Origin of the sequence: Serratia sp. SM04 (assembly GCF_040280225.1) — a bacterium.
GTDB lineage: Bacteria > Pseudomonadota > Gammaproteobacteria > Enterobacterales > Enterobacteriaceae > Serratia > Serratia sarumanii.
Map to the genome: position 1 here is coordinate 1 of NZ_JBEOQT010000008.1, position 55,423 is coordinate 55,423.

A 55,423-nucleotide genomic window follows, 5' to 3' on the forward strand; every position below is an offset into this window, starting at 1 on the left:
CTGGCGGCAATAGCGCGGTGGTCCCACCTGACCCCATGCCGAACTCAGAAGTGAAACGCCGTAGCGCCGATGGTAGTGTGGGGTCTCCCCATGCGAGAGTAGGACACTGCCAGGCATCAAATTAAGCCGAAAGCCCTGAACTGACGTTCAGGGCTTTTTGCTATGCGTAAAACGAAAAAAAGCGCAGCTACGCTGCGCCTTTCAACCACTCGACAATAAAGTCGGCGATGCTTTCCGGTTGATTGAGATCCAACTGCTTAGCCGCGATGGATAGCGGCCGGTCGCTGGCTACCGCCACGACAAACTGATCCTGCATGTCTTCCAGCGGTCTGCCGATCTCGGCCCTATATAGCAGGATCTTGCTGACCGGCTCATGTTTGAACCCTTCCACCAGAATCAAATCGACCTTATCGGCGTCAAAACGCCCTGCCAGGTAGCGTAGATCCAAAGGTTGTTGCTCCGGCGTTTCGGTCATCAATGCCCAACGGCGATCGCTGGCGACCAGCGTTTGGTCGGCACCCGCTTTGCGCAGCTCATAGCTGTCTTTACCCGGCGTATCCACATCCATGTCGTGATGCGTATGCTTTATCAGCCCAACCCGCACCTGGCGCTGTTTCAGCATTGGGATCAATTGCTTGAGCAGGGTGGTTTTCCCCGTCCCGCTGTAGGCGCCGATGGCCAGCAAAGGGGGCAATGAACGATTCATGTTTTTAGCTCTCGTGCTTGCTGCCAGTGCAGGCAGTCTTCCGGCGTATTCAGGTTATGAAATGCCGTTTGCTGCCCGCTGAACACCACGCGTTGTGCGTTAATCTGATGCAAGAACAGCATCAGCTTGCGTTCACCGCGCGCCAGATAGTCGGCCAGCTGCGGCGCTATTTGGGTATGCAATAATGCCAGCGTAGGGTGATCTCGTTCACCATCGCTGGCAAAGGCTGCTGGCGCCGCGCCTTTTTGCCGCCATAACTGCGCGACTAAGTCGGCGGGAAAGTCGGGGACGTCACAAGGGACGAAGGCCACCCACTCGCTGGGGGCCTGTTTGAGCCCGGCGAGCATCCCGGCCAACGGCCCGGCGAAATCGGGCGTCAGATCGCCAATCACCGGCAAACCGCTCGCCTGGTAACGTGCCTGATTGCGATTGGCGCTGATGGCGACAGAAGCCACTTGCGGCCGTAACCGAGCCAATACGTGTTGATAGAGTGCGATACCGGCAATCGACACCAGGCCTTTGTCTTCACCGCCCATACGCGTGGCCCGTCCGCCGGCCAAAATGACGCCGCTGATTTCTTTATGCATCTCGTTTATCCCGCCTTGTCGATGCGCTGATTGTAGCGCTAAAGCCGGCGCGACATCAGGATTTACCTTTATTGACAAGCCGGTTCTTTCACTGCGTGGGTAAGCCTGTTACTTTGTGAGTTTATTCATGCTATTGGACGATATTGAGATGAAAACGCATCGCGTAAACGAGTTGATCGAGCTGTTGCACCCGGCCTGGCAGGAAGATCCCGATCTCAATTTGATGCAGTTTTTGCAAAAGCTGGCGCAGGAAGCGGGCTTCCAGGGCGAGTTGTCCGAACTGAGCGACGACATTCTTATTTACCATCTGAAAATGCGCGGCAGCGCCGGCACGGATCAGATCCCGGGCCTGAAGAAAGATTACGAAGAAGATTTTAAAACGGCGCTGTTGCGCGCTCGCGGCGTTATCAAGGACTGATCCTCGCGCGGTGCGAGAAAGCATAGCTCGTGAAAGGCGCCATTAATGCTACTATTTCTCATTCCCGGCACCGTGCTGTCAGCGATCAAACGAACGTTATGAATAACTCTGCTTTTAATTTCGACACCCTGTCGCCCGATTTGATTATGGACGCGCTAGAAGGGGTTGGCCTGCGCGTCGATTCCGGTCTGACGGCGCTGAACAGCTATGAGAACCGCGTCTATCAGTTTATGGACGAAGATCGCCGGCGCTACGTGGTGAAGTTTTACCGCCCGGAGCGCTGGAGCGCCGCACAAATCGGTGAGGAACATCAGTTCGCTCTGGATCTGGCCAGCGCGGAAATTCCTGCGGTGGCGCCGCTGGCGCTGCAAGGCGCTACGCTGCATACGCACGGTGGATTCTTCTTTACCCTGTTTCCCAGCGTGGGCGGGCGCCAATATGAGATAGACAACCTGGATCAGTTGGAATGGGTGGGTCGTTTCCTGGGCCGTATCCATCAGGTCGGCGGCGAGCGTTTGTTCGCCGAACGGCCGACGATGGGGGTTGAAGAGTATCTCACCGCCCCGCGTCAGGTGTTGGCCGATTGCGGGCTGTTGCCGGCAGCACAGCGTGACGCGTTCCTGCTGGCAACGGACAACCTGATTGCGGCGATCAAGGCGCACTGGCATCTGGACTGGCAGCCGCGCCGTTTGCACGGTGATTGCCATCCGGGCAATATTCTGTGGCGCGACGGCCCGCTGTTCGTCGATCTTGATGACGCGCGTAACGGCCCGGCGGTGCAGGATTTGTGGATGCTGCTGCACGGTGAGCGGCGCGATCAATTGATGCAGCTGGACGTCTTGCTGGAAGCGTACGGCGAATTTGCCGAGTTCGACCAACGCGAGCTGGCGTTGATTGAGCCGCTGCGGGCAATGCGCATGGTGTATTACCTGGCCTGGGTCGCCCGCCGTTGGCAGGATCCGGCCTTCCCTAAGAGTTTTCCGTGGATGGCGGAGTCTGATTTCTGGTTGTCTCAGACTGCGGCCTTCACCGAACAGGTTAAGCTGTTGCAGGAGCCCCCTCTGCAGCTGACGCCAATGTATTGAAGCTTTAACACAATGGAGAGTTTAGTCTTATGAAAAAAATATGGTTGGCGCTCGTTGGCATGGTGATGGCCTTCAGTGCCTCGGCGGCACAGTTTAGCGATGGCGCTCAGTACGTGACCCTGGACAAGCCGGTGACCGGTGAGCCTCAGGTGCTGGAGTTCTTCTCCTTCTACTGCCCGCACTGCTACCAGTTCGAGCAGGTCTATCACGTGTCCGAGAATGTGAAGAAGGCGCTGCCTGCCGGCACCAAAATGACCAAGTACCACGTTGAGTTCCTGGGGCCGCTGGGCAAACAGCTGACTCAGGCATGGGCGGTGGCGATGGCGCTGGGCGTGGAAGACAAGGTAAGCCCGTTGATGTTTGAAGCGGTGCAGAAAACCCAGACCGTGCAAACGCCGGACGATATCCGTAACGTCTTCGTGAAAGCGGGCGTGACCGCCGCAGATTATGACGCGGCATGGAACAGCTTCGTGGTGAAATCTCTGGTGGTTCAACAGGAGAAAGCCGCGGAAGATCTGCAACTGCGCGGTGTGCCGGCGGTATTCGTGAACGGCAAATACATGGTTAAAAACGATGGCCTGGACACCAGCTCGATGGACGCTTACGTGAAGCAGTTCGCCGACGTGGTTAAATTCCTCAGCCAGCAGAAATAAGCCAGATTCAACATGAAAAACGCCGGCGTTCGTTGCCGGCGTTTTTTTATCCGTATTGCCGCTTCAATTTATCCAGCAGCCGGTCTTTTTCCTGCCACAGCGTATTCAGCCACAGTTGGAAACGCCGCTTGAACTGCTTGTCGTTGAAATAGTCCCCGTGCAGGGTTTCATCGATCGGTAGCGTCTCTATTCTTACCACGATGCGCGTCAAACGACCGCACAGCATATCCAGAAAAGGCCGTTGGTTATTTTCCGGATAGAGCAGAGTGACGTTCAACACTTTGTCGAACTGATTGCCCAGCGCGCTAAGGGTAAACGCGATGCCGGCGGCTTTGGGCGCCAGCAAATTGCGATACGGCGAATTGCTTTTAATTTTCTTGGCTTCGGTGAAGCGCGAACCTTCGACGAAATTGACGATGGTGGTTGGACGTTGACGGAATTTTTCGCAGGAACGGCGCGTGGTTTCGATATCCTTGCCGCGCTTCTCCGGATGCTTATGCAAATAGGCGCGGGAGTAACGCTTCATGAATGGCATATCCAGCGCCCAGCAGGCCAGGCCGACAAAAGGCACCCAGGCGAGCTGTTGCTTGAGGAAATACTTATTCATTGGAATATGATTTCTGAACAGCACGCACAACACGACAATGTCTGACCAGCTTTCGTGGTTGCTGATCAGCAGATACCAGTTTTTGCGATCCAGCCCTTCCAGCCCTTCAATATCCCAACGCAATTGCCCGTTAATGCGCAATAACAGCGCCAGCCCCTGACACCAACACCACATCATGAAATCGGCGAAAGCAGAGATATATCGCCAGACGGCGGGAATGGGCACCAGGAGTTTCACGATGCCGGCCAGCGTGATGGGGATAGAACACAACACCGTCACCAGAATGGTGAGTATGACGGAAATGATAAAGATAACAGGCGTTAACAATCTTGGCATGGTTATGGGCTGACGGTTGTTGGGAACATCGTTGCATGCCGAAGCGCATGAACAAAAGCCTATTTTAACAGAGAATGTCGGGGTAAAGCGCCGCTAAAAATCACTGTTTTTGGCCTCGCCGGATAACCATTTGCCGAGTTTTTGTGCAACTTGTCCAGCTTGTGCTAAGGTAATTGAGGCGCCGAATTTGATTAATAGTGCGATTAAAATCCGGCGAAAGTTATATCCACAAATCCAATAAAAGCCAGTAATAAAGCGTCGCCGGAATTCGTTCTTTTAACGCGGTGATTTAAATAGGAATTTTATTCGCCGTTATAACGATAATCACAACGTTATAATTCGGTCTCTTTTCTATGCACAAAGTTATCCACAGGTAAGATCTTGCGGATCCTCGCGCACAATCTCATCATTTTCGTCCGCAATGCACGCTAAGGTTCGTCTCCGGCGGCCAGCTATGGCATGCTTACCCCTATGTCCGATCACGATAAAGAAACGCTATGGCCCAGATTGCAGAAAACCCACTAATCCTGGTTGACGGTTCCTCCTACCTCTACCGCGCTTATCACGCCTTCCCGCCGCTGACCAACTCGGCGGGCGAGCCGACCGGCGCGATGTACGGCGTGCTGAATATGCTGCGCAGCCTGCTGCTGCAGTATCAACCGAGCCACGTTGCCGTGGTGTTTGATGCCAAAGGGAAGACCTTCCGCGATGATCTCTTCGCCGAATACAAATCGCACCGGCCGCCGATGCCGGACGATCTGCGTGCGCAGATCGAGCCGCTGCACAACATGGTCAAGGCGATGGGCCTGCCGCTGCTGGTGACGCCCGGCGTTGAGGCGGACGACGTCATCGGTACGCTGGCGCTGGAGGCCGAAAAGGCCGGCCACGCGGTGCTGATCAGCACCGGCGACAAAGACATGGCACAGCTGGTGACGCCGAACGTCACCCTGATCAACACCATGAACAACACCATCCTCGGCCCGCAGGAAGTGTGCGACAAGTACGGTATTCCGCCGGAGCTGATCATCGACTTCCTGGCGCTGATGGGCGATTCATCGGACAACATTCCCGGCGTGCCGGGCGTGGGTGAGAAAACCGCTCAGGCGTTGCTGCAGGGTATCGGCGGGCTGGATGCGCTGTACGGCAATCTGGAGAATATCGCCACGCTGAGCTTCCGCGGCGCCAAAACCATGGCGGCCAAGCTGGAGCAGAACAAAGAGGTCGCGTACCTCTCCTATAAGCTGGCGACGATCAAAACCGACGTTGAGCTGGATCTGACCTGCGCGGATCTGACGGTTTCTGCACCGGATGTCGATACGCTGCAGCAGCTGTTCAAACAGTACGAATTCAAACGCTGGCTGGCGGACGTGGAAGCCGGCGTATGGTTGGAAAACAAGAAAGGCGCGGGAGCGAAAGCTGCCGGCGGTGCCAAACCGGCCGCCGCCACCGCGGAAGCGCCGAAGGCGCTGGCGGAGGCCAAGCTGTCCCAGGACGGTTATGTCACCATTCTGGATGAAGCGGCCTTTACCGACTGGCTGGCGCGGCTGAAAAAGGCCGATGTGTTTGCCTTCGATACCGAAACCGATGGTCTGGATACCCTGACCGCCAACCTGATCGGTCTGTCCTTCGCGATCGCGCCGGGCGAGGCGGCTTATTTGCCGGTGGCGCACGATTATCTGGACGCACCGCCACAGCTGGACCGCGCCTACGTGCTGGAAGCGCTCAAGCCGCTGCTGGAGGACGATAAGGCGCTGAAGGTCGGGCAAAACCTGAAGTTCGACATGAGCCTGCTGGCGCGCTACGGCATTGAGATGCGCGGCATCGCCTACGACACCATGCTGGAGTCCTATGTGCTGGACAGCGTCGGCGGCCGTCACGATATGGACAGCCTGGCCGATCGTTATCTGAGCCATAAAACCATCACCTTCGAAGAGATCGCCGGCAAGGGCAAAAACCAGCTGACGTTCAATCAGATCGCGCTGGAGCAGGCGGCGCCTTACGCCGCCGAAGACGCCGATGTCACGCTGCAGTTGCACCTGGCGATGTGGCCGCAGTTGAAACAGAGCTCAGAGCTGCTGACGGTGTTCAACGAGATTGAAATGCCGCTGCTGCCGGTGCTGTCGCATATCGAACGCACCGGGGTGCTGATCGATCCGGCCATTTTGTCGGCCCACTCCCAGGAGCTGGCCAAGCGTCTGGCTGAGCTGGAGGCGCAGGCCCACGAGCTGGCGGAAGAGCCGTTCAACCTGGCGTCGACCAAGCAGCTGCAGGCTATCTTGTACGAGAAACAAAAGTTGCCGGTGCTGAAGAAAACTCCGGGCGGTGCGCCGTCCACCAACGAAGAAGTGCTGGCCGAGCTGGCGCTGGATTACCCGCTGCCGAAGGTGATCCTGGAATACCGCGGCCTGGCGAAGCTGAAGACCACCTATACCGACAAGCTGCCGCTGATGATCAACCCGGTCAGCGGCCGGGTACACACCTCGTACCATCAGGCGGTGACTGCGACCGGCCGTCTCTCCTCGAGCGATCCGAACCTGCAGAACATCCCGGTGCGCAACGAAGAAGGGCGGCGCATCCGCCAGGCCTTTATCGCGCCGGAAGGCTACCGCATCGTCGCGGCCGACTACTCGCAGATCGAGCTGCGCATCATGGCGCATCTGTCACAGGATGAAGGGCTGCTGAAGGCCTTCGCCGAAGGGAAAGACATTCACCGCGCCACGGCGTCGGAAGTCTTCGGTGTGCCGTTGGATAAAGTGACCGGCGAACAGCGCCGCAGCGCCAAGGCGATTAACTTTGGCCTGATTTACGGCATGAGCGCCTTCGGCCTGGCGCGCCAGTTGGGGATCCCGCGTGGGGAAGCCCAGCGCTATATGGATCTGTACTTCGAGCGTTACCCGGGCGTGCTGGACTACATGGAGCGCACCCGTCAACAGGCTTCCGAACAGGGCTATGTCAGCACGCTGGACGGGCGCCGCCTGTACCTGCCGGACGTCCGCTCCAGCAACGCCTTGCGCCGCAAGGCGGCCGAGCGCGCCGCCATCAACGCCCCGATGCAGGGCACCGCGGCCGATATCATCAAGCGTGCGATGATCGAGGTCGACGCCTGGCTGCAAGGGCAGGAGAAGCCGTTGGTGCGGGCGATCATGCAGGTGCACGATGAATTGGTATTTGAGGTGCATGAGTCGGTGATCGAAGAAGCCAGCCAACGCATCCGTCAATTGATGGAAGGCAGCATGACTCTGGCGGTGCCGCTGAAGGTCGACGTGGGCGTCGGCATGAACTGGGATGAGGCGCACTGATTACCGGGTTATCGCCGGATGCGCTAACTGGCGATAACCTAAGCACTTTTCGTAATTAAGCTACAAGATGCGGCGATAGTTTCCCCAACTTCGCCGTTCTTGCGCCGCAAATTGTGTAAGTAAACTACAAAAAATTCTTTTGCCCTGCGAAAAAATAAGGTAGAGTTACAGGCGTAGGGTACAGAGGTAAGATGTTCTATCTTTCAGACCTTTTACTTCACGTAATCGGATTTGGCTGAATATTTAGCCGCCCCAGTCAGTATTGACTGGGGCGTTTTTTATTGTAAAAACAGCAGCAAACCATACGTTTTTCCTATCGCTCCGCACCGCTTTTCGTTCCTGCTTTCCTCCTTTCGACTCGCGTAATCCGGCGAGATAAGCCAGCCCTGGCGATAAGTTTTTATGATGGCTTTATTTCAGAACTGTAATTAGATAACAAAAAATCCCGCCTGCGGCTGAACTGCGGGTATAAAAAAGCCGATGCGGCGAGGCATCGGCTCTGGCGTTCGGCCTGGGCTTATTCGCCGGCTTCGTCTTCCGGCAGCACTTCCGGTGGGATCTCGTTAAACCAGGTGTCCAGCTTCTGGCGCAGCTTGTCGACGCCGATCTTCTTCAGCGACGAGAAGGCTTCAACCTGGATATCCCCCATAAACGGCAGCACCGCTTCACGCACCATATTGAGCTGCGCCTTGCGTGCGCCGGAGGCCAGCTTGTCGGCCTTGGTCAGCAGCACCAGCACCGGCGTGCCGACGTCGACCGCCCACTGGATCATCTGCTGGTCGAGATCTTTCAGCGGATGGCGAATATCCATCAGCACCACCAGGCCTTTCAGGCTGTTGCGCATCTGCAGGTATTCGCCCAGCGCGCGCTGCCATTTGCGCTTCATCTCTTCCGGCACTTCGGCGTAGCCGTAACCCGGTAGGTCGACCAGGCGGATGCCGTCTTCCACTTCGAACAGGTTGATCAGCTGGGTGCGCCCCGGCGTCTTACTGGTGCGCGCCAGGCTTTTTTGGTTGGTCAGCGTATTCAGCGCGCTGGATTTCCCGGCGTTGGAACGGCCGGCAAAGGCGACTTCAATTCCTGCATCCCCCGGCAGATGGCGAATATCGGGTGCGCTGGTGACGAAATGGGTCACATGATAGTTGTAGTTCTTGCTGGTCAAAATTTTTCGTCTCCGTGAGGATGGCTAACTGGTTGGCGATTATAACTGCATCAGCGGTAAAAATGGCGTGTTTCTCGGTTTTTAAGCGGCGGGACGCGATAAAACGACGGTTATGCCGCGCGTACGTTGTGAGACATTTGCCATTCGAATCGCGGGTAATGTCGCTTTATTCGAAAGTGATGTTTCTGTTTTTATTTTAAAAACAATATGTTGTTTTTTCGTTGTAGGGAAATGTCGTCCAAATCGGCGTCAGGTGCCTTGAGCCTTGGCAACAATAACGTAAAGTAGTCGTTAACGCAGGGTTGCGCAGGATTAAGGAACATCCGGGAAGGATGACAAATCTCAGGGAATGCACAGGGCGTGCAATGAGTGCCAGGATGAACGCAACAGGAAGTGACCCTTTCGCACCGGAACAGGCGGCAGGCACATCGGATGGTGAAGTATTGGCAGTTTGGATGCCGGCAGGAAGCTCGCTCGGGAAGAGCGGATGCGAATGGATTGCGCCATGGACGATTTTTCTTTCAGGATGAAGGACGTAGTGGCAGGGAATGCGGTTATAGCAGAAGGAAAAACCGGGATGTTGCATGTGCGCAAGGAGCGCGTAACAGGAATACCCTTCGCAAGAAGGTGCGAAATAGGCGGCAGGTTTAACCTGCCGCCTTTTTTCTTTGTCCGCTTTCTGCTAGATTCCGCCGCAATTCTATACTGAATCTACATACCTAAGAGCACACGCTATGAACCAGCCATCAAAAGCACCTCGCGGCAGCGCGGCGAAGTCAAAAACGAAAAAGAAAAGCCGTATGGAGCTCGATCAGGAAGCGCGCGAGCGCAAACGCCTGAAAAAGCGCCGCGGCCACGCTTCCGGTTCGCGCACCCAGGTCGAGTCCGGCAGCCAGAAGAACAAATCGGCGGCGGAAGCCAAAGATCCGCGTATCGGCAGTAAAGTGCCGGTAGCGCTGGTGGTCGACGAAACCAAAGTGAAGGCCAAACCGCAGCCGAAGCCAAAGGCCGAAGCGAAACCGCGCCTGTCGCCGGAAGAAGAGCTGGCGAAGCTGGAAAATGACGAACGCCTGAACGCGCTGCTGGATCGCATCGACGATGGCGAAACGCTGAACGCGGAAGAGCAGACCTATGTCGATAAAACGTTGGATCGCATCGATGTGCTGATGGACGTGTTGGGCATAGAACTGGGTGAAGACGACGACGAAGAAGAAGAGAAGCAGGAAGATATTCTGAAGCTGCTGAAAGGCGGCAACCCGAAAGACGCTTTTTAACGCGCTATGTGGCTAATCCCGGCAATAGCCCTACTCTTGATGTGTTATCTGCTGTGGTTATTCGGTAAACTATGGCGGCTGTCTAAGCGCAAAGCGCGTTTTCGCAGCGCTTCCGTGGCCAGACAGCGCAGACAACCGCCTCTCTCCAGGCCCGGTAGAAAAAGATATCGGAAGGAGTGAGCATGTCAGAGCAGACGATTGTCTGGGATTTGGCCCTGATCCAAAAATATAACTACTCAGGGCCGCGTTATACTTCATACCCCACGGCGCTGGAGTTTAACCAGCGCTACGACGAAGCGGCGTTTCAACGCGCCGCTGCGCGTTACCCTGAGCGGCCGCTGTCGCTGTATGTGCATATCCCTTTCTGTCATAAGCTGTGTTACTTCTGCGGCTGCAACAAGCTGGTGACGCGCCAGACCCACAAGGCCGACGAGTACCTGAACGTTTTGGCGCAAGAGATCGCCAGCCGTGCGCCGCTGTTCGCCGGCCGTAAGGTCGGCCAGATGCACTGGGGCGGCGGTACGCCGACCTACCTGGATAAAACGCAAATCAGCCGGCTGGTGGCGTTGCTGCGCGAACACTTTGATTTCCTGCCCGATGCGGAGATGTCGATCGAGGTCGATCCGCGCGAGATAGCGCTGGATGTGCTCGATCATTTACGCGCCGAAGGCTTTAACCGTCTGAGCATGGGGGTGCAGGATTTCAACAAACAGGTGCAGCAGTTGGTCAACCGCGAGCAGGACGAAGCCTTTATCTTCGCCCTGATTGAGCGGGCCAAAGCGCTGGGCTTCCGCTCGACCAATATCGATCTGATCTACGGCCTGCCGAAACAGACGCCGGAAAGCTTCGCTTTCACGCTGCAGCGGGTGGCTGAACTGAATCCCGATCGCCTCAGCGTGTTCAACTACGCGCATATGCCGAACTTATTCGCCGCCCAGCGCAAAATCAAAGACGCCGATCTGCCCAGCGCCCAGCAGAAGCTGGATATCCTGCAACAGAGCATCGCTTTCCTGACCGGCGCCGGCTATCAGTTCATCGGCATGGATCACTTTGCGCGCCCGGACGACGAGCTGGCAATCGCCCAACGCGAAGGCAAGCTGCACCGCAATTTCCAGGGCTATACTACCCAGGGCGACAGCGATCTGCTGGGGCTGGGCGTGTCGGCCATCAGCATGCTCGGCGACAGCTATGCGCAGAACCAGAAAGAGCTGAAGCGTTACTATGAGAGCGTACCGGCGCAGGGCAACGCCCTGTGGCGCGGGCTGGCGCTGACGGACGACGATTGCCTGCGGCGCGATCTGATCAAAACCCTGATCTGCAATTTCCGGTTGGCGTATCAGCCGCTCGAACGGCAATACGGCATCGATTTCACCGCTTACTTCGCCGAAGACCTGCAGCTGCTGGCGCCGTTTGAACGCGATGAGCTGGTGGAGCGCGACGAGCAGGGCATTCGCGTCACGCCGCGCGGGCGCTTGCTGATCCGCAATATCTGCATGTGTTTCGATCGCTATCTGCGGCAACAGGCGCGCAGCCAGCAGTTCTCACGGGTGATCTGAGGATGAAAAAACAGCCGCTGATGCGGCTGTTTTTTTAACTGAAGAAGTTAATCAGCGCGGCGCACAATACCGCGGCAACCGCCGCCTGCGGGGTGTGGCTGGCGGCGGAGCCCAGCTCCGCGCCCTGAGAAATGAATACGATGAATGAGTCCAGCATCGTCAACCTCCAGAGTGTGCGACACGATCATACTGCGCCCGCACCGGCTGTAAAGCCTGCGGTTGGCGTTTTTTTGTGCGCCGGACGGCGTTTTTCATCATCCATCCCCGTTCCTATTCCATACCCAGCTCTTTGAGCTTGCGGGTCAGGGTATTGCGCCCCCAGCCCAGCAGGCGCGCGGCTTCCTGTTTGTGCCCTTGGGTGTGGCGCAGCGCGGTGGTGAGCAGCGTGCGCTCCATTTCCGGCTGTGCTTCCGACAGCAGGTTTTGATGACCGGAACGCAGCGCGCGATCGGCCCACTGCGCCAGCAGCGTGGCCCAGCTGTCCGGCAGACTGTGGCTGGGGCTTTCCGGCGCGGCGGTTTCGAACAGCTCACCCGGCAGATCCTGGATCAGCACTTCCTGCCCGGCGGCCATCACCGTCAGCCAGCGGCAGGTGTTCTCCAGCTGGCGCACGTTGCCCGGCCAGGGCAGGCGGGTCAGCGCGGTTTCGGTTTCCGGGTGCAGGTTCTTGGCCTCGACGCCTAACTCTTTGGCGGCGATCTGCAGGAAGTGGCGCGCCAGTCGCGGGATGTCTTCACGGCGCTCGCGCAGCGGCGGCAGGTGTACGCGGATCACGTTCAGGCGGTGGAACAGATCCTCGCGGAACTTGCCTTCCTGCACCCGCAGCTCCAGATTCTGGTGCGTGGCGGCGATGATGCGCACGTCGACCTTCACCGGCGCATAGCCGCCGACCCGGTAGAACTGGCCGTCCGCCAGCACCCGCAGCAGGCGCGTTTGCACGTCGAGCGGCATATCGCCGATCTCGTCGAGGAACAGCGTGCCGCCGTCGGCCTGTTCAAAACGGCCCTGACGGATTTGGTTCGCGCCGGTGAAGGCGCCTTTCTCGTGGCCGAACAGCTCGGACTCGATCAGATCCTTGGGGATGGCGGCCATGTTCAGGGCGATGAACGGCGACTTGGCGCGCGGGCTGTGGCGGTGCAGCGCATGCGCCACCAGCTCCTTGCCGGTGCCGGATTCACCGTTGATCAACACGCTGATCGACGAACGCGACAGCCGGCCGATGATGCGAAACACGTCCTGCATCGCCGGCGCCTCGCCGATGATGTCCGCCGCCGGATCGCTGGCCGGCTGGCTGCGCACCGGCTGCTGCTGCTCCTGATAATGGCTGATGGCGCGCTCGACCAGCGCCACCGCTTCATCGATATCGAACGGCTTCGGCAGGTAGTCGAAGGCCCCTTGCTGATAGGCGCTGACGGCGGCGTCCAAATCCGAATGCGCGGTCATGATGATCACCGGCAGCATCGGGTGGCGCTGTTTGATCTGCTTGAGCAGCGCCAGGCCGTCTATGCCCGGCATGCGGATATCGGACAGCAGCACGTCGGGGGTTTGCGTGGCCAAGGCTTCCAGCACGTCATTGCCGCCTTCGAAGGTGGCGCAGCTCAGGCCCGCGCCGGTGAGCGCGCGCTCAAGCACCCAGCGGATGGAGCTATCGTCATCGACGATCCAGACTATCCCTCGTTGCATAGCAAACCTCACTGACGAATGGGCAGGTAGACCGAGAATTCGGTATGACCTGGCCAACTGTTGAATTCAATTTTTCCGCAATGCTGATCGATAAGATTGCGGGCGATGGATAATCCCAGGCCGGTGCCGCCCTCGCGGCCGCTGACCATCGGGTAGAACAGCGTGTCCTGCAGCTGCGCCGGCACGCCGGGGCCGTCGTCTTCGACGTCGATGCGCGCCGCCAGCCGGTAGCGGGTGCCGTGCAGCGTAATCTGAAACGCGGTGCGGGTGCGCAGCGTGATGGTGCCGCCCGCTTCGCCCAGCGCCTGCAGCGCATTGCGGGTAATGTTCAGCAGCACCTGCTCGATCTGATCCGGGTCGTGGGCCATTTCCGGCAGGCTCGGATCGTAATCGCGCACCAGCGTGACGTTATCCGGCATTTCCAGCGACACCAGCTGGCAGACGCGCTCCGCTACCTGATGAATGCTCTGGGTGATGTGCTGGCCGGGCCGCTGCGGGCCGAGCAGGCGATCCACCAGATTGCGCAGCCGATCGGCCTGCTCGATGATCACCTTGGTGTATTCGGTCAGCGCCGGATCGGGCAGCGCCTTGGCCAGCAGCTGCGCCGCGCCGCGCAGACCGCCCAGCGGATTTTTAATCTCGTGCGCCAAACCGCGCACCAGATCGCGGGCCGCCACCTGTTGGGCATGCTGCAGCTGTTCCTGGCTCAGGCGGCGCTGATTGTCCATCGGCGCCAGCTCGACCAGAATATAGCCTTCCGGCAGCGCCTGAGCGGTCAGGGAAAGGATATGCGCACGGCCGTCGACCACCAGGGTCACTTCGTTGTCGGTGAAGCCCTGACCGGCGCGCAGGCTTTCACGCATCAAAGAGACGTTCAGCGAAAAATAACCGAGCAAATCGGGCAGCGGCGTGCCGAACAGCTTGCGGGAGCTTTGCGCCAGCAATTGCTGTGCCGCAGGATTAGCGTAGTGAACCGCCAGAGAGTCATCCAACAGCAGGATGCTGTTGATGAGTGAATTGAGGATCTGCCCAGCATCGGGCAGCTTGCCAGTTGCCATACAGCAGACTCCTGCACCTTTTTAGTGCATCTATCCTACTCCATCCGGGATCGGCGCGGTATGGAATAGTTTTGCAGAAAATACGGTGGAGAAAAAAACCCATCCGAAGATGGGCTGAAAGTTTCCACGGCAACAAAAAAGCGATAACAAAAATGTGGGCGCCGTCCGCCTGCGCAGACGGCGCGGGTAGGGCTTAGACGCTGTAGTACAGTTCGAACTCAACCGGGTGTGGCGTCATGCGAATGCGGTCCATCTCTTCTTTGCGCAGTTCGATGTAGGCATCGATCGCATCGTCGGTGAACACGCCGCCGCGGGTCAGGAACTCGCGGTCTTCGTTCAGTGCGGCCATCGCCTCGTCCAGCGAGCCGGCCACTTTTGGGATCTCGGCTTCTTCTTCCGGCGGCAGGTCGTACAGGTTTTTGTCCATGGCGTCGCCAGGGTGGATCTTGTTGATGATGCCGTCCAGGCCGGCCATCAGCAGCGCGGCGAAGCACAGGTATGGGTTAGCCGCCGGATCCGGGAAGCGGGCTTCGATGCGGCGCGCTTTCGGGCTGGCGACCACCGGGATGCGGATGGACGCGGAGCGGTTACGGGCGGAGTAAGCCAGCATCACCGGCGCTTCGTAACCCGGCACCAGACGTTTGTACGAGTTGGTGGTCGGGTTGGCCAGGGCGTTGATCGCCTTGGCGTGCTTGATGATGCCGCCGATGTAGAACAGCGCGGTTTCAGACAGGCCGCCGTATTTGTCGCCGGCGAACAGGTTGGTGCCGTTCTTGGACAGCGACATGTGGCAGTGCATGCCGGAACCGTTGTCGCCGAACATAGGCTTCGGCATGAAGGTCGCGGTTTTGCCGAAAGCGTGCGCCACGTTGTGCACCACGTATTTGTAGATCTGAATTTCGTCGGCTTTCTTGGTCATGGTGTTGAAGCGGGTTGCCACTTCGTTCTGACCGGCGGTCGCCACTTCGTGGTGGTGCGCTTCAACCACCAGGCCCATCTCTTCCATGGTCAAGCACATGGTGGAACGCAGATCCTGCGAAGAGTCGACCGGTGGAACCGGGAAGTAACCGCCTTTCACCGCCGGACGGTGGCCTTTGTTGCCGCCGTCGTATTTTGTGCCGGAGTTCCAGGCGCCTTCGATGTCGTCGATGGCCACGTGGGAACCGCGGATGCTGCTGCCGAAGCGGATGTCGTCGAACAGGAAGAACTCAGGCTCTGGCCCGAACAGCACGGTATCCGCGATGCCGGAGGAGCGCAGGAAGTCTTCGGCGCGTTTGGAGATGGAGCGCGGGTCGCGATCGTAGCCTTGCATGGTGCCCGGCTCGAGAATGTCGCAGCGAATGATCAGGGTAGGTTCTTCGAAGAACGGATCCAGAACCGCCGTGCTGGCGTCCGGCATCAGCACCATGTCAGATTCGTTGATGCCCTTCCAACCACCGATAGAGGAGCCGTCAAACATTTTGCCTTCTTCGAAGAAGTCGGCGTTTACCTGGTGAGCCGGGATAGTCACGTGCTGTTCCTTACCCTTGGTGTCAGTGAAACGCAGGTCTACGAATTTCACTTCATGCTCATTCAGCATCGTCAAAACGTGTTCAGCGGACATACTTAACTCTCCCGGTTTATCATTGTCGTCGTCGTGGAACGAATCTGTGGAACTGGCTTTTTTTCGCCTTGAAAAGACTAAAGCGAAAAGCGTGCCAACTTTTTAAAAAGGCGTTCATCGCCTTTCTGCGCGGGTTTTACCCAGCCACAGTATGCACCATCAACGATAAATTGCACTGTTATGGTGCAATAAGGGTGGGCGCAGGCACCGAAATGGTGCAAAAGTGCAGCGATTGCGGCTTTTTGCACCGTGAAAGGGATCACAAACTGACCGGTACGCGGTTGTTTATAAGAGATGGTTGTGATCTTGTTTAGTCCCTCGCTTAATACGTGTACAATAGCGCGCTATTTCTAATGCCCGAGGCAAAGCTGTGATCGAAAATTTGCGTAACATCGCCATTATTGCCCACGTTGACCATGGTAAAACCACCCTGGTTGATAAGCTGCTGCAACAATCCGGTACTTTCGGAGAGCGTGCGGAAGCCACCGAACGCGTAATGGACTCCAACGATTTGGAGAAAGAGCGTGGGATTACCATCCTCGCAAAAAACACCGCCATTAATTGGAACGGTTACCGTATCAACATCGTGGATACCCCGGGACACGCCGACTTCGGCGGCGAGGTAGAGCGCGTGATGTCGATGGTTGACTCGGTGCTGCTGGTTGTGGATGCAATGGATGGCCCTATGCCGCAAACCCGCTTCGTGACCAAGAAGGCCTTCGCCAACGGTCTGAAGCCGATCGTGGTCATCAACAAGGTTGACCGTCCTGGCGCGCGCCCTGACTGGGTTGTGGATCAGGTGTTCGACCTGTTCGTGAACCTCGACGCGACCGACGAGCAGCTCGACTTCCCGATCATCTACGCTTCTGCGCTGAACGGCATCGCCGGCGTCGACCACACCGACATGGCGGAAGACATGACCCCGCTGTATCAGGCGATCGTCGACCACGTGTCTGCGCCGCAGGTTGAGCTGGAAGCGCCATTCCAGATGCAGATCTCCCAGTTGGACTACAACAACTACCTGGGTGTTATCGGCATCGGCCGCATCAAGCGCGGTAAAGTGAAGCCGAACCAGCAGGTCACCATCATCGACAGCGAAGGTAAAACTCGCAACGGTAAAGTGGGCAAAGTGCTGGGCCACCTGGGTCTGGAGCGTATCGACAGCACCCTGGCGGAAGCGGGCGACATCATCGCCATCACCGGCCTGGGCGAGCTGAACATCTCCGACACCATCTGCGACACCAACGCCGTAGAAGCGCTGCCGGCGCTGTCCGTCGACGAACCGACCGTCACCATGTTCTTCAACGTCAACACCTCGCCGTTCTGCGGTAAAGAAGGCAAGTACGTGACGTCGCGTCAGATCCTTGACCGTCTGAACAAAGAGCTGGTGCACAACGTAGCGCTGCGCGTTGAAGAAACCGACGATGCGGACGCCTTCCGCGTTTCCGGCCGTGGCGAGCTGCACCTGTCGGTGCTGATCGAAAACATGCGTCGCGAAGGTTTCGAGCTGGCGGTTTCCCGTCCGAAAGTTATCTTCCGCGAAATCGATGGCCGCAAGCAGGAGCCATTCGAGAACGTGACGCTGGATATCGAAGAGCAGCATCAGGGTTCCGTGATGCAGGCGATGGGCGAGCGTAAAGCCGACCTGAAAAACATGGATCCGGACGGTAAGGGCCGCGTGCGTCTCGACTACGTGATCCCAAGCCGCGGTCTGATCGGCTTCCGTAACGAATTCATGACCATGACTTCGGGCACCGGTCTGCTGTACTCCACCTTCAGCCACTACGACGACGTGCGTCCGGGCGAAGTGGGCCAGCGTCAGAACGGCGTGCTGATCTCCAACGGCCAGGGCAAAGCGGTCGCGTTCGCGCTGTTCGGCCTGCAGGATCGCGGCAAGCTGTTCCTGGGCCACGGTGCGGAAGTGTATGAAGGCCAGATCATCGGTATTCACTCGCGTTCCAACGACCTGACCGTAAACTGCCTGACCGGTAAGAAGCTGACCAACATGCGTGCTTCCGGTACTGACGAAGCGACTACCCTGGTTCCGGCCATCAAAATGACCCTGGAGCAAGCTCTGGAGTTCATCGATGACGACGAACTGGTAGAAGTGACGCCAACCTCGATCCGTATCCGTAAGCGTCACCTGACGGAAAACGATCGTAAGCGCGCCAGCCGCGGTCCTAAAGACGCTTAATCGCTGATTGAGTGTCTCATGCTTAGGGCGCGGTTCTCGCGCCCTGAGTTTTTTCCTCTGTTGTTCCCCGTTTGTGCGGCGCGCTATGCGCTTTTCCGTTCGTTCCCTGTTCAGCTGTTCCTTTTCCCGCTACAGTGAAATCTCACCGGCCCATCAGGAGAGGACTATGCTGTATATCTTTGATTTAGGTAATGTGATCGTCGATATCGATTTCAAGCGTGTGCTGGGCGTGTGGAGCAATTTGAGCGGCACGCCGTTGGCGGTGCTGTCCGATCGTTTCACCATGGGTGAGGTGTTCCAGCAACATGAACGCGGTGAAATCAGCGACGAAGACTTCGCCGGCAAGCTGTGCGATGAAATGGGCATCGCGCTCAGCTTCGAGCAATTCGCCACCGGCTGGCAGGCGGTATTCGTCGCGCTGCGCCCGGAAGTGATCGACATCATGCAGCGCCTGCGCAACGAGGGCCACCGGGTGGTGGTGCTGTCGAACACCAACCGTCTGCACTGCAACTACTGGCCGCAGCACTATCCTGAAGTGGCCGCCGCCGCCGATCATCTCTATCTGTCGCAAGATCTCGGCATGCGCAAGCCGGAGGCCGAGATCTACCAGCATGTGCTGGCCGCGGAAAACACCGCCGCCGCCGACGCGGTGTTCTTCGACGATCACCCGGCGAACGTCCTCGCCGCGCAGGCGCTGGGGATCAAGACGGTGCACGTCACCGATCGCGACGTGGTGCCGGCCTATTTTGCTCAATGAGCGTAGGGCGCGTTAAGCTTAAGGCGTATCAACGGACATCAAGGAGTGACCATGTCGTTTTTCCGCCGCAAGAAGCTGCCCTCTGCGATTAAGCCCGGCGTCACCTTCGGACGGCTGCTGTACCAGCGTATCGATCACGATGGCCTGACGATGTTGGCGGGCCATCTCGCCTATGTTTCCCTGCTGTCGCTGGTGCCGCTGGTCACCGTGGTGTTCGCGCTGTTCGCCGCTTTCCCGATGTTTTCCGACATCAGCGAACAGCTGAAGAGCTTCATCTTTTCCAATTTCGTGCCGGCCGCCGGCAACGTCATACAGAACTACCTGGAACAGTTCGTCGCCAACTCCAACAAGATGACCGCCGTCGGCACCTGCGGGCTGATCGTCACCGCGCTGCTGTTGATCTCCTCGGTGGACAGCGTGCTGAACACCATCTGGCGCAGCAAGAACAAGCGGTCGATCGTCTTCTCCTTCGCCGTGTACTGGATGGTGCTGACGCTGGGGCCGCTGCTGGTGGGTGCCAGCATGGCCATCAGCTCCTACCTGCTGTCGCTCAACTGGCTGGCGCAGACCGGCGTCAACGGCCTGGTGGATCAGGTGCTGCGCATCTTCCCGCTGATTTTGTCGTGCGCTTCCTTCTGGCTGCTGTATTGCATCGTGCCGACGGTGCGGGTGCCGCCCAAAGACGCGCTGATTGGCGCGCTGGTGGCCGGATTGCTGTTCGAGCTGGGCAAGAAGGGATTCGCGCTGTACGTCACCATGTTCCCTTCCTACCAGCTGATTTACGGCGTGCTGGCGGTGATCCCGATTTTATTCCTGTGGGTCTACTGGAGCTGGTGTATCGTGTTACTCGGCGCGGAAATCACCGTGACCATCGGCGAATACCGCGACTACCGTCGGCAGAAGGCGGAGCAACAGGAACAGAAACCAGAAGGGCAGCAGGAATGATTGCGTTGATTCAACGGGTGTTAAACGCCAGCGTCACGGTGGGTGGCGAGACGGTAGGCAAGATTGGCCCCGGTTTGTTAGTGTTATTGGGCGTGGAGCAGGGCGATAACGAGCAAAAAGCGCAGCGCCTGTGCGAACGCGTGTTGGGATACCGCATTTTCGGCGACGAGAACGACAAGATGAATCTCAACGTCCAGCAGGCCGGGGGCAGCGTGCTGGTCGTTTCGCAGTTCACCCTGGCGGCGGACACCCAAAAGGGCATGCGGCCCAGCTTCTCGCGCGGCGCCGCACCTTTGGTCGCCGATCGGTTGTATCAATATTTTGTTGGCCAGTGCCGCGAACGCGGCGTAGAGACCCAGACCGGCGAATTCGCCGCCGACATGCAGGTGGCGCTGGTCAACGATGGTCCGGTGACATTCTGGCTACAGGTCTAAGCATTGGAGAACAGGCGTCTATGTATCACCTACGAGTACCCGTAACAGAGCAAGAACTGAAGGAGTATTACCAGTTTCGCTGGGAAATGCTGCGCAAGCCGCTGCACCAGCCGGTGGGTTCGGAAAAGGATGCCTATGACGCCATGGCCCATCACCAAATGGTGGTGGACGAGGCCGGTAAAATCGTCGCCATCGGGCGGCTGTACATCAATGCCGACAACGAGGCGGCGATCCGTTTTCTGGCGGTAGACCCGACGCTGCAGGATAAAGGGCTGGGGACGCTGGTGGCGATGACGCTGGAGTCCGTCGCGCGGCAGGAGGGCGTTAAGCGGGTGGTGTGCAGCGCCCGTGAAGACGCGGTGGACTTCTTCGCCAAGCTGGGGTTCGTCAATCAGGGGGAGATCACTGCGCCGCAGACCACCCCGATCCGCCACTTTTTGATGATAAAACCGGTAGCGACGCTGGACGATATCCTGCATCGCCCCGACTGGTGCGGCCAACTGCAGCAGGCCTGGTATGAACACATCCCGCTGAGCGAAAAGATGGGCGTGCGCATCAGCCAATACACCGGCCAGCGCTTCGTCACCACCATGCCCGAGACCGGCAACCAGAATCCGCACCACACGCTGTTCGCCGGCAGCCTGTTCTCGCTGGCGACGCTGACCGCCTGGGGGCTGATTTGGCTGCTGCTGCGCGAGCGCCACCTCGGCGGCACCATCATTCTGGCGGACGCGCACATTCGCTACAGCAAACCGATTACCGGCAGGCCGCGAGCGGTGGCGGATCTCGGCTCGCTGAGCGGCGACTTGGCGCGTCTGGCGCGCGGCCGCCGCGCGCGCGTGCACGCCGAAGTGCATCTGTTCGGCGACGAGGATAAAGGCGCGGTGTTCGAAGGCACCTACATGGTGCTGCCGGCCGAGCCGGATGTGCCGCTGGATCAGGGCGGCTCTGAGGCGCTGGAAGAGTAAGACGGCGGCCTGCCTGAGGGCGGGCCGCGCAGGGCATTACGGCAGTTGCTGGTTCACCGCTTGGCCGTCGCCGGCGGTGGCCTGCAGATTTCCCTTCAACGAGGCTTTGAACGGCCCGTCGCTGTTCAGCAGCCCTTTCAACTGCAGCTCAAGGTTGCCGTCGCCCGTCAGCGGCACCGGCTGCCATCCCCATTGCTGCAAGGTGTTGATCGGTACCGAACGGCCGCGCAGCGTCAGCTGGAACGGCTTGCCCGGCAGCTGATCGACGGTCGCTTTGGCCTCAAGCAACCCATTAGGCATAAAGGCGCTGAGCTCGGTGACGTTAATCTGATTGGCGTCGGCGTTCAGCGCCAGCGAAGGGCGCCGCACGTCTATCTTGTTGAAGGTCGCCTCGCTGCCGTTCAGGTTGAGCGATCCGGACCATATGCCCCACTGGCGATCGCGCGCCAGCAGCAGGTTGCTGCCGTAGCCGTCCAGCGCGGTGATCTGGAACGGGAATGCCGGGTTGATATCGATGATCAGATTGCGGTTGGTGGTCAGCTTGGTGACGTACACCTCCGCCAGCCAGTCCGGCAGCGGTTTCAGCCACAGTTCGCGCCAGTCGCTCGGCAGGGTGTACTCCAGCGCCGCCATGGCCACTTCATCCAGCTGCAGGCGTTTGCCGGCGCGCAGCCAGTTGCCGGAGGTGCGCAGCAGCCCGCCTTCCCAGCGGGTGGTGAACTGTTGAATGGCGATGCCGGCGGAGGAGAGCCGCAGGGTGGCGATCGGATCGATCAGGTGGAAGCCGCCGTTGATCACGTCGCTGGCGTTGACGTTGAGCGAGCCGTCTTCGCTGCGCCAGTCGCCTTTTTCGACGCTGACGTTTTGCAGCGACAGATCGAGATCGTTAAACGCCCATGCCTTGCCTTCCAGGCGCGCGTCGATCAGATCGAAACGCTTGAGGGTGACCGGCGGCAGGGTGGTAAAGCGCTGCATGAATTCCGCCAGCGTCAGCGGGGTCTGCATGCGCACGCCGCTCAGCCGCAGGCGATCCACCTGCCAACTGCCGTCGGCGGCGCGGCTGGCCACGCCGGTCAGGTCGCCCTGCGCCAGATCGGCGCCGAAGTTGTTCAACAGCAGCTGGCCCTGCTTCTGCTCCCCCTGCACCAACACCTTCGAGGCGGGGATGCCGTTCAGCGTCATCGAACCGGCGCTGAACTGGAACTGGTTGTTATCCCCTAGCAGATGGCCGGCCAGCGGGCGCCACGGCGTGATGCCGGCAGTGACCTGCTGCGCGTTGAGCTGCCACTCGTTATCGTTGGACTGCAACGCCATGTTGCTCAGCTGCAGCACGTCGGCCTGTACAGGCAGCGCCGCCGCCTGCGGCTGCACGTTCAGCGTGCCGTCGCGCAGCGTGACGCTGTGAAAATAGCGCGGCTCGGTGATTTGGCGCAGGCTGAGGCCCAGATCGACGCGTTTGGCGACCAGCGCCTGCGGCTGGCCGTTGCGCGCCAGTTGCACGTCTTCCAGCTCAATCTGGTTCGGCTGGCTCCACGAATGGGTGATTTTTCCTATCGACAGGCGGTATTCGCTGTTGTCGCTGATCCAGGCGCTCAGGCGGCCTGCCGCCCAGCGGGTTTGCCCCACCAGGTACAGCACCACTGCCGCCAGTACGATCAGCAGCAGCAACGTCAGCAACAGCTTTCCGATAAATTTCATCGTCTACATCCGCATCGGTCAAAAAAGATACCCTGTTTATGCCGCAATTGGCCGGGCATCTCAAGGGCAATGGTCTGATAGACAATAAAAAACGGCCGCAAGCGGCCGTTTGAACGCCAATGGACGGGTTACTTCTTCTCGTGTTCCTGCGGGAACACCAGGTTCAGCACGATAGCGGTAATACCGCCGGCGGCGATGCCGGAAGAGAGCAGAGTTTTCAGCCAGTCCGGCGCGAACTGCAGGATCAGCGGCTGCTGGGAGACGCCCATGCCGACGGCCAGCGACAGCGCCATGATCATGATGGCGCGGCGATTCAGACGCTCGCGCGACACGATGCGCACGCCGGAGGCGGCGATCGTGCCGAACATCACGATGGTCGCGCCGCCCAGTACCGGTTCGGGGATGTGCTGCACGAAGCCGGCCACCGCCGGGAACAGCCCCAGCGCGATCAGCATCAGCGCCACCACGAAGCCGACGTAGCGGCTGGCGACGCCGGTCAGCTGGATCACGCCGTTGTTCTGACCGAAGCAGGAGTTGGGGAAGGTGTTGAACACCGCCGACAGCATCGAGTTCAGGCCGTTGGCCAGCACGCCGCCCTTCAGGCGCTTCATGTACAGCGGCCCGCTGACCGGCTGTTCGGAGACGTCGGAGGTGGCGGTGATGTCACCGATGGTCTCGAGCGAGGTGACCATAAAGATCAGCATCAGCGGCAGCAGCAGGTTCCAGTCGAAGCCCAGGCCGTAATAGAGCGGCGTGGGGATGGTGATTGCCGCCGTGGGGGCCGCCGGTGCGTCGGCGGGCAGCATGTCCATCGCCCAGGCCAACAGATAGCCGACCGCCATGGCGATCACCAGCGAAGCCACGCGCAGGTAAGGGTTGCGCTGGCGGTTCAGCAGGATGATTACCGCCAGCACCGCGCCGGCCAGCAGCAGGTTTTTCGGCGAGCCGAAGCTATGATCGTTCATCGCGGCGTAGCCGCCGCCGATCGAGGTCAGGCCGACCTGAATCAGCGACAGGCCGATGATCATCACCACGATGCCGGAAACCAGCGGGGTGATGATGCGGCGCGCCAGATGCAGCACGCGCGACAGCAGAATTTCGGTGCAGGAGGCGACCATCAGGGTACCGAACAGCGCGGCCATCATGGTCGGCACGTCGGCGCCGCCGTTTTTCAGCGCCAGACCGCCCATGATCAGCGGCGAAACGAAGTTGAAGCTGGTGCCCTGAATCGACAGCAGCCCGGAACCCACCGGCCCCCAGGTTTTGATTTGCAGAATGGAAGCCAGACCGGAGGCGAACAGCGACATGCTGATGATGTGCTGGGTATCCTGTGCCGGCAGACCCAGCGCCTGGCAGATCAGCAGGGCCGGGGTGATCACCGCGACGAACATCGCCAGCAGATGCTGGCCGGCGGCAAACAGCGTTTGTGGCAGCGGCGGGCGATCTTCCAGGCGATAAATCAGTTCACTGGCGCGGGGTTCTGAGGCGGCTTGGCGCGCGGCATCAAGCTCGGAGGATGACATGCTCATGGTGTGGCGTTTCCAGATACGGCAAAGCAGGCATTTTAATGCTCCGCCCCACAAAAGCAAACGGTTGCGCGTAAATATTATGTTGCCGACTTTCCTGTTTATGTCGCATTTTCATTCATTTTTTCTTGTCATCTCAGCGTTTTTTACTTCTAATCCTGCACTCATCAAGTTTAAAAACTCAGTGGTTTTCTATAACTTATTATTTTTATTTGGATCTTTTTCCTTACATGGAGTACCTGGATGTTTCATCTTGATACTTATGGCACGTTAGTCGCGGCGACGCTGGTTTTGCTCCTCGGGGGCAAGTGCGTCAGAACCATTCCTCTGCTGCGAAAATATACCATTCCCGCTCCCGTCGCCGGCGGTTTGCTGGTGGCCCTCCTGCTGTTAGCCCTGAAAAAGCTCGTCAACTGGGAAATCAGTTTTGACATGTCGCTGAAGGATCCGCTGATGCTGGCCTTCTTCGCCACCATCGGCCTGAACGCCAACCTGGCGCGTTTGCGCGCCGGCGGCAAGGTGCTGGTGGTGTTCCTGTTCGTGGTGCTGGGGCTGCTTATCGTGCAGAACGCCATCGGCATCGGCATGGCGAAAATGCTGGGGTTGGATCCGCTGATGGGCCTGATCGCCGGGTCGATCACCCTGTCGGGCGGCCACGGCACCGGGGCAGCCTGGAGCAAGCTATTCATCGAGCGCTACGGCTTCGAGAACGCCACGGAAGTCGCCATGGCCTGCGCCACCTTCGGCCTGGTGCTGGGCGGCCTGATCGGCGGCCCGGTGGCGCGCTATCTGGTCAAGCACTCCTCCACGCCGGAAGGCACCCCGGATGACAGCGTGCAGCCGAGCGGCTTCGAGAAGCCGGAAAGCGGCCGTCTGATCACCTCGCTGGTGATGATCGAAACCATCGCCATGATCGCCATCTGTCTGAGCCTGGGGCAGCTGATTGCCGGCCTGCTGGGCGGCACGGTGTTTGAACTGCCGAACTTCGTTTGCGTGCTGTTCGTCGGGGTGATCCTCAGCAACACGCTGGCCTTCACCGGTTTCTATACCGTGTTCGAGCGGGCGGTGTCGGTGCTGGGCAACGTCAGCCTGTCGCTGTTCCTGGCGATGGCGTTGATGAGCCTGCGCCTGTGGGAGCTGGCCTCGCTGGCGCTGCCGATGCTGGCGATCCTGGCGGTGCAGACGCTGGTCATGGCGCTGTACGCGATCTTCGTCACCTATCGGGTGATGGGTAAAAACTACGACGCGGCGGTGCTGGCTGCCGGCCACTGCGGCTTCGGCATGGGCGCCACGCCGACGGCGATCGCCAACATGCAGGCGATCACCGATCGTTTCGGCCCGTCGCACGTGGCGTTTTTGGTGGTGCCGATGGTGGGGGCGTTCTTTATCGATATCGCCAATGCCATCGTCATCAAGCTGTATCTGCTGCTGCCGGTGTTCCCGGCGGTGGGGTGATATCGCGGGTCATCGCGAAAAGGGCGCCTGCGGCGCCCTTTTTTATGCGTTGGAGTAGCGCGCCTTCTCCGGCAGCCAGCGTTCGATCAGCGCCTGGGCGTGCTCCGGATAGTGCTGATGGAGATGGCGAGCGACGCGCTGCACTTCGGGGATCATCGCCTGATCGCGCAGCAGATCCGCCACCTTGAATTCGGCGCTGCCGGTCTGGCGGGTGCCCAGCAGCTCGCCCGGGCCGCGGATCTCCAGATCGCGCTGCGCGATGACGAAGCCATCGTTGCTGTCGCGCAGCACCTGCAGGCGCGTTTGCGCAGTCTTGCTCAGCGGCGTTTTGTACAGCAGCACGCAGTGTGAGGCCACGGCGCCGCGCCCTACGCGGCCGCGCAGCTGGTGCAGCTGAGCCAGGCCCAGCCGCTCCGGGTTTTCGATGATCATCAGGCTGGCGTTCGGCACGTCGACGCCGACTTCGATCACCGTAGTGGCCACCAACAGCTGCAGCTCGCCCTGTTTAAACGCCTGCATCACCGCCTGCTTTTCCTGCGCTTTCATGCGGCCGTGCACCAGCGCTACCTTCAGCTCTGGCAGCGCGGTTTTCAGTTCTTCCCAGGTGGCTTCCGCCGCCTGCGCTTCCAGCAGCTCGGACTCTTCGATCAGCGTACATACCCAGTAAGCCTGCCGCCCCTCTTCCAGACAGGCGCTTTTCACCCGTTGAATGATGTCGGCGCGGCGGGTATCGGGGATGGCGACGGTGGTCACCGGCGTGCGGCCCGGCGGCAGCTCGTCGATGACCGAGGTATCGAGATCGGCATAGGCGGTCATCGCCAGCGTGCGCGGGATCGGCGTGGCGGTCATGATCAGCTGATGGGCGTGGAAGCCTTGCTCTTCGCCTTTCTCCCACAGCGCCAGCCGCTGATGCACCCCGAAGCGGTGCTGCTCATCAATGATCACCAGCGCCAGGCCGTTAAACTGCACCTGCTCCTGGAAGATGGCGTGGGTGCCGACCACCATCGACACCTGGCCGCTGGCGATAGCCTCCTGCTGCGCGATGCGCGCCTTGCCTTTCTGTTTGCCGGCCAGCCAGCCGACCTCCAGCCCCAGCGGTTCAAACCACTGACGGAAATTGTTGGCGTGCTGCTCGGCCAGCAGCTCGGTCGGCGCCATCAGCGCTACCTGCTTGCCGTGCGCGATGGCGCGCAGCGCCGCCAGCGCCGCCACCAGCGTTTTGCCGGAGCCGACGTCGCCCTGCACCAGCCGCATCATCGGGAAGTCTTTTTGCATATCGGCTTCGATGTCGGCCACCACGCGCGTTTGCGCGCCGGTCGGCGAGAACGGCAGCTGGGCGAGAAAACGGTTTTTCAGCCGATCGTCCGGCAGCAGCGGCTGCGCCTGATAGCTCTGCGCGCCGGCGCGCACCGCCAGCATGCTGAGGTTATGCGCCAGCAGCTCTTCAAGGATCAGGCGTTTTTGCGCCGGGTGTTTGCCCAGCTCCAGATCCGCCAGCTGGATGTCCGGCGGCGGGCGATGCAGGGTGTGCAGCGCCTGCGGCAGGCTCATCAGGCCGCCGCTCAGCTCCGGCGGCAGCAGCTCGGCGATAGCGCAGGTATCCAGCAGCTCCAGCGCCTGATCGGTTAGCTTGCGCAGCGTGGCCTGCCGCACCCCTTCGGTGGTGGGGTAGACCGGCGTCAGCGACTCTTGCAGCTCAACCTCGCTGGCTTCGCCCTGAATGCGGTATTCCGGATGGATGATTTCCGCGCCGTGGTTGCCGCGCTTGATCTCGCCGTAGGCGGTCACGCGGCGGCCGGTGGCCAGGCTGTTCTTCATTGCGGCGTTGAAGTTGAAGAACCGCATGGTGAGGATGCCGGTGCCGTCGCTGATCTGGCAGGTCAGCATGCGGCGGCGGCCGAAGCTGATGTCGCTGCGCAGCACTTCCCCTTCTACCGTGGCGTAGATGCCCGGCAGCAGATCGTTGATCGGGTAGAGGCGAGTGCGGTCTTCGTAGCGCAGCGGCAGGTGCAGCAGCAGATCCTGAATGGTCTCGAGGCCGAGTTTGGCCAGTTTGCCCGCCTGGCTGGCGCCAACCCCGGAAAGCGTGGTGAGTGGGACAGCATCCAGCAGGCGGCCTTTCATTTGCGCACCGTCGCCTGCATGGCCGCCCACCATTCGGCGCTGGCGACCACCTGGCCCTGCTCGTCAATCTGCGGGCGTGGCAGCCCTTTGCGCTTGGCTACGTTGGCCAGCACCGGGTAACCGCCTTCGAACAGCAGACGCTGCTGCTCTTCTTCATCCAGCATGCTGTTGTGGCGGCGATACAGGCCGGCGTTCTGCCGCTGGCGCTGCGCTTCATACAGGATCAGCGCCGAGGCCACGGAGACGTTGAGCGATTGCACCATGCCGATCATCGGAATGACGATGTCCCGATCGGCCAGCGCCAGCGCTTCTTCGGTGATGCCGGTTTTTTCCTGGCCGAGCAGCACGCAGGTGGGCCGGGTGTAGTCCACCTCGCGGAAATCGACCGCGCGCGCAGACAGATTGGTGGCCAGAATTTGCATGCCCTGCGCTTTCAGATGACCGACCGCGTCGCCGATGGAACGATGGGTTTTGACGCTGACCCAGCTGTTGCTGCCGGCGGCGGAGGAAACCAGGGTGCGCATGCGGGTGGTGGGCCACACGGCGTGGACCTGATGCACGCCGACGGCGTCGGCGGTGCGGATAATGGCGGAGACGTTATGCGGCTTGTGCACTTGCTCCAGGCAGACCGTCAAATCCGGCTGCCGGGTCGCGAGCATTTCACAAATCCGCGCATAGCGTTCAGGACTCATAAGCGCTAGTTTCGGTTGCGGTTAACTTTGATCACATCCGGCATGATACGGATTTTACGCATAATGTTTGCCAAATGGATGCGATCGCGGGTGGTCAAGCGGATAAAGGCGCTATAAACCCGACCGTCTTTCTCTTCGGTGTTCAGGCTCTGAATATTGGATTCGGCCGCGTTGATCGCCGCCGTCAGGTTGGCCAGCGCGCCCTGGTGGTTGAACATGTCCACCTTGATCTCGGCGATGAACTCCTGCTCGGTCTCTTTATCCCACTCGACCGCCATGAACTTCTCAGGCTCTTTCTGATAGCCGCGAATATTGCGGCAGGACTCATGGTGGATCACCAGCCCTTTGCCCGGGCTGACGTGAGCGATAATCGGATCGCCCGGAATCGGGCGGCAGCACTTGGCGAAGGTGATCAACACCCCGTCGGCGCCCTTGATAGCCAGGTTGCGCACACCGGAGGATGCGCCCAGGCTGGACTGATCGCCCTGCAGGTTCTTCGCCACCACCACGCTCATGGCGTTGCCGAGGCCGATTTCCGCCAGCAGATCGTCCAGCGTCGCCAGCTTCATACGGTCCAGCTCGTGCTGAATGTTTTCCTGCGGGATTTCGGCCAGCTTGCGGCTGCCGCCCAGCGCGTGGTTGAGCAGACGGCGGCCGAGGCCGACGGAGTCGTCGCGCTTGAGGTTCTTCAGCATCTGGCGAATTTTGGCGCGCGCTTTCGAGCTGACCACGAAGTTCAGCCAGGCGGCGTTGGGCCGCGCGCCCGGCGCGGTGATGATCTCGACGGTCTGGCCGCTGGTCAGCGACTGCGACAGCGGGTACGGCTGACGATCGACGCGCGCGCCGACGCAGGCATGGCCGATATCGGTATGCACCGCATAGGCGAAATCGACCGGCGTGGCGCCGGCGGGCAGCTCGACGATGCGGCCTTCCGGGGTGAAAACGTAAATCTCATCCGGGAACAGATCGGATTTGACGCTCTCGATAAATTCAAACGAACTGCCGGCGCTTTGCTGCAGCTCTAGCAGGCTCTGCATCCAGCGCTGGGCGCGGATCTGCGCCGTGGTGCCGGTTTCGCCCTGTTCTCTTTCCTTGTAAGCCCAGTGCGCGGCTACCCCCATCTCAGCCATCTGGTCCATGTCTTCGGTGCGGATCTGCACTTCGACCGGCACGCCGTGCGGGCCGATCAGCGAGGTATGCAGCGATTGATAGCCGTTGGCCTTGGGAATGGCGATGTAATCTTTCACTCGCCCCGGGCGCGGTTTGTACAGGCTGTGCACCTGGCCGAGCACGCGGTAGCAGGTATCGACCTCTTTCACGATCACCCGGAACGCGTAGATATCCATGATGGAATGGAAACGCTGTTCCTTGAGGTGCATCTTGAGGTAGATGGAGTAGAGGTGTTTTTCCCGCCCGCTGACGCGGCAGGCGATGCCGGCTTCGGTCAGTCGCCCTTCGATCTCGGAGAGGATTTTTTGAATCATCTCTTTGCGGTTGCCGCGCGCGGCTTTCACCACTTCCTTGATCACGCGATAACGGTTCGGATACAGCGCCTCGAAGCCCAGCTCTTCCAGCTCGGTCTTCAGGTGATGAATACCCAGACGGTGGGCGAGCGGGCTGTAGATTTCCAGGGTTTCACGCGCGATGCGCCGGCGTTTGTCGGGGCGCAGCGAACCGAGGGTGCGCATGTTGTGCGTACGGTCGGCCAGCTTGATCAGCACGACGCGGATATCCTGCACCATCGCCATGATCATCTTGCGGAAGTTTTCCGCCTGCGCTTCTTTCTTGTCCTGGAACTTCAGCTTGTCGAGCTTGGAGACGCCCTCAACCAGTTCGGCGACGCTCTTGCCGAACAGCTGTTCCATATCTTGATAGGTGGCTGGGGTGTCTTCGATGACGTCGTGCAGCAATGCCGCCATCAGCGTCTCGTGATCGAGACGCATTTCCGCCAGGATGCAGGCCACGGCGACAGGGTGAGTAATGTAAGGCTCACCGCTGGAGCGTGTCTGGCCCTCGTGCGCGTCGCGCGCGACGAGGTATGCCTGTTTGAGGCGCTTAATCTGCTCCTCGGGCAGGTAACGTTGAATCAGCAGATTCAGGCTTTCAAACAGGTACAAGGCGGACTCGCAGTCTAATTAACGACGACCTTCAGCAATCGCGGTAACCGCTTGAATCTCTGCGGCTTCCTGCTCTTGCTGTTCCTGGCGCTCACGCACGTCGAGGATCTGGCTGGTGATCAGGCCTTCTTCGATTTCGCGCAGGGCGATAACGGTGTACTTGTCGTTCTCTTCCGGAACCAGTGCATCTTTGCCGCCGGTCTGGATCTGACGCGCCCGACGAGCAGCGACCAACACCAGGTCAAAACGGTTACCAATTTTCTCTACAGCGTCTTGAACAGTTACGCGTGCCATATTTGTGCTACTCCACAGGTGACGAAAAGACTGGGCATGATACTGAAACTGCCTTCAGTCTGCCAATAGTTTGCTGATTAAAGCGTCATGCCGCAGCAACTGGCGGCCCAAACGCAGGCGTTCGGCGCGAATGATGGTCTTCAGATCGGACAGCGCCAGATCGAAATCATCGTTCACGATCAGGTAATCGTACTCCGCGTAATGCGTCATTTCCGCCACGGCCTGAGCCATGCGCTTGGCGATCACCTCTTCGGAATCCTGCCCGCGCCCGCGCAGGCGGCGGCCCAGTTCTTCCTTCGACGGCGGCAGAATGAAGATGCTGCGCGCCTGCGGCATTTTGGCGCGGATTTGCTGCGCGCCCTGCCAGTCGATATCCAGAAACACGTCCACGCCGGTCGACAATACTTGTTCGATGGCGGCGCGCGAGGTGCCGTAATAGTTGCCGAACACTTCGGCGTGCTCAAGAAACGCGTCCTGCTCGATCATCCGGCGGAATTCGTCTTTCGAGACGAAGAAATAGTGCTCGCCGTGATTTTCACCCGGGCGGCTGTCGCGCGTGGTGTGCGAAACCGAAACCTGCGTGTCGTACAGCGGTTGCGTCTTTAACAAAGCCTGAATCAGACTTGATTTACCTGCGCCACTGGGAGCAGAGACAATATAAAGCGTGCCTTGAGCCATGATGATGTTCGTTGATAACGGTTGATATGCCAATAACAGCGGATGTGTATTTTCTCCGCACAGTATACACGGCTAACGCGCCGGGTGCAGCGTTAGCTCGCATTTTGCCCGCCGCTTTGCGCGGAAAAAGCGGCGAATGAGCGAATTTGCGCGTCGAAGGGCGACATTTCTGCAGTTTTGGCCTCGGCGGCGGCGCGTTGCCGCCCCGAGATCAGTGATCCGGATGCTGGTAGTTGAACACCGGCAGGCCAAGGCGGAAGCGCAGGGCGATCAGGCGCGCGCTCAGGCCGGCGACCAGCGTGAGGATCACCACCAGATTGTGCGGCAGGCTGAGGTGCTGCAGGCCGATATACAGCCAGGCGGCGCTGAAGGAGATGCCGGCGTAGATCTCCTTCTGGAAAACCAGCGGGATACGGTTGCAGAGCATGTCGCGCAGCACCCCGCCGAAGACGCCGGTGATCACCGCGGCGATGGCGGCGATAATGGCGCTGTGTCCCATATCCAGGGCCACCTGCGCGCCGATGATGGAGAAGACGATCAGGCCGACGGCGTCGAGCACCAGGAACAGGCGGCGCAAATGGCGCATCAGGGGAGCCACCCAGGTGGTGACGATCGCCGCTATCGCGACGATGACGATGTATTCCGGGTGTTTGACCCAGCCCAATGGAAAATGCCCGAGCAGCATATCGCGCACCGACCCGCCGCCGATCGCCGTGACCGAAGCGATGATGATCACGCCGAACATGTCCATTTGGCGGCGGCCGGCCGCCAGCGCGCCGGTCATGGCTTCGGCGGTGATGCCGATGATATAAAGGATGCTCAGTAACATAAGGGATTCACAGCGTACTTGCGTCAGAATGATGGCCGGCAGGGTAATCGCCGCCGAGGACGCGCGCCACTGAGTTTTTTTCACCGATGGCGTTTCGGATTAATTTAGCTAATCCAAACTCCGTTTTTATTGCCGATAACCAGCCTTTTTTAACATCTGGCTGTTGATGAAAGCATTAGAAATTTCGCGCTGGTTTCCATCGCTGACTATGCTTTTTGCAGCGAATCCTTCAACCGATAAACCGAGACTGCAGATGAAAAACTCCCCGAGATTGGCCGCCGGCGGCGTGGTGGCCGCCCTGCTGCTGAGCGGCTGCGTGGCGCCAGGCCACCAGGCTGTGCCACCCGCCCCGGCTTGCCGCACCGGCGATCCGCTGGTGCAGACAACGCTCTACTTCGGCCTGAATCGCCCGGCGGGGCCGGCGATCACCGCCGCCGAGTGGCAAACCTTCGTCGATAGCCAGGTGACGCCGCGCTTTAAAGACGGGCTGACGGTCTTTGATGCCAAAGGGCAGTGGCTGGGCCACGACGGCAAGCTGGCGCGCGAGAACAGCAAGGCGCTGCTGCTGATCCATGCGCCGGGCAAAGAGAGCGAGGCGAATATCGAGGCGCTGCGCAGCGGCTACAAGCAGCAGTTTGCGCAGGATTCGGTAATGCGGGTGGATGCGCCGGTGTGCGTGGCGTTTTAAAGCGAACTCCCGGCCCTGCGGCCGGGAGTGGGGATTACAGCACCAGGCCGGCGATGGCCGCCGACAGCAGGCTCACCAGCGTCGAGCCGTAAACCAGCTTCAGGCCAAAACGGGAAACCACGTTGCCTTGCTGCTCGTTCAGCCCCTTGATGGCGCCGGCGACGATGCCGATGGAGGCGAAGTTGGCGAACGACACCAGGAACACCGACAGAATGCCCAGCCCGCGCGGCGACAGCTCCGCCGCGATTTTCTTCAGCTCAATCATCGCCACGAATTCGTTGGCCACCAGTTTGGTCGCCATGATGCTACCCGCCTTCAGAGCCTCTTCCGCCGGGATACCGATCAGCCAGGCCAGCGGATAGAACACATAGCCGAGGATCTGCTGGAAGCTGATGCCGAGCACCGCGGAGAACAGCGCATTGACGGCGGAGATCAGCGCGATAAAGCCGATCAGCATCGCCGCGATGATCATCGCAATCTTGAAGCCGGCCAGAATGTATTCGCCCAACATTTCGAAGAAGCTCTGATCTTCATGCAGTTTGTTCAGCTTCAGCTCCGGCTCGTCTTCGACCTGATACGGGTTGATGATCGACAGAATGATGAAGGTGCTGAACATGTTAAGGATCAATGCCGCCACCACGTACTGCGCGTCGATCATCGACATGTAGGCGCCGACGATGGAGAGCGATACCGTCGACATGGCGGTCGCGGCCATGGTGTACATGCGGCGCGGCGAGATATCGCCGATGATGCCTTTATAGGCGATGAAGTTCTCCGACTGCCCCAGCACCAGCGTGCTGACGGCGTTGAACGATTCCAGCTTGCCCATGCCGTTGACCTTGGACAGCAAGGTGCCGACCAGGCGAATGATCAGCGGCAGGATGCGGAAATGCTGCAAAATGCCGATCAGGGCGGAAATAAAGATGATAGGGCACAAAACGCCGAGGAAGATGAATGCCAGACCATCCTTGCTCATGCCGCCGAACACGAACTCCGATCCTTGGGCGGCGTAGGCGAGCAGGGTGTCGAAGAAGCCGGCGACGTGTTTGATCACGCTGAGTCCGCTGGCGGAGTGCAGGAAGAAATAGGCCAGCGCGCCTTCGATCACCAGCAGCTGGATGATATAGCGCAGGCGGATTTTCTTGCGATTATTGCTAACCAGCAGCGCCAGGGCGATGATCACCACCAGAGCCATAATAAATTGCAGAATTTGTGGCATAAACGGTCCGTACGGTTCACGGGCAGGAAAAAAACACATTTAGCCACAGCATCGCCGCCCTTTCATTACCTTGCGTGATAATTAGAACAAAATACTTATGGCGTGCGGGATATCTTGCCGATTGTCATCCGCACGCGCTGCTCGGCAGTTTTTCATAAGCTTCCCGGTGGCCGGTTGCCCAGAGGCCTGCCGGCTCGCAACCTGATGCAATCGCCGTCACTCGCGTGCAAACGCCTGGAATCTGGCTCGCAACTGGCGCTTTTTCATGGCGTAAAGCGTGGTTTTCTCGAGAGAGGCAGAGAAAAATGCCTGAACAAGGCGCCACGACCGGCGCGTATTCTCTCGGACAAGGAGGCGAACGATGAATACCGGCACGTTGCTCAGGGCGCTGGCCAACGGCGTTAATCCCGACACCGGCGAGCTGTTGAGACCGGCTTCGGCGGCCTGTGCGCCGGAGGCTATCCGCCTGCTGTTCGCGTTGGCCAACGAGTTCGACGGTGAAGTCGAACTGCAGAAAAAAGCCCGGCTGACGCCGGAGGAGAAGCGGCAGAAGAATCTGGCCGAGGGCCGGCCGGCCAATGCCTACTTCCCTTGGCCGGAAGAAGAAAAACTGCGGCTGCGTGAGAGCCATGCGGCCGGGGCGACGCTGGAAGCGCTGAGCGATGAGTTCGAGCGCTCAACCTGGAGCATTGCGGTGCAGCTGCAGAAAATGGGGCTGATTGATGAAGAGCAGGCGGCCGCCCATCGCTGATCTGCAGCCATAAAAAAGCCCGCTTGGCGCGGGCTTGATGGCATGCGGGGCAGGATCACTCGATGTTCTGGATCTGCTCGCGCATTTGCTCAATCAGCACTTTCAGCTCGATGGCGGAAGCGGTGACGTCGGCATTGATCGACTTGGAGGCCAGGGTGTTCGATTCGCGGTTGAACTCCTGCATCATAAAGTCGAGGCGGCGGCCGACGGCTTCTTTCTTCTTCAGAATGTTGTGCGTCTCTTTCACGTGCGCTTCCAGACGGTCCAGCTCTTCGGCGACGTCGATGCGCTGCGCCATCAGCACCAGCTCCTGCTCCAGGCGGGTGTTTTCCAGCTGTACCTGTGCCTCTTCCAACTTGCTGACCAGGCGCTCGCGCTGCCATTGCAGGATGTTCGGCATCTGGGCGCGCACTTTGACCACTTCGGCGCTGACGCCGTCGAGGCGCTGTTCGATCAGCGTTTTCAGCGCGGCACCTTCGCTTTCGCGTGCGACGATGAAGTCATCCAGCGCGCCGTCCAGCGCCTGCATCAGCTCGGCGCTGATGGCGTCCAGATCCTGCTCCTGCGCGGACATCACGCCCGGCCAGCGCAGCACGTCGATCGGGTTGATTTCACCTTCGTCGCTCTGCATTTTCACCCAGTTGGCGGCTTCGACCAGCTGTTTGGCCAGTTTTTCGTTCAGGATCAGCGAGCTTTGCGCGCTTGGATCCAGCTCGAAACGCAGGTTGCATTCGACTTTGCCGCGGGTCAGGCGGCCACGGATACGTTCACGGATCACCGGCTCCAGGCTGCGGAATTGTTCCGGCAGGCGGATGTAGGTTTCTAAGTAGCGCTGGTTAACGGAACGCAGCTCCCAGGCTGCGCTGCCCCATTCACCCTTGATTTCACGCCGGGCGTAGGCGGTCATGCTGCGGATCATTGATGCGTACCCGTAATAGGAAAAGATGGGGCGATTATAGCGTCGCGGCTGCGGGCAGGATAGGCATTACGTCACGAAGCCCGTATAATGCGCAGCCAATAGTTGATTTGAAGCCGGAGAGAGCCCATGCGTCCTGCAGGCAGAGCACCACAGCAAGTTCGCCCCCTGACACTGACCCGTCACTATACCAAACACGCTGAAGGTTCAGTGCTGGTTGAGTTTGGCGATACAAAAGTCTTGTGCACCGCCACGGTAGAAGAGGGCGTTCCGCGCTTCCTGAAAGGCCAGGGGCAAGGTTGGATCACCGCCGAGTACGGCATGCTGCCGCGCTCCACCCACAGCCGCAACGCTCGTGAAGCCGCCAAAGGCAAACAGGGTGGCCGCACGCTGGAGATCCAGCGCCTGATCGCCCGCTCGCTGCGCGCCGCGGTAGACCTGAAAAAGCTCGGTGAATTCACCATCACCCTCGACTGCGACGTACTGCAGGCCGACGGCGGTACCCGAACTGCCTCGATCTCCGGCGCCTGCGTGGCGCTGGCCGATGCGTTGAACACGCTGGTGGCCAACGGCAAGCTGAAAGCCAACCCGATGAAGGGCATGGTGGCGGCGGTTTCGGTCGGCATCGTCAATGGCGAAGCGCTGTGCGATCTGGAGTATGTGGAGGATTCCGCAGCGGAAACCGACATGAACGTGGTGATGATGGAAGATGGCCGCATGATTGAGGTGCAGGGCACCGCCGAAGGCGAGCCGTTCAGCCACGATGAGCTGTTGGCGCTATTGGCGCTGGCCCGAGGGGGCATCGAAACCATCTTCCAGGCGCAGAAAGCGGCGCTGGCGGACTGATTTTTTAAGGCGACTGAGAAGTCGCCTTTTTTATGCCCGGTGATCGGGCGGCAGTAATAACAAGACCTAAGCAGATTCAGACGAGGAGAAGCAGTAATGAAAGCCTATCAGCGCCAGTTTATCGAGTTCGCGCTTAACAAGCAGGTATTGAAATTCGGCGAGTTCACCCTGAAATCCGGCCGCACCAGCCCGTATTTCTTCAACGCCGGCCTGTTTAATACCGGGCGCGATCTTGCGCTGTTGGGGCGCTTCTACGCCGAAGCCCTGATGGACTCCGGCATCGATTTCGACCTGCTGTTTGGCCCGGCCTATAAAGGCATTCCTATCGCCACCACTACGGCGGTGGCGTTGGCGGAACACCATGAGCGCGACGTGCCTTACTGCTTTAACCGCAAGGAAGCCAAGACCCACGGCGAAGGCGGTTCGCTGGTAGGCAGCCCGCTGCAGGGGCGCGTGATGTTGGTGGACGATGTGATCACCGCCGGCACCGCGATCCGCGAGTCGATGGAAATCATCGGCGCCAGCGGCGCTTCGCTGGCGGGCGTGCTGATTTCCCTCGACCGTCAGGAACGCGGCCGCGCGGATATCTCCGCCATTCAGGAAGTGGAACGCGACTATCACTGCAAGGTGATTTCGATCGTGACGCTGAAGGACCTGATCGCCTATCTGGAAGAGAAGCCGGAAATGGCGGACCACCTGGCGGCGGTGCGCGCTTACCGTGAGCAGTACGGGGTGTAAGTAAAAACGCCGGGCATGCCCGGCGTTATCTTTATTGCAGCTGGGCCGCCAACAGCGGCCAGCGGGCGTCGAATTCCTGCGTTGGGCGATAGCGGAATTCCGAACGCACATAGCGCGACAACATGCCTTCGCAGAAGGCCAGCAGCTGGCTGGCCAGCAGCGTTTCATCGACGATAAAGCCTTTGCCTTCGCGCAATTTGCGCTCTTTCAGCACCTGTCGCAGCTGCGCCTCGATGCGTTCGAACAGCTGGTTGATGCGGCCCTGCAGGCGATCCTGTTCAAACATCAGCGCGTGGCCGGTCATGATGCGCGTCAGCCCCGGGTTGCGTTCCGCAAAGCCCAGAATCAGCAGTAAAATCAGGCGCAGACGATTAAACGTCTCTTTCTCGTCCTGCAAGATCAGGTTGATGCGGGTGATCAGGCTGTCTTCGATAAACTCGATCAGGCTGTCGAACATCCGTGTCTTGCTGGGGAAATGCCGGTACAGCGCAGCTTCAGAAACACCCACGTTCGCGGCGAGCTTGGCGGTGGTGATGCGTTGGCTGCCGTCGCTGGACTCCAGCATCTGGGCTAACGCCTGCAATATTTCCTCGCGCCGATTCCTTTTCGTCTTTTCTTTTTCTGCCATGTCTGATTAGACCCTTGCTAAAACTTAACTGACGGAAACCCGGGCACCGGCCGCTGCAGAGCAGGCTCTGTGCGGCTTATGTGATAGCTTTTTTACGATGCTGGGGTCAGCGGCCTTAACGGCCTTTTCCGCGCTGCCTGGTGTGCGCTGCAATTGTCGCGGTAAAACCTTACCGCAGAGACATCCTTCTCCCCGGAAAGGCAAGGTTCAGGCGACGTTTCCCTGCCGGCCCTCGTGCCTTGGGTGGCGCTTAGTGGCGCCCCGAGTGGCCGAAGCCGCCTTCGCCGCGCTCGCTGCCGTCGAATTCTTCCACCAGGTTGAATTCTGCCTGCACCACCGGCACGAAGACCATCTGCGCGATGCGTTCACCCGGCTCTATGGTGAAGTGCTTCTGGCCGCGGTTCCAAACGGACACCATCAGCTGGCCCTGATAATCGGAGTCGATCAGGCCGACCAGGTTGCCCAACACGACGCCGTGCTTATGGCCCAGGCCTGAGCGCGGCAGGATCACCGCCGCCAGGCTTGCGTCGGCGATATGGATCGCGAGGCCGGTAGGCAGCAGCGTGGTTTCACCCGGCGCCAGCTCTACCGCGCTGTCCAGGCAGGCGCGCAGGTCGAGACCGGCGGAGCCCGGGGTGGCGTAGGTCGGTAGCGGGAAATCCTGACCGATGCGCGGGTCGAGGATCTTAACGTCGATTTTTTTCATCATAACGGCTGACTATCTCGTCTATTAAACGTTGGCCAAGGAGTGCCTTGTCGCTCAGCGCCAGGCGTTTCTCTCCATCCTGCCAAAAAAGGTGCAGGGCATTGGTGTCGCTGTTGAACCCGTGCTCTGCAAGCGATACATCGTTAGCGCAAATCAAATCCAGCTTCTTACGCGCCAGTTTTTGCCGCGCGTATTCTTCCACATTCTGGGTTTCGGCGGCAAACCCCACGACAAACGGTCGATTTTTGGTCATCGCCGCCACGCCGGCGACGATGTCGGGGTTTTTTACCATCTTGAGGATGATTTCATCACCCTGTTTTTTTATTTTTTCATCGGCGATCCGCTCGGGGCGGTAGTCGGCCACGGCGGCGCAGGAGATGAAAATCTGCTGCTGCGCGGCGCGCTGTTGCACCGCCTGCTCCATCTCCAGCGCGCTGGTGACGTCCACTCGGGTGACCGATGGCGGCGTCGGCAGGCTGACCGGCCCGGCGATCAGCGTCACCTGCGCGCCGCGGGCGGCGGCGGCGTGGGCGATGGCGAAGCCCATTTTGCCGGAGCTGTGGTTGCTGATGAAACGCACCGGATCCAGCGCTTCACGCGTCGGGCCGGCGGTGATCATAACCTGCAAATGTTGCAGATCCTGCGGGGCGGAAAAATGCGCGTTCGCCAGGTCGACGATGTTCAACGGATCCAACATGCGGCCCGGGCCGACGTCGCCGCAGGCCTGGCTGCCGCTGTCCGGCCCCCAAAGCAGCATGCCGCGCGCCTGCAGCGTTTGCAGGTTGGCCTGCGTGGCGGCGGCGCGATACATCTGCTGGTTCATGGCGGGCGCGGCGGCGATGGGGGCATCGGTCGCCAGGCAGACGGTGGTCAGCAGATCGTTGGCCATGCCGGCGGCGACGCGCGCCAGCAGATCGGCGGTCGCCGGCGCCAGAATAACCAGATCCGCCCACTTGCCGAGTTCGATGTGGCCCATGGCGGCTTCGGCGGCGGGATCCAACAGATCGTCGGACACCGGGTAGCCGGAAACGGCCTGCAGCGTCAGTGGCGTAATGAACGCCTTGGCGGCGTGGGTCATCACCACGCGCACTTCCGCGCCCCTGTCGCGCAGGCGGCGCACCAGCTCTGGGCATTTGTAAGCGGCGATGCCGCCGCTGATGCCAAGCACAATATGTTTGCCGGAAAGTCCCGTCATCATCATTGTCCGATTGAAAGCCGAAAGATGCGCCATTTTAGCATATCCGCCGTTCAGGTGAGCGATTCCGCAATGGCTGCAGGGCGTTACATTGTGCTTTGCGAAACACTTCGCAATGTTATCAAACACCTGTCGAACGCGCCGGGTGGCACATGGCATGCTGTAGCCCTTTCAGGGAGGAACACGATGAGCAACTCGATTGTGGCGTGCTGGCCGGGCGCGCTGGCACCGCGTGAAAAGCTGCTGATGCAGGGGGCGGCGGCGCTGTCCGACGCAGAGCTGTTGGCCATTTTCTTGCGCACCGGGTTGCCCGGCGTGCACGTGATGCAGCTGGCGGAGCAGCTGCTGCGCCGGTTCGGCTCGCTTTATCACCTGATGTCGGCCGATCATCAGGCTTTTTGCAGCCAAAAAGGCCTGGGGGACGCCAGCTATACGCAGCTGCAGGCGATTGCCGAGCTGGCGCTGCGCTTCTTTTCCAGCCATTTGTCGCAGGAAAACGCCATGCTCAATCCGCGCGTCACCCAGCATTATCTGCAAAGCCTGCTGGCGCATCGCGAGCGGGAGGTCTTTTTGGTATTGTTTTTAGACAATCAGCACCGGGTTATTCGCCATCAGGAGATGTTTGCTGGTACCATCAGCAGCGTCGTCGTCTACCCGAGAGAAATTGTGCGCGAAGCGTTGAAGGCTAATGCCGCCGCGCTGATTCTCGCGCATAATCACCCTTCGGGTAAGGCTGAACCCAGTCATGCCGACCGCTTGATAACGGAACAGGTGGTGAAAGCCTGTCAGTTATTGGAGATCCGAGTGCTTGATCATTTGGTGATCGGTCGGGGTGAATGCGTCTCTTTTGCCGAGCGCGGATGGCTTTAAGCGATTTTTTCGCGATCCTTGTGGGATCTTTAGCTGTTCGGGACTTGAGCACTTACGCTTCAGAGCGTATACTACGCCACCTTTGAGAATCTTGGGTTTGGCGCAAGAGCCTATCTCAGCAGGTTTCTGACCTGATGTGTGGTTTCTACCTGATGACGAGAGTCTCCTCAGTATGAAGTTTGCTGAGATGGGCTCTAAAAGCCTGACGAGGCGGCCATACCCTATACGAAGCTCGAGCTGATTTGATTTTTGGAGAATAGACATGTCCCGAGTCTGCCAAGTTACTGGCAAGCGCCCGGTGAGCGGTAACAACCGTTCCCACGCAATGAACGCGACCAAACGCCGTTTTCTGCCTAACCTGCACTCACACCGTTTTTGGGTTGAGGCTGAGAAGCGCTTTGTAACTCTGCGTGTATCTGCTAAAGGTATGCGTGTTATCGATAAGAAGGGTATTGAGACGGTTCTGGCCGATCTGCGTGCCCGTGGTGAGAAGTATTAAGGAACTGAATCATGGCTAAAGGTGTTCGCGAGAAGATCAAGCTGGTTTCTTCTGCTGGTACTGGTCACTTCTATACCACCACGAAGAACAAGCGTACTAAGCCGGAAAAATTGGAACTGAAGAAATTCGATCCAGTTGTCCGTCAGCACGTAGTATACAAAGAAGCTAAAATTAAATAATTTTAGTGGATTAATGAAAAACCCGGCCTTGGCCGGGTTTTTTGTTTTATAAAGGGTAGAAAACGTCGGAGGGGAAGCCAGATGCCTGAATTACCGGAAGTTGAGACGAGCAGACGCGGTATAGAGCCTTATCTTGTCGGCCACAGCATTCAGTATGCGGTGGTGCGCAACGCGCGCCTGCGCTGGCCGGTTTCCGAGCAGATCCTGACGCTGAGCGATCGGCCGGTGCTCAGCGTGCAGCGCCGGGCCAAATATCTGCTGATCGAGCTGGAGAACGGTTGGATTATCGTGCACCTGGGCATGTCGGGCAGCCTGCGCATGCTGCGTGAGGAAAACGAAGACGAAGCCGGCAAACACGACCACGTCGATCTGGTGATCAGCAACGGCATGATCCTGCGCTATACCGATCCGCGCCGTTTCGGCGCCTGGCTGTGGTGCGAAGATTTGGCGACCAGCAACGTGTTGGCGCATCTGGGGCCGGAACCGCTGAGCGAAGCGTTCAACGGCGACTACCTGTATGAAAAATCACGTAATAAGCGCACGCTGATCAAACCGTGGCTGATGGATAACAAGCTGGTGGTCGGGGTCGGCAATATTTACGCCAGCGAATCGCTGTTCAGCGCCGGGATCTTGCCCGATCGTCCCGCGGGATCGTTGAGCAAAGCTGAAGCGGCGCTGCTGGCGCAGACCATCAAGGCGGTGTTGCAGCGCTCTATCGAGCAGGGCGGCACGACATTGCGCGACTTTTTGCAGTCGGACGGAAAACCGGGATATTTCGCGCAGGAACTGCAGGTTTACGGTCGGGCGGGAGAACCCTGCCGCGCGTGCGGCACGCCGATCGAATCCGCCAAGCACGGGCAGCGCAGCACCTTCTTTTGCCGCCGCTGCCAGCGCTGAGCAATTACTCGGCGGCGAGCTTCGCCATCAGCGCCTGGGTGACCACATCCGGCAGGAAAGGCGCGATATCGCCGCCGTGACGGGCGACCTCCTTCACCAGTGAGGAGGAGATGAACGACCACTCTTCGGAAGGCATCAGGAACACGCTTTCCAGCGTCGGCATCAAATGGCGGTTCATGTTCGCCAGCTGCAATTCGTATTCAAAGTCAGACACTGCACGCAGGCCGCGCACCAGGATATTGGCATTTTGGTGAGCGGCAAAGTGCGCCATCAGCTCGCTGAAGCCCAGCACTTCCACATTGCCCAGATGAGAGGTGACCTGCGTCGCCAACGCCACGCGTTCATCCAGGCTGAACAGCGGCTTTTTACTCGGGCTGGCGGCGATGGCCAGAATCACGTGATCGAACATCAGTGATGCGCGCGTCACTAAATCCAGGTGGCCGTTGGTCATGGGATCGAAGGTCCCGGGATAGATGGCTTTGCTGGTCATGATTCACTTCTCTGAGTAGTTGCGGCCCAATGCCCATAATGCGGCATATTTATTGAAGGTATATTGCGCGTTGACCACCGCTAACAGCAACCCCTGTTTACCGTCGAGGAAGCCGGCCCGCAGCAGCCAGGTTTTGACGAAGGCGCCGAGCGTGTGGGTCAGGATAGACAGGTAGCCGCAACGCTTGCCGGCCCGGTGGCGTTGCGTCGCCCACTCTTCGGCGTAGCGCAGCTGTTTGCGCTGGAAGGCGAAGAAATCGCGGCAGGTCAGGTGCAGCATATCGCCGCTGAGGGGGATCACTTTGGCGCCGCCGATGTTCAGCGATTCGTGCACCAGATCGTCGTTATAGCGATAGCGTCGGTTGGCGTACAGGCGGTTGACGCGGTCGGGATACCAGCCGCTGTGGCGCATGAAGCGGCCAAGGAACAGATTGCGCCGCGCACAGCTGTAGACGGCGCCGTCGTCCGGCGCGTTCAACACCCGTTCGATGGATTGCCGCAGCTCGGGCGTGACGCGTTCGTCGGCGTCGATCATCAGAACGTAGTCATGGCTGGCGTAGCTTTGCGCCAGCTGGCGCTGCTTGCCGAACCCTTGCCAGTCGGTGTGCGTGAAGACTTTGGCGCCCAGGCTTTCGGCGATGGCGACGCTGTCGTCCTCGCTGCCGGAGTCCAGCACGATGATTTCATCGGCCCACTCGACCGAGCGCAGACAGTCCGGTAACAGCCCGGCTTCGTTTTTGGCGATCATCACCACCGACAGGCTTTTGCGGCTGCTCATTTAGTGGCTCCGGGGCGGCAGGTGCGGTTCCAGCAGCTGCAGCAGGCGCTGCAGCGCTCCCTGATTCTGATACAGCACTTCCACCGCATGGCGGCCGTAGTAGCGGCGGTAGTCTTCGTCGGTCAGCAGGGTTTCCACTTCCTTCACCAGCGAATCCACGTCGGTCACGGTGATCAGGCCTTCGGCCTGCGAAAGCTTGGCGCAGATGTCTTTGAAGTTGAAGGTATGCGGGCCCATCAACACCGGGATGGCGTGCGCGGCGGCTTCCAGCGGGTTGTGACCGCCGCGTTCCACCAGGCTGCCGCCGACAAAGGCCAGATCGGCGATGCCGTACAGCAGCATCAGCTCGCCCATAGTATCGCCGATCACCACCTGGGTGCTGCCGGACGGAATTTCGCCGCTGCTGCGCAGGGTGTAGCTGAAGCCGGCTTTCTGCACCAGCTCCTTGGCGGTCGGAAAGCGCTCCGGGTGACGCGGCACCAGGATCAGCAGCAGATCGGGGTGTTTTTCCAGCAGTTTGCGGTGCGCTTCCAGCAGGATGGTTTCTTCCCCGTCATGGGTACTGGTGGCGATCCACACCGGGCGGCGCGGCGCCCATTGGCGGCGCAGCGTAACGGCGCGGGCGGCCAGCTCCGGGGTGACGGAGATATCGAACTTCAGGCTGCCGGTCACGGCCAGCTGAGAGCGCTTCAGGCCCAGCTCGATAAACCGATCGCCGTCTTCCTGGTTCTGGGCGGCGATCAGCGTGATGCGGCGCAGCATATCGCGCATGAATCCGCCAATTTTCTTATAGCCGGCGGCGGAGCGGGCCGACAGGCGCGCATTGGCGATCACCAGGGGGATCTGCCGCTGATGCAGCGCGTTGATCAGGTTGGGCCACAGCTCGGTTTCCATGATGATCACCAGCTTGGGATTCACCTGATCGAGGAAGCGGTTCATGGAGCCGGGCAGATCGTAGGGCAGATAGACATGATGCACGTCTTTGCCGAAAGCGGACTGGACGCGTTCTGAACCTGTTGGGGTCATTGTGGTCACAGTTATCGGCAAAGCGGGGTAACGATGGCGCAGCGCCCGCACCAGCGGGATGGCCGCCAGCGTTTCGCCGACGGAGACGGAATGCAGCATGATGCCGCCTGGCACGACTTTCCCGGCGCAGAAGCCATAGCGTTCCGCCCAGCGTTTACGGTAGGCTGGAGCTTTGCGGCTGCGCAGCAGTAAGCGGAGCCAGATCAGGGGTTGGATGAGGTAGAGTAGTACCTGATATAAACGCAGCAACATTCTATCAATTTCATTTATATGGGTTATTCGGAATAGTACCATAACTGGAAGGGAAAGGCGCTAATTTGGTAACCTTGGGTGTCAGTTTCAGACAACCGGCGAGCGATTTCGCCGACAGGCTCGGAATGAAGAATATTTTAATTATTCGCCGCGATAACATCGGCGATCTTGTTTGCACCACGCCCTTGATTGAAGGGGTGAAAATTGCCTATCCGGACGCAAAAGTTTATCTGCTGATCAATAAAGTCAGCCAGGACGTCGTTAAAAACAACCCTCATCTCGAGAAAGTCTTTGTCTATAAAAAGGCCAAGCACAAGGCGAAAAATGAGACCACGCTGGGCGTTTATTTCGAGCGTCTGATGATCTTCCTGAAGCTGCGCAAAATAAAATTCGATGCGGTCATTCTGGCCAACCCGGTGCCTTGCAAATACAGTTTACGTTTAGCGAAAATGGCTGGCGCCACCCATATCATCGGCGCCGATTTGGGCACGAAAGATATTCATCGCCCGTTCCGCAAGGACGATTTCCGCGGTCAACATCAGGTCGAACATACCTACAGCTATTTATCGGCGATAACCGATCAATCCATTCCGATCCCGCCGGTGCGGGTGTTTCTGACGCCTGAAGAGCGGCAATTGGCGGCGCAACGGCTGCAGGAGCGTCTGCCGCCGGTCGAGCGCGTATGCGCCGTGCACATTAGCAGCCGCAGCCCGAAAAGGCGTTGGCCGGTTGAACGCTATGCCGAAATCATCAACCGTCTGGTTGCCGATCCCCACACCGGCGTGCTGATCTTCTGGTCGCCGCAGGGCACCCTGGCGCCGGACGACATCGGCGACCAGCAGCGCGCCGAACAGCTGCTGGCGCTGTGTCAAAACGAACGCGTCGCGCTTTATCCGACGGCGTCGGTGCGTGAGCTGTTGGGCGGGTTTGATTTATGCGACCGGGTGCTGTGCAGCGACGGTGGGCAGATGCATCTTGCCGCCGCGTTGAATAAGGACATGGTAGTGTTCTTTGGCGATACCGATAAAGCCTCCTGGCATCCATGGACCGGCCGTCATCATATTTTGCAAAGTGAGTCGGGGCACTGTGAGGATGTTTCTGTCGATGAGGTTTGGCAGAAAATGCAGGCGCTCAGCTAGTGAAGAAAATAAGGCAGGCATCCCCTGCCTTATTTCATTCTTTATTATTTTCTTTCCAGTTCCAGATATTGGCGGCAAATAGGCTCAAGCCCATAGCTCAGCAATTGCTGTTGATTTATCTGCGGCGGATTGGCGTAAATCTCCGCCATTTTTTCTGCCAGCGACGCTTCGTTTAATTCCGCCAGCGCGTTAGCCATGCCGGCTTTTTCCAGAATTTCCGCAGGGCCACCCGGACAACGAGTGCTGACCACCGGTGTGCCGCACAGCAGCGATTCTACCAGCACGTTGCCAAACCCTTCGCTGTCGGAGCTGAGCACCAGCAGCGAGGCATGGCGAATAAACGGGTAGGGATTAGCCTGGAAACCGAGAAACAGCACGCGCTCTGCAATGCCCAGGTCTGTCGCCAGACGTTTGACCTCGGCGACTCTGGCGTCGTCCCCGGCGCCGATCAAGGCCAGCGGCGCCTGAATGCCGGAGTGCGCATAGGCTTTCAGCAGGCGGTCATGCCGCTTGGTGGCGTGAAAGCGGCCGACGTGCACCAGATAGTCCTGGCCGGCCAGTTCGCAAGGCATCGCCGCCTGTTGCTGGATGGCGTCGATATCGAACGGGTTGTTGATGACCGCCAGCCGGCGCGGGCGGATCGGCAAGTTCTGCTGCAGATCGTCGCCGACCGCCCGTGAAACGGCGACGATATTTCTTCCCTGGTAAACGTTGGCGATTTTGCGTTGCTTCAGCCAGCGATCCAGGCCCTTGCGGTGGCCGAGGTAGGAGGTGGAGAGAATGCCGTGAATGCAGAACCACAGGCGATCCGCGGCCAACCGCTTGCTGCGGCTGACGATGCGATCGGTTTTATGCAGGTTGGAGAACACCAGATCGAACGCGCCGTGTTGGCGCTCGTGTTCGGCTATCGCCCGATCCAGCGCGCCGGCGCGGCGCGACAGCTCGGTCAGCTTGCGCCAGGGGGCGCGGCTGCGATCGGCCACCACCTGATAATCAATGCCCGGCGGGATAGGGTAATTGCAGACGTCGCGCAGCGAGATCAGACTGACGTCATGCCCCTGTTGCTGCATGCCCTGGCACAGGGTCAGCACCACTTTTTCCGCGCCGCCTCCCGGCAGGCCGTCGATGATCATCAGAATACGCATAGCTAATCCAGTAACCGGTTATAGAGGGAAATAAGCTGTTCGGACAGATGCGCCGGCGTAGCCGGCATAATACGCAGTCTTGCCGCTTCGCCCATGGATGATCCCAGCGCCTGGCGCGGCAGCGCGCGAATGGCCTCCGCGATGGCCGGTACGTCGAGTGCATCGGTCACGAAGCCGTTCTGGCCGGGGGTGATAAACTCGGCGCCGCCGCAGGTGGTGCTGGTGATAACCGGCAGGCCGCACGACATCGCTTCCAGAATCACATTCGGGAACGGATCGTACAGCGTCGGCAGCAGCAGCGCATCTGCGGCCTGATAAAACGGCAAGGTCTGCTTCTGCACGCCCATAAAGTGAACCCGATCGCTGCAGCCCAGCGACTGTGCCAGCGCCCGGTAGCGTTTTTCGGCCTTGTCTTTGCCGACCACCAACAGGTGGCTGTCGGTCGCTGCCACGGCGCGGATGGCGGCCGCCAGCCCTTTGCGCTCAAAGCCGGAACCGACGAAAATCAGGCAGTGCGCCTGTTGCGGGATCTGATACTGCTCGCGCAGACGTTGGCGCAGGGCCTCGTCGGCGGGCGGGAACTTTTGATTATCGATGGCGTTATAGATCACCGTGATTTTGTCGGCGGGCACGCCAAAGTCCGCGATGATTTCCTGCTTGATCATCTCGGCGTTGCAGATGACGGCTTTCAGCTCCGGTGCGGCATACATGGCGCGTTCGGCGCACATCACATAGCGGTGATAACGGTTGGAGAACAGCCATTTGCGGCGCCATTCCGGCAGCAGACGCGCGCGTTGCAGCAGCCAGCGGCGGTGTACGCCGTCGCCGGCGCGGTAGATGTCGCAGCCGGGAATGCGCTCGTGGCTTTGCACCAGATCAAAATGCTCTTTCTGCCACAGCGCCCTGGCCGCCACGGCGAAGCCCCGTTCGCGGCTGATGCGGCCGAGTTTTAGCGGGTTGCACAGGTGGATATGCCAGTTGGGATTGGCGTCACCCTGCCATTCGCGGGTGATGACGTTCAGATCGAGATCCTGTTGCTCCAGCGCCTCCAGGGCGCGGGAAACGAAACGTTCGGCCCCGCCGTCCGGGCGGTATTTTTGGCGAACGATCGCCAAACGAAATGCTTTCATGCCAGCGTGCTCCGCGCGGCTGCAATCACCGCGTCTGTAGGAATAAGGTCGAGATACCGTTCGTCGGTGCCGGTATTGATGGCGTCCGGATCGGGCAGTTCGCCGAAGTCGCCGGCCCAGATCACGGCGCCGGTAGCCTGCCACGGCCGCCAGAAAGTCAGCTTGGAAGGGCCGAACAGCGCTACGCACGGCGTGTGCAGCGCGGCGGCCATGTGCATCGGCACCGAATCCACGCCGATAAACAGCTTGGCGTGGTCGATCAGGGCGGCCAGCTGGCGCAGCGTCAGCTGGCCGGCTAACGAAATCACGCCCTGCGGCGGGCAGAGCGCCAAAATGCGCTCTACCATGGCTTGTTCTCTGGCGTCGGGGCCGGAGGTGATCACCAGCTGGTGGCCGTCGGCCTGCAAGGCGGTGAGGGTGGCGGCCATTTTCTCTTCGCTCCAGCATTTGAAGAACCAGCGCGAGGTGGGCTGCACCACAATATAACTGCCGGTGACGCCCTGTTTCTGCAACCGTTGCTCACATGCCTGCCAATCCTGCGGATCGTAACTCATGGTCACATGATCACTGAGCGCGGGCAGGTTCAGCGGCGCCAGCAGCGAGAGGTTTTGTTCGACGGTATGCAGGTGGGCGTGATTGTCGACCGGCACCAGCTGCGTGTGGCAGTGGCGCCACAGGAAGCCGCGGCGTTTAGGGAAATCGAAGCCCAGACGGATGCGCGCGCCGGTCAGGCGCGTGAGGATGGCGCTGCGCCACTGATCGGCCAGGTTGACCACCAGATCGTAGCGCTGCGCCTTCAGGCGGCGCAGCAGCGCCAGTTCGTGCCCCAGATGCGCGCGGGCGCCCTGTTTTTTCCATTGGCGGTCGATGGCGAACAGCGTCGACAGTTCCGGATTACTGGCCAGCATCTCCTGCGTTTCCTGATACAGCAGCACATCGATCTGCGCCTGCGGGTAGTTTTGCCGCAGGCTGCTGATGACCGGCGTGACCAGCAGCATATCGCCGTGATGGCGCAGTTTTATGATCAAAATACGCTGTACGGATGGGGCGGAAGTTGGGGCTGGCGCGTCGTTCATCATGAGTCGCTTTCTGGGAAACCAATCTTTGATTCTAAATGACCCGATCGCATGTGGCTACTGTTGCAAGGTTTTCTTGCCGGGCCGCAAAAAAGTCGTCGAGCCGGGGACGAATGCGTTTCAATGTTGTCCAAACCAGGCAGCAAAGTCGTTTGCCCTGGCGAAACGGGCTGCGTAACATAGTGCATTCTGTTGATATCAGGCTCGATATTCATGACTAAACCGGCGTTTCTCATCACCATTGATACCGAAGGCGATAATCTGTGGCAAAACCACGATCGCATCGCGACCGAAAACACGCGTTTCTTGCCGCGCTTTCAGGCATTGTGCGAAAAATACGCCTTCAAACCGGTTTATCTCACCAACTATGAAATGGCGATGGATCCGGCTTACGTCGAGTTCGCGCGTGACGTGATCGCCCGCGGCGCGGGTGAAGTCGGCATGCACCTGCACGCCTGGAACAGCCCGCCGCTAACGCCGCTCACCGACGACGACTGGCGCCACAAACCGTATTTGATCGAGTATCCCGCCGATCAGATCCGCGCCAAGGTCGATCACATGACCAAGCTGCTGGAAGATGCCTTCCAGACCAAAATGCTCAGCCATCGCGCCGGCCGCTGGGCGTTCAACGAATATTATGCCTCGCTGCTGCTGGAGTATGGCTATCAGGTCGACTGCTCGGTGACGCCGCGCGTCAACTGGCAGTTTTCGCCCGGCAATCCGCAGGGCAACGGCGGCACCGATTACAGCCGGTTCCCGTCGCAGGCCTATTTCATCGATCCGCAGAACATTGCCAAACCGGGCGCTTCGGCGCTGCTGGAAGTGCCGATGAGCATTCAGTACAAGCACTCGGCGCTGATGAACGCGTTCAAGCAAGGTTATGATCGGCTGCGCGGCAAGCGGCGTTCGCCGTCCGTCAACTGGCTGCGGCCAAGTGGCGGCAACGTGGCCAAGATGATAAGCGTGGCTGAAGCGTCGCTGGCGCAGGGGCATGACTACGTCGAGTTTATGCTGCACTCCTCCGAGTTCATGCCGGGCGGCAGCCCGACGTTCAAAACCGAGCAGGATATCGAAGTGCTGTACCGCGATCTGGAACAGCTGTTTGACTGGCTGCAGCAGCGCACGGTGGGCATGACGCTGGCCGAGTATTATCAACTTAAAGCGAATTAAGCACGCACATGTCGAAAAAATGGAAAATCAAGGTTGCCGACTGGTTCTTGCGGCGCTATACGGCGAAGTACGGCCGTTTTCAAGACAAGGCGACGTTCGACGGCGCCCAGCAGTTTGACAATATCGTCATCTATTCCACCACGGCGTTGGGCGACTTCATGTTCAACACGCCGGCATTGAGGGCGATGCGGGAACGCTACCCCAATGCGCACATCACGCTGGTGGTGCACAAGAAAAACCGCGAGCTGGTGGAAAACGGCCGCTATTACGATCGCGTGGTGTATTGGGACAGCAAGATCAAGACGATCCGCCCATTGCTGAAATCGCTGCGCGAACATCAGCCGGATTTGGCGCTGATCCTGCACTCCCATCTGCCTTATGACATCATCAGCGCCGTACTGGCCGGGGCGAAGTACATTATCCGCGATAACTACAGTTCGGGCATTTGCGGGCTGGAGCCTTGGCTGACCAACTATGTCTTCCATTATTACGGCCACTTCGTGCGCCGCAAGCTGGAGCTGATTTCCATTTTGGGCTGCCGCAGCGACGATCCGACGATGGAAATTCCCGTGGATTATCAGCGCGGCGTCAAAAGCAGCGAGCATCCCACCATCGGGTTTCAATTGGGGGCATCTACGGAGTCGCGTTGCTGGCCGGTTTCGCACTATGCGCGGCTGGCCGATGAGCTGGTGGCGAAGCACCCTAATGTACGCATCGTGCTGATTGGCGCACCGTTTGACGACGGCAAGGCCAAACAGTTTATGAGCCTGATCGGCCCGCAAACGCAGGCCAGCGTGGATAACCAGATCGGTAAAACGGGGCTGCAAGGCTTGCTGACGTTGATTGACAGTTTCCATGTTCTGGTCACCGGCGATACCGGGCCGCTGCACTTGGCGGTGGCGTTGAAGGTGAAAACCATCAGCCTGTTCGTGACCGCCGACTCACGCTCCACCGGGCCGATTCAGGATGCTGAACTGCACCGCATCATTCAGGTGTCGCGTACCGGTTATACGATGCCGCTGGAGGCGGAAAGCCCGATGGGGGTCATCCAACCGCAGCGGATTTATGACGAGCTGGTCGCACACGTGCCTTTAGCGCGCTAAAGGCGAGACGACCCATCGGCCGCCAGGCCGATGCGGTTAGCGCGGCCTGCGCCCGCGCAGCTTAGAAAGAAAGGTATCCACTCGCGCATAGCGCATCTGGCGGACTTTTTTGCCCGGCACGTCGCTGTTGCGGCAGACGTCGGCGGCGCAGCGCAGGATGTGCAGCGTTGCCGGCGCGTAATGATAATAACCGTATACTGCCTTCGACATGCTTTTCACCTCGGAAAAGCAGTTGGCCAGCATCAGGGCGGCCAACCGGCGCAGCGGCTCATCCCCGGGATGCTGCGCCACAAAACGCAGCATCTTCTCCATGGCGAACAACATATCTTCAATATCTTTGGGTTTGATATTGCGGGTGATGCCCTGGCTGTTGTCCCGATAGAAGTAGAGTTCGCCGTCAAGATGGGCGATGCGGCGAGTTTTGAAATACTGAAAAGGCGTAAAAATCACGTCTTCGTAGCGCCTGCCTTCTTCGAACGCTTCCCCTGCCAGCAGCGTGCGTTTATATACCCGGCTCCAGAGATGCCACATCGAGCGTGCAAACAGCGGTTGCAGGCTGCCCAGTCCCAATTGTGAAAAGTCGTAGGCTACGGGCCGCGCCGCGCGGTTATCCGGTGTCGGCGGATGCTCGGTGAACTTCTGATAATTAAAATCGATCAGGTCATATTCACCGGCGGTAAGCTGGGGGCGCAGGAGCGCCAGATAGTCGTCGCTCAGCAGATCGTCGCCGTCGAGGAAGGTGATATAGCGTCCGGTGGCCAGACGTAAGCCGACGTTGCGGGCGTGCGCAATGCCGCCGTTGGCCTGTGAAGTAAAGACCACGCGCGGGTGCCGCCGCTGCGCCAGATATTGGCTGACCAGCGCGCCGGAGGCGTCGGTGGAGCCATCGTCGATGATCACCACCTCGATATCGTCGCTAATCTGTGCAAATAACGAATCCAGCGCAGCGATAACGAACGCTTCGTTATTATAAAACGGCACGATAACGCTGAGCAGCGGCTGCTGAGGATTCACGGGGTGGGCTCCTGAACAGGGGGCTGTTTCGTGACGGAAAGAACGGCGGCGATCAGCGCCAGGCCGAACATGGCGGTACCTTCCGTGCTGAAGAAGATGACGTCGCTCAGGCCGTAAACGAACAGGCTGGCGCTGACGCTCAGCAGCAGCGCGTTGCGCTGTGGCCGGAAGGAAGAGAAAAACAGGCTGACATACAGCGCCAGCAGCAGCAGTACGCCCCAGACGCCCTTGAGCGAGTAAGTTTCCAGCAGCTCGTTGTGCAGGTGGACGTTGATGTAGGGCATGACGCCAGACAGGCGGGGTTGCTGTGCGACCATCGCACGGATCTCTTCGCCGCGCTGTTCGGCGGATTGGCCCCACGGGGCTTGTGACCCGGTATGCCATGCCAGCGTTTGCATCGACAGCCGGGAAATGATGGAGTTTTCAGTCTGCGGCTGGTCCATCAGGCGCATGTCGGTCTCAAAAGCCTGAATGCGTTCTTCTATCTGCGGTTTAAACACCAGGCCGCAGGCTACGAGCAGCAGCGGTACCGAGGCCACCAACGCAAGCTTGTGTTTTCTGGAAACCAACTGCTTGGTGGCCAGCAGCGACAGGCAGACCGCCACCGGATAGACCAACATGGCCGCGCGCGTGCCGGTGAGCACCAGCGCAGAGAAGGACAGCAGGAATGCCGCAATGTACAACACCAGGCGGTAGCGGGTGCGCAGCATCAGGATGGCTTGCATCATGACCAGATCGATGGCGGTCATCAGATAGGCGGCGACCGTGGCGCGATCGAAGTTGAGCTCTACGCGCGGGATATCCAGACGCAGCCCCTGATAGAGGGAATAACCGTTGATCGCCAGACCGGTGGCGAGAGCCACAACGATCAGCAGGCGCTGTACGCACAACCGCTCATTGAGCGCAATCAGCAAGATGAAAGCGGTCGCGAGCTGCAGTTTGCCGGTCGACATATAAGAGCGATAAATATTGATGTACTCACCCGGCTGTTTGAAGTGATGCATCCAGAGGATGGTTCCCATGCCCACGCTGAACATCAGCGCGGGCAGCAGCAGGTTTCTAACGTTGCTGAAGTAGTAGCGCGGGTACAGGCAAACGGCGATAAAGGCGATGTAGCTGGAAACGTAAAACAGATTGCGTCCGGTCGCGGAACCGAAAGGAATGGTGCAAAAAGCGATGGCGCACCCCAGATAGATCAGATAGCTGAAGGCAGGGTGCGGCGTTCTGTGTTTTAGCATCGGGCGTATTTTCCGGCTCACGTTTCAATTAAGCGATAAAGGATCGCAGCGTGTCGTCGAATTCAACTTTGAACTGAGCATAGTTAAAATGTTCCGCAGGATAGCGCTGCGCATTTCGGCTCAGAGTCTGGTAGGTTTCTCGCTCCAGCAATTTCTCAACGGCATCCGCACAATCGATATGCGACAGCAGCTTGGGCGCGACCAGGCTGTCGGTCAACGGATCGTAGACCTCATGCGGGAAGTCGACCTCGATATCGGTGAGCTGCCGGTGTTGTTCGATGGTGACCGACGGCGTCAGGCCAATGCCGCAGACCCCGTCTTTCACCGCTTCCGGCTGGCCGTCGACCTGCGGGAAGATGACCGGCACGCCGAAATAGAGCGATTCCATGCAGGACAAGCCGAACGGCTCGGTGATCGGCGTGCTCATGTAGATGTGCGTGCGATTGAAGAAGCCGGCGACGTCATCCTGATAACCGCTGAAGGTGACGCGATCGCCGAGCTGTAGCCGGGCCGCCAGCGCCTCGAACGCCGCGCGATCCGGCCCTTTGCCGGCCACTTCCAGCGTGACGTCATGCCCGCGCCGCAGCAGTTCCTGCATCATCAATAATGACACGCTGATGCCTTTCAGGCTGACCAGGCGTGAGGCAGTACCGATCCTGACCGGCTGCGACAGGGTTTTCGGCGCAGTGTCGATCCCCGCCGGCGTTTTGATGCGGTTGATCACCACGTGATTTGGGCAAGGCAGATTAAAGCGCAGCTCCATCACCCGCTTCGACGCGTGTGAGGCGGAAATGACGCCGTCCAGCATGGCGAAGAAACGCAGCGTCTTTTTATTCTTGGGGTAACGCCAGGAGCAGCCGTGATCGTAGTAAACCAGCTTGCCGCGCTTGGGTTTGGCCGCCAGCCCCGGCACCAGGTCCCAGACGATCACCACGTCGGCGTTCGCCCGCTCGATTTTCCACTTCAGCAAAAATTTGCGCAGGAACTGCGGGC

General features: G+C 59.4%; 54 protein-coding genes and 1 rRNA gene (1 of these 55 cut by a window edge). 25 read left to right on the plus strand and 30 right to left on the minus strand.

The features are described 5' to 3' along the window. Positions 1-115 (plus strand): 5S ribosomal RNA (rrf, locus tag ABTW55_RS12680). A gap of 72 nt (positions 116-187) precedes the next feature. Here the strand turns inward: rrf and mobB are convergent. Both mobB and mobA read right to left on the minus strand, forming a co-directional pair. Then, positions 188-706, minus strand: a complete 519-nt coding sequence (gene mobB / locus ABTW55_RS12685; RefSeq protein ID WP_060423693.1) for a molybdopterin-guanine dinucleotide biosynthesis protein MobB — start codon at positions 704-706, stop codon at positions 188-190. Beyond that, entirely contained in the window at positions 703-1,293 is a 591-nt protein-coding gene (mobA, locus tag ABTW55_RS12690) for a molybdenum cofactor guanylyltransferase MobA (RefSeq protein ID WP_033636501.1), read from the minus strand. Before mobA ends, mobB begins: the two co-directional genes overlap by 4 nt. Before the next feature lie 148 nt (positions 1,294-1,441). Between mobA and ABTW55_RS12695 the strand changes: the two genes are divergently transcribed. From ABTW55_RS12695 to dsbA, 3 genes are all read left to right on the plus strand, one after another. Then, positions 1,442-1,711, plus strand: coding sequence for a YihD family protein (locus tag ABTW55_RS12695; RefSeq protein WP_033638631.1), 270 nt, complete (start codon positions 1,442-1,444; stop codon positions 1,709-1,711). 98 nt (positions 1,712-1,809) lie between these two features. Continuing rightward, complete coding sequence (locus tag ABTW55_RS12700; protein WP_047569988.1) at positions 1,810-2,796, plus strand: serine/threonine protein kinase; 987 nt, start codon at positions 1,810-1,812, stop codon at positions 2,794-2,796. A 29-nt stretch (positions 2,797-2,825) separates the two neighbouring features. Continuing rightward, positions 2,826-3,449 (plus strand): thiol:disulfide interchange protein DsbA, encoded by a 624-nt coding sequence (dsbA, locus tag ABTW55_RS12705; protein WP_004931264.1) that lies wholly within the window; start codon positions 2,826-2,828, stop codon positions 3,447-3,449. Positions 3,450-3,495: 46 nt separating this feature from the next. Here the strand turns inward: dsbA and ABTW55_RS12710 are convergent, their stop codons facing one another. After that, entirely contained in the window at positions 3,496-4,392 is an 897-nt protein-coding gene (locus ABTW55_RS12710) for an acyltransferase (RefSeq protein WP_060423697.1), read from the minus strand. Positions 4,393-4,889: 497 nt separating this feature from the next. Here ABTW55_RS12710 and polA point away from each other — a divergent pair, with 497 nt between their 5' ends. Continuing rightward, positions 4,890-7,691: a DNA polymerase I gene (polA, locus tag ABTW55_RS12715; RefSeq protein WP_060425400.1), complete on the plus strand. Its 2,802-nt coding sequence runs from the start codon at positions 4,890-4,892 to the stop codon at positions 7,689-7,691. A gap of 517 nt (positions 7,692-8,208) precedes the next feature. Here the strand turns inward: polA and yihA are convergent. Beyond that, a complete protein-coding gene (gene yihA / locus ABTW55_RS12720) occupies positions 8,209-8,853 on the minus strand; it encodes a ribosome biogenesis GTP-binding protein YihA/YsxC (RefSeq protein ID WP_019452177.1) in 645 nt (214 codons plus the stop codon). 505 nt (positions 8,854-9,358) lie between these two features. Between yihA and ABTW55_RS12725 the strand changes: the two genes are divergently transcribed. The 3 genes from ABTW55_RS12725 to hemN all read left to right on the plus strand — a co-directional run bounded on the left by ABTW55_RS12725 (position 9,359) and on the right by hemN (position 11,683). Further along, a complete protein-coding gene (locus ABTW55_RS12725) occupies positions 9,359-9,562 on the plus strand; it encodes a hypothetical protein (protein ID WP_223182053.1) in 204 nt (67 codons plus the stop codon). Positions 9,563-9,587: 25 nt separating this feature from the next. Then, the gene (gene yihI, locus ABTW55_RS12730) at positions 9,588-10,127 is read left to right on the plus strand and encodes a Der GTPase-activating protein YihI (RefSeq protein ID WP_071883854.1); all 540 of its coding nucleotides are present in this window, start codon (positions 9,588-9,590) and stop codon (positions 10,125-10,127) included. Between the two features lie 182 nt (positions 10,128-10,309). Next, complete coding sequence (gene hemN / locus ABTW55_RS12735) at positions 10,310-11,683, plus strand: oxygen-independent coproporphyrinogen III oxidase (protein WP_060423702.1); 1,374 nt, start codon at positions 10,310-10,312, stop codon at positions 11,681-11,683. Positions 11,684-11,717: 34 nt separating this feature from the next. Here hemN and ABTW55_RS12740 read toward each other — a convergent pair whose 3' ends face one another. From ABTW55_RS12740 to glnA, 4 genes are all read right to left on the minus strand, one after another. After that, complete coding sequence (locus tag ABTW55_RS12740) at positions 11,718-11,840, minus strand: YshB family small membrane protein (protein WP_015379453.1); 123 nt, start codon at positions 11,838-11,840, stop codon at positions 11,718-11,720. 113 nt (positions 11,841-11,953) lie between these two features. After that, positions 11,954-13,366, minus strand: a complete 1,413-nt coding sequence (glnG, locus tag ABTW55_RS12745; RefSeq protein ID WP_015379452.1) for a nitrogen regulation protein NR(I) — start codon at positions 13,364-13,366, stop codon at positions 11,954-11,956. A gap of 8 nt (positions 13,367-13,374) precedes the next feature. Further along, positions 13,375-14,424, minus strand: a complete 1,050-nt coding sequence (gene glnL, locus ABTW55_RS12750) for a nitrogen regulation protein NR(II) (protein WP_004931246.1) — start codon at positions 14,422-14,424, stop codon at positions 13,375-13,377. A 193-nt stretch (positions 14,425-14,617) separates the two neighbouring features. Next, complete coding sequence (glnA, locus tag ABTW55_RS12755) at positions 14,618-16,027, minus strand: glutamate--ammonia ligase (protein ID WP_004931244.1); 1,410 nt, start codon at positions 16,025-16,027, stop codon at positions 14,618-14,620. Positions 16,028-16,397: 370 nt separating this feature from the next. Here glnA and typA point away from each other — a divergent pair, with 370 nt between their 5' ends. The 5 genes from typA (at position 16,398) to fabY (ending at position 21,325) form a co-directional block, all read left to right on the plus strand. Next, complete coding sequence (typA, locus tag ABTW55_RS12760; protein ID WP_004931243.1) at positions 16,398-18,221, plus strand: ribosome-dependent GTPase TypA; 1,824 nt, start codon at positions 16,398-16,400, stop codon at positions 18,219-18,221. Positions 18,222-18,387: 166 nt separating this feature from the next. Next, entirely contained in the window at positions 18,388-18,978 is a 591-nt protein-coding gene (yihX, locus tag ABTW55_RS12765) for a glucose-1-phosphatase (RefSeq protein WP_033636494.1), read from the plus strand. 51 nt (positions 18,979-19,029) lie between these two features. After that, entirely contained in the window at positions 19,030-19,923 is an 894-nt protein-coding gene (locus ABTW55_RS12770) for a virulence factor BrkB family protein (RefSeq protein ID WP_060423704.1), read from the plus strand. Further along, entirely contained in the window at positions 19,920-20,357 is a 438-nt protein-coding gene (gene dtd, locus ABTW55_RS12775; protein WP_016929644.1) for a D-aminoacyl-tRNA deacylase, read from the plus strand. Before ABTW55_RS12770 ends, dtd begins: the two co-directional genes overlap by 4 nt. Before the next feature lie 20 nt (positions 20,358-20,377). Next, positions 20,378-21,325, plus strand: a complete 948-nt coding sequence (gene fabY, locus ABTW55_RS12780) for a fatty acid biosynthesis protein FabY (protein WP_033636491.1) — start codon at positions 20,378-20,380, stop codon at positions 21,323-21,325. A gap of 36 nt (positions 21,326-21,361) precedes the next feature. Here fabY and ABTW55_RS12785 read toward each other — a convergent pair whose 3' ends face one another. After that, positions 21,362-23,023 carry an AsmA family protein gene (locus ABTW55_RS12785; RefSeq protein WP_033654517.1) on the minus strand — a complete coding sequence of 554 codons (1,662 nt, stop codon included), beginning with the start codon at positions 23,021-23,023 and terminating at the stop codon, positions 21,362-21,364. A gap of 128 nt (positions 23,024-23,151) precedes the next feature. Further along, on the minus strand, positions 23,152-24,552 hold the full coding sequence (locus ABTW55_RS12790; RefSeq protein WP_019452186.1) for an NCS2 family protein: 1,401 nt from the start codon (positions 24,550-24,552) through the stop codon (positions 23,152-23,154). 240 nt (positions 24,553-24,792) lie between these two features. Here ABTW55_RS12790 and gltS point away from each other — a divergent pair, with 240 nt between their 5' ends. Continuing rightward, positions 24,793-26,004 carry a sodium/glutamate symporter gene (gltS, locus tag ABTW55_RS12795; RefSeq protein ID WP_033636489.1) on the plus strand — a complete coding sequence of 404 codons (1,212 nt, stop codon included), beginning with the start codon at positions 24,793-24,795 and terminating at the stop codon, positions 26,002-26,004. 42 nt (positions 26,005-26,046) lie between these two features. Here the strand turns inward: gltS and recG are convergent, their stop codons facing one another. The 6 genes from recG to ABTW55_RS12825 form a co-directional block, all read right to left on the minus strand. After that, entirely contained in the window at positions 26,047-28,128 is a 2,082-nt protein-coding gene (gene recG, locus ABTW55_RS12800) for an ATP-dependent DNA helicase RecG (protein WP_033636486.1), read from the minus strand. Then, a complete protein-coding gene (gene trmH, locus ABTW55_RS12805; RefSeq protein WP_060423707.1) occupies positions 28,125-28,820 on the minus strand; it encodes a tRNA (guanosine(18)-2'-O)-methyltransferase TrmH in 696 nt (231 codons plus the stop codon). The genes recG and trmH overlap by 4 nt, the downstream gene beginning before the upstream one ends. Before the next feature lie 5 nt (positions 28,821-28,825). Beyond that, positions 28,826-30,937, minus strand: a complete 2,112-nt coding sequence (gene spoT, locus ABTW55_RS12810; protein WP_019452189.1) for a bifunctional GTP diphosphokinase/guanosine-3',5'-bis pyrophosphate 3'-pyrophosphohydrolase — start codon at positions 30,935-30,937, stop codon at positions 28,826-28,828. Positions 30,938-30,955: 18 nt separating this feature from the next. Continuing rightward, positions 30,956-31,231 carry a DNA-directed RNA polymerase subunit omega gene (gene rpoZ, locus ABTW55_RS12815; RefSeq protein WP_004931221.1) on the minus strand — a complete coding sequence of 92 codons (276 nt, stop codon included), beginning with the start codon at positions 31,229-31,231 and terminating at the stop codon, positions 30,956-30,958. A 54-nt stretch (positions 31,232-31,285) separates the two neighbouring features. Beyond that, on the minus strand, positions 31,286-31,909 hold the full coding sequence (gmk, locus tag ABTW55_RS12820; protein ID WP_033636481.1) for a guanylate kinase: 624 nt from the start codon (positions 31,907-31,909) through the stop codon (positions 31,286-31,288). A 211-nt stretch (positions 31,910-32,120) separates the two neighbouring features. Further along, positions 32,121-32,738 (minus strand): trimeric intracellular cation channel family protein, encoded by a 618-nt coding sequence (locus tag ABTW55_RS12825; RefSeq protein WP_060423760.1) that lies wholly within the window; start codon positions 32,736-32,738, stop codon positions 32,121-32,123. A gap of 253 nt (positions 32,739-32,991) precedes the next feature. Between ABTW55_RS12825 and ABTW55_RS12830 the strand changes: the two genes are divergently transcribed. Beyond that, positions 32,992-33,426, plus strand: coding sequence for a DUF3574 domain-containing protein (locus ABTW55_RS12830; RefSeq protein ID WP_060423709.1), 435 nt, complete (start codon positions 32,992-32,994; stop codon positions 33,424-33,426). Between the two features lie 34 nt (positions 33,427-33,460). Here the strand turns inward: ABTW55_RS12830 and ABTW55_RS12835 are convergent, their stop codons facing one another. Then, a complete protein-coding gene (locus tag ABTW55_RS12835; RefSeq protein WP_004931212.1) occupies positions 33,461-34,645 on the minus strand; it encodes a NupC/NupG family nucleoside CNT transporter in 1,185 nt (394 codons plus the stop codon). A gap of 361 nt (positions 34,646-35,006) precedes the next feature. Here ABTW55_RS12835 and ABTW55_RS12840 point away from each other — a divergent pair, with 361 nt between their 5' ends. Next, positions 35,007-35,396, plus strand: coding sequence for a hypothetical protein (locus ABTW55_RS12840; protein ID WP_033654520.1), 390 nt, complete (start codon positions 35,007-35,009; stop codon positions 35,394-35,396). Positions 35,397-35,451: 55 nt separating this feature from the next. Here ABTW55_RS12840 and ABTW55_RS12845 read toward each other — a convergent pair whose 3' ends face one another. Then, a complete protein-coding gene (locus tag ABTW55_RS12845) occupies positions 35,452-36,315 on the minus strand; it encodes a YicC/YloC family endoribonuclease (RefSeq protein ID WP_015379441.1) in 864 nt (287 codons plus the stop codon). 126 nt (positions 36,316-36,441) lie between these two features. Here ABTW55_RS12845 and rph point away from each other — a divergent pair, with 126 nt between their 5' ends. Next, a complete protein-coding gene (gene rph / locus ABTW55_RS12850) occupies positions 36,442-37,158 on the plus strand; it encodes a ribonuclease PH (RefSeq protein ID WP_025160305.1) in 717 nt (238 codons plus the stop codon). 96 nt (positions 37,159-37,254) lie between these two features. Beyond that, a complete protein-coding gene (gene pyrE, locus ABTW55_RS12855; protein WP_004931204.1) occupies positions 37,255-37,896 on the plus strand; it encodes an orotate phosphoribosyltransferase in 642 nt (213 codons plus the stop codon). A 31-nt stretch (positions 37,897-37,927) separates the two neighbouring features. Here the strand turns inward: pyrE and slmA are convergent, their stop codons facing one another. The 3 genes from slmA to coaBC all read right to left on the minus strand — a co-directional run bounded on the left by slmA (position 37,928) and on the right by coaBC (position 40,428). Next, entirely contained in the window at positions 37,928-38,524 is a 597-nt protein-coding gene (gene slmA / locus ABTW55_RS12860) for a nucleoid occlusion factor SlmA (RefSeq protein WP_004931203.1), read from the minus strand. Positions 38,525-38,774: 250 nt separating this feature from the next. Further along, complete coding sequence (gene dut / locus ABTW55_RS12865; RefSeq protein ID WP_033636478.1) at positions 38,775-39,233, minus strand: dUTP diphosphatase; 459 nt, start codon at positions 39,231-39,233, stop codon at positions 38,775-38,777. Next, entirely contained in the window at positions 39,211-40,428 is a 1,218-nt protein-coding gene (gene coaBC, locus ABTW55_RS12870; protein ID WP_060423762.1) for a bifunctional phosphopantothenoylcysteine decarboxylase/phosphopantothenate--cysteine ligase CoaBC, read from the minus strand. Before coaBC ends, dut begins: the two co-directional genes overlap by 23 nt. 183 nt (positions 40,429-40,611) lie before the next feature. On the opposite strand from coaBC, the gene radC reads away from it, so the two are divergent. The 4 genes from radC (at position 40,612) to mutM (ending at position 42,870) form a co-directional block, all read left to right on the plus strand. Continuing rightward, a complete protein-coding gene (gene radC, locus ABTW55_RS12875) occupies positions 40,612-41,295 on the plus strand; it encodes a DNA repair protein RadC (RefSeq protein WP_033654522.1) in 684 nt (227 codons plus the stop codon). A gap of 262 nt (positions 41,296-41,557) precedes the next feature. Next, the gene (gene rpmB, locus ABTW55_RS12880) at positions 41,558-41,794 is read left to right on the plus strand and encodes a 50S ribosomal protein L28 (RefSeq protein ID WP_004931195.1); all 237 of its coding nucleotides are present in this window, start codon (positions 41,558-41,560) and stop codon (positions 41,792-41,794) included. An 11-nt stretch (positions 41,795-41,805) separates the two neighbouring features. Further along, on the plus strand, positions 41,806-41,973 hold the full coding sequence (gene rpmG / locus ABTW55_RS12885) for a 50S ribosomal protein L33 (protein ID WP_002442576.1): 168 nt from the start codon (positions 41,806-41,808) through the stop codon (positions 41,971-41,973). Between the two features lie 81 nt (positions 41,974-42,054). After that, positions 42,055-42,870 carry a bifunctional DNA-formamidopyrimidine glycosylase/DNA-(apurinic or apyrimidinic site) lyase gene (gene mutM, locus ABTW55_RS12890; protein WP_049195713.1) on the plus strand — a complete coding sequence of 272 codons (816 nt, stop codon included), beginning with the start codon at positions 42,055-42,057 and terminating at the stop codon, positions 42,868-42,870. Between the two features lie 4 nt (positions 42,871-42,874). Here mutM and coaD read toward each other — a convergent pair whose 3' ends face one another. Genes coaD through waaA form a run of 3 tightly spaced genes read right to left on the minus strand, consistent with a single transcriptional unit; the run spans position 42,875 to position 45,415 of the window. Then, a complete protein-coding gene (coaD, locus tag ABTW55_RS12895) occupies positions 42,875-43,360 on the minus strand; it encodes a pantetheine-phosphate adenylyltransferase (RefSeq protein ID WP_033631353.1) in 486 nt (161 codons plus the stop codon). A gap of 3 nt (positions 43,361-43,363) precedes the next feature. Then, positions 43,364-44,137 (minus strand): glycosyltransferase family 2 protein, encoded by a 774-nt coding sequence (locus tag ABTW55_RS12900; RefSeq protein ID WP_041037400.1) that lies wholly within the window; start codon positions 44,135-44,137, stop codon positions 43,364-43,366. Continuing rightward, complete coding sequence (gene waaA, locus ABTW55_RS12905) at positions 44,138-45,415, minus strand: lipid IV(A) 3-deoxy-D-manno-octulosonic acid transferase (RefSeq protein WP_025304695.1); 1,278 nt, start codon at positions 45,413-45,415, stop codon at positions 44,138-44,140. Positions 45,416-45,540: 125 nt separating this feature from the next. Here waaA and ABTW55_RS12910 point away from each other — a divergent pair, with 125 nt between their 5' ends. After that, entirely contained in the window at positions 45,541-46,554 is a 1,014-nt protein-coding gene (locus ABTW55_RS12910) for a glycosyltransferase family 9 protein (protein ID WP_047570013.1), read from the plus strand. Between the two features lie 44 nt (positions 46,555-46,598). On the opposite strand, the gene ABTW55_RS12915 is transcribed toward ABTW55_RS12910, so the two are convergent. From ABTW55_RS12915 to rfaQ, 3 genes are read right to left on the minus strand one after another with little or no spacing between them, the layout of a single operon-like run. Then, positions 46,599-47,699, minus strand: coding sequence for a glycosyltransferase (locus ABTW55_RS12915; RefSeq protein ID WP_033649738.1), 1,101 nt, complete (start codon positions 47,697-47,699; stop codon positions 46,599-46,601). Positions 47,700-47,701: 2 nt separating this feature from the next. Further along, on the minus strand, positions 47,702-48,829 hold the full coding sequence (locus tag ABTW55_RS12920; protein ID WP_060423712.1) for a glycosyltransferase family 4 protein: 1,128 nt from the start codon (positions 48,827-48,829) through the stop codon (positions 47,702-47,704). Continuing rightward, entirely contained in the window at positions 48,826-49,908 is a 1,083-nt protein-coding gene (gene rfaQ, locus ABTW55_RS12925; RefSeq protein WP_060423715.1) for a putative lipopolysaccharide heptosyltransferase III, read from the minus strand. Before rfaQ ends, ABTW55_RS12920 begins: the two co-directional genes overlap by 4 nt. Positions 49,909-50,118: 210 nt before the next feature. On the opposite strand from rfaQ, the gene ABTW55_RS12930 reads away from it, so the two are divergent. Both ABTW55_RS12930 and ABTW55_RS12935 read left to right on the plus strand, forming a co-directional pair. Continuing rightward, the gene (locus tag ABTW55_RS12930) at positions 50,119-51,075 is read left to right on the plus strand and encodes a polysaccharide deacetylase family protein (protein ID WP_033636469.1); all 957 of its coding nucleotides are present in this window, start codon (positions 50,119-50,121) and stop codon (positions 51,073-51,075) included. A gap of 8 nt (positions 51,076-51,083) precedes the next feature. Beyond that, positions 51,084-52,178, plus strand: a complete 1,095-nt coding sequence (locus tag ABTW55_RS12935) for a glycosyltransferase family 9 protein (protein ID WP_060423718.1) — start codon at positions 51,084-51,086, stop codon at positions 52,176-52,178. Between the two features lie 36 nt (positions 52,179-52,214). Here the strand turns inward: ABTW55_RS12935 and ABTW55_RS12940 are convergent, their stop codons facing one another. The 3 genes in view from ABTW55_RS12940 to ABTW55_RS12950 are tightly spaced (at most 28 nt apart) and all read right to left on the minus strand, a layout consistent with a single transcriptional unit that may run on beyond the window. Beyond that, positions 52,215-53,192 (minus strand): glycosyltransferase, encoded by a 978-nt coding sequence (locus tag ABTW55_RS12940; RefSeq protein ID WP_060423721.1) that lies wholly within the window; start codon positions 53,190-53,192, stop codon positions 52,215-52,217. Further along, the gene (locus ABTW55_RS12945; RefSeq protein WP_033649733.1) at positions 53,189-54,430 is read right to left on the minus strand and encodes an O-antigen ligase; all 1,242 of its coding nucleotides are present in this window, start codon (positions 54,428-54,430) and stop codon (positions 53,189-53,191) included. The genes ABTW55_RS12940 and ABTW55_RS12945 overlap by 4 nt, the downstream gene beginning before the upstream one ends. Positions 54,431-54,458: 28 nt before the next feature. Then, on the minus strand, positions 54,459-55,423 hold the 3' portion of the coding sequence (locus ABTW55_RS12950; RefSeq protein WP_033654528.1) for a glycosyltransferase. Its footprint extends 202 nt past the window's final position; the window shows 965 of its 1,167 coding nt (coding positions 203-1,167); its start codon lies beyond the right edge, outside the window — the gene reads right to left on this strand; its stop codon occupies positions 54,459-54,461.

What these genes read in the sequence shown, in the direction of transcription:
- ABTW55_RS12700 (WP_047569988.1), top strand. Translation starts at nt 1,810, where the DNA reads ATGAATAACTCTGCTTTTAATTTCGACACCCTGTCGCCCGATTTGATT.
- ABTW55_RS12835 (WP_004931212.1), bottom strand. Translation starts at nt 34,645, where the DNA reads ATGCCACAAATTCTGCAATTTATTATGGCTCTGGTGGTGATCATCGCC.
- fabY (WP_033636491.1), top strand. Translation starts at nt 20,378, where the DNA reads ATGTATCACCTACGAGTACCCGTAACAGAGCAAGAACTGAAGGAGTAT.
- ABTW55_RS12920 (WP_060423712.1), bottom strand. Translation starts at nt 48,829, where the DNA reads ATGAAAGCATTTCGTTTGGCGATCGTTCGCCAAAAATACCGCCCGGAC.
- coaD (WP_033631353.1), bottom strand. Translation starts at nt 43,360, where the DNA reads ATGACCAGCAAAGCCATCTATCCCGGGACCTTCGATCCCATGACCAAC.
- ABTW55_RS12695 (WP_033638631.1), top strand. Translation starts at nt 1,442, where the DNA reads ATGAAAACGCATCGCGTAAACGAGTTGATCGAGCTGTTGCACCCGGCC.
- ABTW55_RS12930 (WP_033636469.1), top strand. Translation starts at nt 50,119, where the DNA reads ATGACTAAACCGGCGTTTCTCATCACCATTGATACCGAAGGCGATAAT.
- ABTW55_RS12710 (WP_060423697.1), bottom strand. Translation starts at nt 4,392, where the DNA reads ATGCCAAGATTGTTAACGCCTGTTATCTTTATCATTTCCGTCATACTC.
- recG (WP_033636486.1), bottom strand. Translation starts at nt 28,128, where the DNA reads ATGAAAGGCCGCCTGCTGGATGCTGTCCCACTCACCACGCTTTCCGGG.
- ABTW55_RS12910 (WP_047570013.1), top strand. Translation starts at nt 45,541, where the DNA reads ATGAAGAATATTTTAATTATTCGCCGCGATAACATCGGCGATCTTGTT.
- mobB (WP_060423693.1), bottom strand. Translation starts at nt 706, where the DNA reads ATGAATCGTTCATTGCCCCCTTTGCTGGCCATCGGCGCCTACAGCGGG.
- rpmG (WP_002442576.1), top strand. Translation starts at nt 41,806, where the DNA reads ATGGCTAAAGGTGTTCGCGAGAAGATCAAGCTGGTTTCTTCTGCTGGT.
- dut (WP_033636478.1), bottom strand. Translation starts at nt 39,233, where the DNA reads ATGATGAAAAAAATCGACGTTAAGATCCTCGACCCGCGCATCGGTCAG.
- trmH (WP_060423707.1), bottom strand. Translation starts at nt 28,820, where the DNA reads ATGAGTCCTGAACGCTATGCGCGGATTTGTGAAATGCTCGCGACCCGG.
- glnA (WP_004931244.1), bottom strand. Translation starts at nt 16,027, where the DNA reads ATGTCCGCTGAACACGTTTTGACGATGCTGAATGAGCATGAAGTGAAA.
- ABTW55_RS12790 (WP_019452186.1), bottom strand. Translation starts at nt 24,552, where the DNA reads ATGAGCATGTCATCCTCCGAGCTTGATGCCGCGCGCCAAGCCGCCTCA.
- mutM (WP_049195713.1), top strand. Translation starts at nt 42,055, where the DNA reads ATGCCTGAATTACCGGAAGTTGAGACGAGCAGACGCGGTATAGAGCCT.
- rpoZ (WP_004931221.1), bottom strand. Translation starts at nt 31,231, where the DNA reads ATGGCACGCGTAACTGTTCAAGACGCTGTAGAGAAAATTGGTAACCGT.
- ABTW55_RS12825 (WP_060423760.1), bottom strand. Translation starts at nt 32,738, where the DNA reads ATGTTACTGAGCATCCTTTATATCATCGGCATCACCGCCGAAGCCATG.
- ABTW55_RS12770 (WP_060423704.1), top strand. Translation starts at nt 19,030, where the DNA reads ATGTCGTTTTTCCGCCGCAAGAAGCTGCCCTCTGCGATTAAGCCCGGC.
- waaA (WP_025304695.1), bottom strand. Translation starts at nt 45,415, where the DNA reads ATGTTGCTGCGTTTATATCAGGTACTACTCTACCTCATCCAACCCCTG.
- slmA (WP_004931203.1), bottom strand. Translation starts at nt 38,524, where the DNA reads ATGGCAGAAAAAGAAAAGACGAAAAGGAATCGGCGCGAGGAAATATTG.
- ABTW55_RS12840 (WP_033654520.1), top strand. Translation starts at nt 35,007, where the DNA reads ATGAATACCGGCACGTTGCTCAGGGCGCTGGCCAACGGCGTTAATCCC.
- ABTW55_RS12915 (WP_033649738.1), bottom strand. Translation starts at nt 47,699, where the DNA reads ATGCGTATTCTGATGATCATCGACGGCCTGCCGGGAGGCGGCGCGGAA.
- glnL (WP_004931246.1), bottom strand. Translation starts at nt 14,424, where the DNA reads ATGGCAACTGGCAAGCTGCCCGATGCTGGGCAGATCCTCAATTCACTC.
- ABTW55_RS12740 (WP_015379453.1), bottom strand. Translation starts at nt 11,840, where the DNA reads ATGCTGGACTCATTCATCGTATTCATTTCTCAGGGCGCGGAGCTGGGC.
- hemN (WP_060423702.1), top strand. Translation starts at nt 10,310, where the DNA reads ATGTCAGAGCAGACGATTGTCTGGGATTTGGCCCTGATCCAAAAATAT.
- dsbA (WP_004931264.1), top strand. Translation starts at nt 2,826, where the DNA reads ATGAAAAAAATATGGTTGGCGCTCGTTGGCATGGTGATGGCCTTCAGT.
- rph (WP_025160305.1), top strand. Translation starts at nt 36,442, where the DNA reads ATGCGTCCTGCAGGCAGAGCACCACAGCAAGTTCGCCCCCTGACACTG.
- rpmB (WP_004931195.1), top strand. Translation starts at nt 41,558, where the DNA reads ATGTCCCGAGTCTGCCAAGTTACTGGCAAGCGCCCGGTGAGCGGTAAC.
- coaBC (WP_060423762.1), bottom strand. Translation starts at nt 40,428, where the DNA reads ATGATGACGGGACTTTCCGGCAAACATATTGTGCTTGGCATCAGCGGC.
- gltS (WP_033636489.1), top strand. Translation starts at nt 24,793, where the DNA reads ATGTTTCATCTTGATACTTATGGCACGTTAGTCGCGGCGACGCTGGTT.
- ABTW55_RS12845 (WP_015379441.1), bottom strand. Translation starts at nt 36,315, where the DNA reads ATGATCCGCAGCATGACCGCCTACGCCCGGCGTGAAATCAAGGGTGAA.
- radC (WP_033654522.1), top strand. Translation starts at nt 40,612, where the DNA reads ATGAGCAACTCGATTGTGGCGTGCTGGCCGGGCGCGCTGGCACCGCGT.
- rfaQ (WP_060423715.1), bottom strand. Translation starts at nt 49,908, where the DNA reads ATGATGAACGACGCGCCAGCCCCAACTTCCGCCCCATCCGTACAGCGT.
- gmk (WP_033636481.1), bottom strand. Translation starts at nt 31,909, where the DNA reads ATGGCTCAAGGCACGCTTTATATTGTCTCTGCTCCCAGTGGCGCAGGT.
- ABTW55_RS12725 (WP_223182053.1), top strand. Translation starts at nt 9,359, where the DNA reads ATGGACGATTTTTCTTTCAGGATGAAGGACGTAGTGGCAGGGAATGCG.
- yihI (WP_071883854.1), top strand. Translation starts at nt 9,588, where the DNA reads ATGAACCAGCCATCAAAAGCACCTCGCGGCAGCGCGGCGAAGTCAAAA.
- ABTW55_RS12945 (WP_033649733.1), bottom strand. Translation starts at nt 54,430, where the DNA reads ATGCTAAAACACAGAACGCCGCACCCTGCCTTCAGCTATCTGATCTAT.
- yihX (WP_033636494.1), top strand. Translation starts at nt 18,388, where the DNA reads ATGCTGTATATCTTTGATTTAGGTAATGTGATCGTCGATATCGATTTC.
- ABTW55_RS12785 (WP_033654517.1), bottom strand. Translation starts at nt 23,023, where the DNA reads ATGAAATTTATCGGAAAGCTGTTGCTGACGTTGCTGCTGCTGATCGTA.
- ABTW55_RS12935 (WP_060423718.1), top strand. Translation starts at nt 51,084, where the DNA reads ATGTCGAAAAAATGGAAAATCAAGGTTGCCGACTGGTTCTTGCGGCGC.
- mobA (WP_033636501.1), bottom strand. Translation starts at nt 1,293, where the DNA reads ATGCATAAAGAAATCAGCGGCGTCATTTTGGCCGGCGGACGGGCCACG.
- ABTW55_RS12900 (WP_041037400.1), bottom strand. Translation starts at nt 44,137, where the DNA reads ATGAGCAGCCGCAAAAGCCTGTCGGTGGTGATGATCGCCAAAAACGAA.
- pyrE (WP_004931204.1), top strand. Translation starts at nt 37,255, where the DNA reads ATGAAAGCCTATCAGCGCCAGTTTATCGAGTTCGCGCTTAACAAGCAG.
- polA (WP_060425400.1), top strand. Translation starts at nt 4,890, where the DNA reads ATGGCCCAGATTGCAGAAAACCCACTAATCCTGGTTGACGGTTCCTCC.
- ABTW55_RS12830 (WP_060423709.1), top strand. Translation starts at nt 32,992, where the DNA reads ATGAAAAACTCCCCGAGATTGGCCGCCGGCGGCGTGGTGGCCGCCCTG.
- glnG (WP_015379452.1), bottom strand. Translation starts at nt 13,366, where the DNA reads ATGCAACGAGGGATAGTCTGGATCGTCGATGACGATAGCTCCATCCGC.
- dtd (WP_016929644.1), top strand. Translation starts at nt 19,920, where the DNA reads ATGATTGCGTTGATTCAACGGGTGTTAAACGCCAGCGTCACGGTGGGT.